A 57,671-nucleotide genomic window follows, 5' to 3' on the forward strand; every position below is an offset into this window, starting at 1 on the left:
AATATATGTTTTTTGAAATATTTGCTGAAATTCTTAAATAAATATATTAATTTTGCTCATTATAAACTATTTTATCTAATATATCTTTTCTATCTTCACCTAAAAAATTAGCTAATTTTGATGGCATATGTCCATCCTTATAAACAGCATTTTTATTTGCATCTACTATTCTTAGTACTTTTTGTGCTAATTTCTCATAAGTAATCAGGTCTTCTAAATATTGGTCTATTAAGTCTTTTAAACAAGTTGCTAATTCCTTAGGATTTCTATAAACTGCTCTCATAATTTACTCCTTTGTACTAATAAATTTCTTAAATATATAATACCATATTTTATTATTATTTCAATCTTACATTTAAACTACTTTATCTTTATTAAATTATTAGGATTTAAAATATCCATTTCATAAAGATTACCATCTACTGTAACATAAAAAAATCCTAATGATGATGTATGCATATCCATTATAACCCTTGGATTAAAGCCATAAGCTTTTTTCCCATTTAATTCAATATCATCAATACTATCAATAATTATTTCTTCTTGAATATTATTGTTTAATTTCACATATTCATAAACTATATTTTTAGCTTCATCTTTTGATATTTCACTTTGAAATTTGTTAAAAGTCTCTTTACTACAACCAACAATACTTAAAGTAATTATTAAAAAACTAATTATTAAAAGGTTTATCTTTCTCATAGTTGCTCCTTAAATATTAATTACTTATAACTATGAGTATTTTTTTATTTAAATACTATTTATAATCATTTTAAAAATTAAATTTATTTAAACCTATTTTTATATAATTATAAATTTAATAATTAAATTATAAAAAGAGAGCAATTTAAACTTTAAAATTACTCTCTTTAAATATTAATAAATTTATATTTCTAAAATATATTTAATTGATTTCCTTTAAAAGTTCTACTAAGAATTTATACATTCTTTCAGCTGATGATATACTTAAATGTTCTGTTGGAGTATGAGCATTAAATATATATGGTCCAAAACTTATCATATCAGTATCTTTCATAGTTTCTTTAAATAATCCACACTCAAGACCTGCATGAATTGCTGAAATTTCAGCTTCTTTATGGAACATATCTTTATATACCTTCTCACAAAGCTTTCTTATATTTGAGTTTGGATCATATTCCCACTCAGGATATTCACTAACCTTTTCTATTGAAGCACCTGCTCTTTCAGCTATTACTGATAATTTATTAAATACTTCATATTTTAAACTTTTAATTGAACTTCTTATAGAAGTGATTATAGAAATATTATTTTTAAAAGTCTCTATAACTGCAACATTTAAACTAGTTTGAACTAATCCTTTTATATCTTCACTCATATTTTGAACTCCATTTGGACACATAACTAAGAAATCTATTAAGTTAGAAGTTGTGCTTAAATTAAATTGTTTATCTACACCTTCATTATAATCATAAACTTCAACATTTAATCCTTTATCTGCTATTCTATATTCAACCTTAAAATCTTTTGCAATATTTTCTACTATTGCTTTTACTTTGTTAATATCATCTGAATTATTTAAAGTAAGTAGAACCTCACATTTACGTGGTATAGCATTATGTTTTGTTCCACCATTTATACTTACTAAATTAAATGGTACTTCTTTTCTTAATTCAAATAATATTCTTCCTATTAGCTTATTGGCATTAGCTCTTTGTTTTATTATTTCTAATCCTGAATGACCACCAAGTAAACCATTTACTTCTAATTTAATACACCTTCCATAAGCTTCTTCTAATTCACCTTCAAATATAACTTTAGTATTTATTCCGCCAGCACAAGCTGTTAAAAATATTCCTTCTTCTTCTGAATCAATATTTAATAATATCTTTCCTTTTAAAAGACTAGTATCTAATGCCATAGCACCATCCATACCAACTTCTTCTGATGTAGTAAATACTGCTTCTATTTCAGGATGATTAATATCATCTGAATCTAATATAGCAAGTGTATATGCAACTGCTATTCCATCATCTGCACCTAGTGTAGTATCATTTGCATATAAAAAATCACCTTCTACTTTTAATTCTAAAGAGTCTTTATCAAAATCATGCTTACTATTAGCTCCTTTTTCACAAACCATATCCATATGTCCTTGTATTATTACAGGTGTCTTATTTTCATAACCTTTAGTTGCAGGTTTTTTTATAATTACATTTAATGCATTATCTTGTATTACCTCAAGGCTTCTTTCTTTTGCAAAATTAACTAAGTAATCACTTATTTGTTTTTCTTTATATGAACCATGAGGAATTTTAGTTATTTCTTCAAAAAACTTAAATACTTTTTTCGGCTCTAAATTTTTACATACTGACATAATAATCGCTCCTTCTTAATGTCAAATTTTATTAAATTTATTTTCCTTATAAAAAATTGTAATTATTTTTAAATTAATAATCAATATATTATTATAAATTTGATAAAATTTATATTTTAATAATAGTTTTTTTATAAAATAAAGAGCACTATAATAATAGTACTCCTTATTTTCTAGTTAATTATTATTTATTATACTTTCTATCTTACTTACATCTATATTTTCTTCTAAAATACTAGATATTCTATCATATTCTTTATTTTTATATTCTCTATAAGATTCTTCTTCATTTAAATTGAAATCTTTTATATTATTCTTATTGCAAATAACCTTAATAAGCTTTTTATTAAATTCATCAGAATCAAATATACCATGAAGATATGTTCCTATTACAGTACCACTTTTATTTATGGAACCAACTATTCTATTATTTTCTCCATATATAAATGGAATTACATTTTCATTATATTCATTAAATCCATTATGAATTTCATATCCATTTACATTCAAATCTTTAAAGTATTCATTAATTGGATTATCAATATTTATTTTTCCTTCTGTTTGAAGAGTAGTTTTCTCTCGACTAAATTTAGTTTTAAAGTCCAATAAATTAAAACCTTCTTCTCTCTTAGAGCTTCCTTCTATTTGCATATCATCTAAAATTGCCTCTCCTAGCATTTGATATCCACCACATACTCCAAATAAAATAGTTCCTTGTTTATTTAAATCTTTTATCCTATTAAAAAATCCTTTTTCTTTAATAAACTTTAAATCTTCTATACTATTTTTACTTCCTGGAATAATTATCATATGAGGATTATTTAAATCTAAAACATTATCTACATATCTTAAATTAACATAATTAATCCTTTCTAAATTATTAAAATCAGTAAAATTGGACATGTGTGGAAGTTTCAAAACTGCAATATCTATCTTATAATTATCTCTATAATTATTAGTAGTTCTATATGTTACACCATCTTCATCTTCAATATTTAACTTAGTATATGGCATAACTCCAAGTACAGGTATATTTATTATTTTTTCTAAATCTTTCATTGCTCCTTTAAAAAGATCTACCCTACCTCTAAATTTATTTATAATTACACCTTTAACTCTTTTTCTATCTTCTTCATCTAAAAGCATAAGAGTTCCAACTACAGAGGCAAAAACTCCTCCTCTATCAATATCTGCAACTAATATAACAGGTACATCTGCCATTCTTGCCATTTCCATATTAGCTATATCTGTATCTTTTAAATTTATCTCTGCACAACTACCTGAACCTTCAAGAACCATTAAATCATAATTATTTTTTATGTTATTATATGTATTTAATACTTCTTTTTTTAATTCTTTATTTATTTCTTTGTATTTATAAGCATCCATTATAAATTTAACTTTTCCATTTACTATAACTTGAGTTTTTCCTCCATTTGGCTTTAAAAGTAATGGATTCATAAAGCTTTCTGGTTCAATATTACATGCTTCAGCTTGCACAACTTGAGCTCTTCCCATTTCATCTCCTGATTTTGTAACAAATGAATTTAAAGATATATTCATAGCCTTGAAAGGACAAACCTTTAAACTTTTATTTGTAAAATATCTGCATACAGCTGTTGCTAAAGTACTCTTTCCTACCGATGAAGCCGTTCCAAGAAACATTATCCCTTTAGTTTTCATTTTATCATTCCTTTATTTAAATATATTTATAAGTGAATTATCTAATGCTTTATTGTTTATTTTATTAGATGATAAGATAAAATAACATGTTTCACCTTTCTTATGTTTACCAGTTATAGAATCAGTTATATGATCTCCAGTTATAATTATAGAATAATCTTTATAATTTTCTTTAATATGATTTGCAAAAGGAAAAATAAATTCATTAAAGCATTTATTTATAAAGTTAGCTTTTCCTTTTAAATCATAAATGTGAGCTAATTCATCACAACCATTTATATGAATAAATAAAAAATCTTTATCTTTTATTTCTTCTTTTGATTTAATTAATTTTTCATCTAAAGAAGTATCAAAGTTTCCAGTAGCTTTTTTTAAGTTAACTGCCTTTAAACCTAATGCTAACCCCATACCTTTTATTAAATCTATTCCTGCTACAACAGACCCACTTAAAAAATATTTTTTGTATAAAGTTTCTATATTAGCCCTTTTAGATAATCCCCATGGAAATAACATAAGACCATCATAGCCTTTTATTTTAAAGTATTTCTTTGATAATTCCATCATTAAAGTTATTTTATAAAATATATCATTTTTAACATTACTTTTTGGTAATATAGTATTTATTTTCTCTCCAACATTTTCATGTGGTTTAAAAAAATTTATTTGTTTAATATTTTCATACTTTTCTTTTATAAATAGTAAATTTCTATAATGACTACAATTCACAAGCTTAAAGTAATCTTTAAACTCACCTTTTATCATTATATCTTCTATAAAATTATTTATTAACTTTTCTTCACATTCTTTATCTAATCCACCAGTAAAATCATGTAATTTATTTTTATGTACTTTAATTAAATTGCATCTAAGAACAGATTCATTATCATCTATATTATATCCTTTTGATAACGCCTCAAAATATGCTCTTTCATATATTTTTTCTTTATTAAGTTTGTATCCTAATATATTAAAAATACAACTTAAGCTATCAACATCGTATCCATCTATTGAATTATCTATATATCCTTTTTTAGTAAATGATGAAAATCCTATTAATTTATCAAAGTTCTTATTTATTTCTTCTTTAATAGTAGGATTTTCTTCATAGTATCCATCTAAAACAATCAGTATTTTTTTACTTTTCATTTAAGACCCTATTTATTACTTTTAATATTTTATCATTTTCTTCTCTTGTTCTAACTGCAATTCTATAAAAACTATTATCTAATCCATTATAATTGCTGCAACTTCTAATTATTATTCCCTGTTTTAATAATTCTTTTTTTAAATCAATATCTTTATCTATACTAAAAAATATAAAATTTACAGAAGGTTCAAAAATATTTATACTTTTTATTTCGCTTAAATTATTATATAAATACTCTTTTTCTTTTTGTACGTAGTCTATAGTTTCTTCTATATATTCTTTATCTCTTAACCCACTCATAGCTGCTTCTGAAGCTAAACTATTAACATTCCAAGCCATAGTTACAGCATCTACCTTTTTTAATAACTCTTTATTTTCTGTAATTCCAAAACCCATTCTAAGTCCTGGTATTGCGTAAAATTTAGTTACTGACTTTATTATTACTAAGTTAGTATATTTATTTAGTAATTCCTTTACTGAATACTTATAGCTATCTTTAACAAAATCCATAAATGACTCATCTACAACAACATATATATTATTTTGACTTGCTTTTTTTATTATTTTTTCTAAATGTATTTTTGATGTTAAAACACCTGTTGGATTATTTGGATTACATATAAATAAAAGGTCTATATCATTATTTAATTTATTTAATATTTCATTATCTATTCTAAATTTATTTTCTTCTTTTAAAAAATAGTATTCTATATTAGATTTTATACTTTTTATTGCTTCCTCATATTCTGAAAAACTTGGTGCTAAAAGAAGAGTATTTTTAGGATTTATAGCTCTAACTACATTAAATATACATTCAGCAGCTCCATTACCTAAAAATAAATTTTCCATATTTATATTTTCATAATTACTTATTTCCTTTTTAAGATTATAATAAGTTATATCTGGATAATTAACTATTATATCTATACTTTTTAATATAGATTCTTTAACACTGTTACTTAATCCTAAAGGGTTTATGTTCGCTGAAAAATCTATAATATTTTTTCTATCTATGCATAAGTTTCTACAAACTTCATCTATATTCCCACCATGAGTAAATTTTTTCATAAAATCACCTCAATAAACTTGTTTATAATACAAGCTAATATGATACCTAAAAAAGAACTTAAATATAATATTTTATTTACTAAATAAACTTTATTTAAAGTTATTTTTTCTATATCATCACCTATTCTAGGCTTTTGAACTATTTTACCAAAATAATAATTATCTCCTCCAAGCATTATATTTAAAGCTCCAGCTACTGCCGCTTCTGGATGAGCACTATTAGGACTTGTATGATTATTTTTATCTCTTTTATATATGTATAAAGCTTTTTTATAATCTAATCTAAGTACAAATGATGATATTATAATTAAATAAGCTGTAATTCTTGCTGGTATATAATTAAATACATCATCAAGTTTTGCAGGAAAATATCCAAAATCCTTATATTTTTCATTTTTATATCCAAACATAGAATCCATTGTATTTACAGCCTTATATACAAAAATTAAAGGTGCACCACCAATTCCTGCAAAAATTATAGGTGCAATAACTCCATCTGACATATTTTCTGCCACTGTCTCAATAACAGCTCTTATTATTGAAGTTTCATCTAAATTTTCAGTATCTCTTCCAACTATATAAGATAATCTATGTCTTGCTCCATTTAAGTCATCTTTTTTTAAATATTCTATTACTTTTAATCCTTCATCTTTAAGAGATTTTGTTGCTATACAAAAATATATAGCTAAGGCTTCATAAATAAAAGCTAAATATACATTTATATTTCCTAATAATTTTATTATTATAAAATTAATAAAGAAAGTTATTAATATAACAAATATCCAAGTTATAAGTCCAGCTAACTTTAAACTATTTTTAAATATTTTTCTAAATAAATTTTCACTAAACTTTGCCAAAGCTCCTATAAATCTAATTGGATGATATGGATTTTGTGGATCCCCTATTATTAGGTCTAATATATATCCAAGTATTATTTTAAACATATTAAAACTCCTAAACTAAATTATATTTATGTATTAAATAATCTACTAGTTCTTTTTCATCTGAAAATGTTATTCCATATTCTATCTTAGGCTTATCTATAACTATAATATCTATATTTTCATCCATACAAGCTTTAAGCTTTTCAATAGTTCCACCAGCTTTTCCGCTGTCTTTTGTTATTAGTGCCTTTGCAGAATATTGATTTATAAAAGCTCTATTTAATTCATAACCTATAGGTCCTTTTATAGCTATAACATCTTCTACCTTAACTCCAATATTTAAAACATCTTGAAGTATTTTTGCGCTTGGAAGTATTCTATGTATTATTCTATTTTTTATATTAAGATTATAAATTGTTTCTATGTTTCTACTACCTGTAGTATTTAAAATATTTCCATCAATATTTTTAATTGTATCTTTTAATTCATCATATCCACTTATATAAGAAATCTTTTTATAATTTGATTCTTTTAAAACTCCAAGTCTTTCATATCTTATATAATCTATATTGCATTCTTTAGCACTATCTATAGCATTTTTACTAACTTCCTTAGCGTAAGGATGACTTGCATCAACTAGAACCTTGATATTAAATTTATTTATTAAATTAACTAAGCCATCTTTATCAAGTGGCTTAGTGTTTAAATGTTTAAATTTATATTTTTTAAGTAATTCTCCACCATATTCTGTTGCAGTTGAAACTACAACTTCATCAGTAAATCTATTAATATATTTTAAAATATTTTTACCTTCTGATGTTCCAAGTATAAAACCTATCATTACTTATCACCTATTTTATATCCTCTTGGAGTTATGAATTTTCCATCCTTTATATAACTTTTTGAATTCCCAACTATAACAATACTCATCATGTCTACTATTTCTACATCAAATTTTTCTAAAGTAGTTATAGTATAACTCATATCATCTCTTAAGGCATTTCTAACTACTGCAATTGGAGTATTTCCATTTCTATAATTTTTAATTATATCTAAACATTCCTTTAAATACTCTGGTCTTCCCTTACTCTTTGGATTATATAAAGATATTATAAAATCACCTTCTGCTGCAAACTTTACTCTTTTCTTAATATCTTCATAAGGAGTCATTAAATCACTTAAACTAATATTACAATTATCATGCATAAGTGGAGCACCTACAACTGAACCTGCTGCACTTGATGCTGTAAGTCCTGGTATTATTTCAACATTCTCATCTTCTCTAAGCTCTAATATAAGTCCTGCCATTCCATATATGCCTGAATCTCCAGTACTTATTAAAGCTACATTTTTATCTTTTGAAAATTCTAAAGCTTTTTTACATCTTTCAACTTCCCCCCTCATACCAGTCTTAAATACTTCTTTTCCATCTACTAATTCTGAAACCATATCAATATACTTAGTATATCCAACTACTATATCTGCATTTAATATAGTTTCCTTAGCTTTTAATGTCATATGTTCTAATCCACCTGGACCAATTCCTATTACATATAATTTTCCCATTTATTCTTCTCCTTCACTAATTATCTCACCTATTGCTAATGTCATTCCATTAAATTTTATTTTCTTAACCGTAACAAAGCTATTTAATAAAGAAATTACCGGTTCACAAACTCCATAAACACCTAAAGTTTTAAATACAAAGTCACTTTTTTCATAATCTAAATTAACACTATTTATACTATCTCTATTAAATGTTATAAAATCACAGTTTAACTTTTTAGAAAGTTCTTTAATTGCTTTTTCATCTTTTTTTATATCTACAGAACCTATTTTACATACAGCCCTATAATCATAACCATGATTTTCTAATGTCTTTAACACGAATTTTTCTAATTCTTTAGGATTTGTTTCTTTTCTACAACCAATTCCTAAAACAACATCACGTCTTATAAGTTTTAAAATATTTTCTTCATTATATTTTTTATTTTTATTAGTAATTAAAACAGTGTTGCACTTTATATCTTCTGAATTAATATATCCATTCTCATTCTTTATAATATTTTTTTCATCTTTTATGAATACCTTTTTATTATTTACAAGTAAAGAGGCTATATTTTTACATATTTTAAAATTATCAATTATAAATCCATTTTCTTTTGCAATAACGTCTGGAGCTTTTATATTCATTCCATCAGTTGCGGTTGTAATAACTGGAGTATTTTTTAATATATTAGCTACCTTTAAAGTTAATTCATTAGCTCCACCTAAGTGTCCACTTAATAAGCTTATTGTAAAATTATTATTTACATCAACAACAACTACTGCAGGATCCTTTGATTTCCCTTTTAAGAGATTTGCAATCATTCTTATAGCTATTCCTGTTGAACTTATAAAAATGATTCCATCAAATTTTTCAAAATAATCACAAGCTACGCTTTTAATATCTAAATCTTCCTTAGATTTTAAAAATATTTCCGAACTTAAATTTTCTTTTAATTTATTAGCTAAAATATCTCCCTTTTTAGTAACACTAATAATTCCAATCATTTTTATTCCTTTGCATCTCTAAACATATGTGTAAATGACTTATCATATAATTTACTTTTTTCATAATCACAGCTTATAAAATCTCCAACTAATATTTGAGCACATTTTGTAATTCCAGCTTCTTTAACTTTTTCACTTATATCGTCAAGTGTTCCTAAAATTATTCTTTCATCTTGCCAAGTTGCTCTTTCTACAACCGCAATATTTACATTTCTTCCATAACCATTTCTTAACTTTTTAACTACTTTATCTATCATTGATATAGATAAGAATATAGCCATTGAAGCTCCAATACTTGCAAGCTTTTCTAAGTCCTCTCCTTCTGGAACCGGAGTTCTTCCTTCAACTCTAGTAAGTATTACTGTTTGAGTTACACTTGGAAGAGTAAACTCTTTTTTTATTGAAGATGCAGCTGCTGTAAATGAACTTACACCTGGAATAACTTTATATTCTATATTAAGTTTATCTAACTCATCCATTTGTTCTTTTATAGCACCATATATAGCTGGATCACCTGTATGTAATCTAACTATAATCTTATCTCTATTTTCTTTCATAACTTCTATAACTTCATCTAAAGTCATTTTAGCTGAATTATATATTTTGGCTGAACCTTTGCAAAACTTTAAATGCTCATTTGATACTAAAGAACCTGCATATATAACTACATCAGCACTTTCTAAAGTTTGTCTTCCTTTAACCGTAATTAAATCAACATCTCCTGGACCTGCTCCTATAAAATAAACCATAAATTATTCCTCCTTAGTCTCTACTTGCTATTATTAATGACATATATTCTCTTGAATTTATAATATCATCTCTATTTTCTAAAACTCTTTCTCCATCTCTACCAACTTTTTGAACACAAACATAGTCAAAACCTTTTTCTTCTAATAAATTTAAAACTTCCTCTTCTTTTTTATATACCTTCATTATTACAACATATTTTTCATCTTTAATATCAGAAATTCTTGCTGCTGGAAGTATTAGTAAAGGCTCATTTCCTATTACTAATGTTCTATTTACAAGACTTGCTGCTGCACAAAATGATGTTACTCCTGGTATAGTTACAACTTCTATTCCATTTTCTTTCATGTGTTTAAGCATATGTATGTATGTACTATAAACGTATGGATCTCCTATAGTTAAAAAACCTACAGTTTTTCCTGAATTTATTTCGTTTTCTATGTATTTATAAGCATCTTTTGCTTTTTCCACTCTATCTTTTTTTCCCATTGGAAAATGTTTAAGTATTACTTCTGTATCTTTACCTATATATTCTTTTGCTGTTTCATAAGCTACACTTTCACCACCTTCAACAGCCACTGGTGAAACTATTATATCACATTGTTTTATTGCATTTACTGCCTTTATAGTTAAAAGTTCTGAATCTCCTGGTCCTACACCTATTCCATATAACTTAGCCATTTATGTCTTCCTTTCTACACTCTACTATAAATATTGGATTATTTGCTATAAGCATTAAACTTTTACCTTTTGATTTACTTACTTGTAACATTGTTACATCTACTTTATAATTCAAGTTTTCTATAACTTTAATTGCATCATAAACATTTTTTAACGTTATAAAATTCATTACAAGTTTTCCAGAAGATTTAATTAATTTATTAGATAGTTTTAATATTTCCTCTAGTGATCCGCCACTACCTCCAACAAATATAGAATCAAACTTAATATTTTCATTTAAAAGTTTATTTAAATGTTCTACTGCATCTCCTTCTAAAAACTTTATATTATTACAATTAAACTTATTAAAATTTTTCTTACTTACATCGATAGCATCTTCATCTTTCTCAATTGAATATACAGTTCCCTTTGGGCAAAGCATTGAACACTGAACTGTAATTGAACCTGTTCCACTTCCTATATCTAATACATTAGAATCTTCTTTAATATCTAACTTACAAATAGAGTTTATTCTTATGTCCTCTTTTGTCATAGGACAATTTCCTCTTATAAACTCTTCATCTTTTATAAATTTCATTTCATCACTATCCTCTTTAAATATGCTCTATAATTATTACAGATAATTTATCATAATCTCCATTTTTTAAATCATTAGGATTACCTATAGTAATTTTTTCATCTTCATATGATAAATTTTCTCCAATATACACTTTTGAACAAACTTCATTTTCACTTAATAAATTGCATAATTTTTTTGGAGTATTTATATTATCAGTTAACCAAACTGTTATTTTATTTTCTAATACTTTCTTTAAAAACTCATCTTCTCTTCCGTGTAAACTACTAAGATAAGCCTTGCTCCACATTATACCTACTTTACTTGCGAAGTATTGAAAAGAGCTTATTCCAGGTATAACTTCTATATTTTCATCTATATTTTTCTTTAAATAATCTGTTATTCCATAAAATAATGGATCTCCTGATGCTATAACTGATACTACTTTTTCTTTATTTTTCTTTATTTCATTTATTATTTCCTTAATTGAACTTACACATATAAAATCTTTTTTTAAAAATTCTATTGATTTTAAAGCTCTAGAAAATCCTATAATTATATCACTTTCATTTAAAGTAGAAATAGCCTTTGGTAATATATAATCCTTATTTCCAGGACCTATTCCAACTATATAAACCATAAAATCCCCTCCCTATATAGAGCTCCATAAAACTTTAGGACTTAATGGATCATAATACATAATAGCTTCACACTTCATTTCATTATAAGTGTAAATTTCCATTCTCTTTTTTATTTTTTCTACTATATTTTTGTATAATTCATTGTATCCATCACCTAAAAATTTAACTGCACCTTCTGATGTTTTTTGTTCTAAAACTTCTTTAACAAAACCTATATCATAACCTAATAGTGCAAGCTCTAATCCTATTACTTCTAACCTTACATCGCTAACTCTACTATGAGTATTAAAACATCCATAAGCAATTTTACTAACTTTTCCTATATGACCAACTAAAATTACTTCTTTTATATTGAGATTTCTACAGCAATCAAGTGCGTATCCTACGAAATTAGATATTATAACTATTTCACTTTCTTCATATCCAAGTTGTTTACAAAGTCTTTCACCCATATTTCCAAATGTTAATATAAGTCTTTCATTATTTACAGCCTTTTGATTTATTTCCAGATTTATAGATGCTTTTAAAGCATCTTCAGACATTGGATATACTATTCCTGTTGTTCCAAGTATAGATATTCCTCCAACTATACCAAGTCTAGGATTAAAAGTTTTTTTACTAACTTCTTCTCCTTTTGGTATAAAAATTGTTATTTCCACCCCTTTATCTTTAGGCTTAACTTTCATAACTTCTTTTTTTATACAGTCTCTTGGTACTTTATTTATTGCAGGTTCTCCTTTTGGTATAAAAAGGCCATCTAAAGTAACCTTTCCTACCCCTTCTCCACCTTTTAATTTATATCCATTATCAATAATTTTAGCTCTTGCCCAAATATCTAAACCACTTGTTACATCTATGTCATCTCCACCATCTTTAATAATAGAGCATTCCACATAATCACTACCAAATTTTATATCATTTATTTCTAAATTTAATTTTATTCCTTTTGGAGTATCTATCTCTATATTTGTAATTTCTTCTTTATTAAAAAGCATATAAGTAGCTGCCTTTGCAGCTGCTGATGCACAAGAACCCGTTGTATATCCACATCTTAGTTTTTTTCCATCTGGACCTTCAACATACAAATCAAGCATATTAATTACTCTCTTTCATAAAGCATATACATAATAGCATTAACTATTGCTGTTGCAACTGTACTTCCACCTTTTCTTCCGTTTACTCTTATAAAAGGTATATTTAAATCCTCAAGCCCAACTTTACTTTCAGCAGCACCAACAAAACCTACTGGAACTGCAATTATAAGTTTAGGATTAGCTTTTCCTTCTTCTATAAGTTCTCTTAATTTAAAAAGTGCTGTAGGTGCATTACCAAATACAAATATATCAACATTTTCTATTGATGCTCTCTCAACTCCAGCCATAGATCTAGTTATTCCTTTTTCTTTTGCTTCTTTGTGAACTTCCTCTAAGTTAACATAACATTTAGCTTCAGAATTTAAACTATTTAATGCTCTTTTATTTATTCCAGATACAATCATATTAGTATCTGTGTAAAGTTTTGCTCCTTTTTTAAAAGCTTCTTTACCAGCTTCTATTGCACCTTCACTTATATCTAATAAATTTTTGTACTCAAAATCAGCCGTTGTATGAATAACTCTTTTAACTATAAGAAGTTCCTCATCAGAAAAGTTATGGTCTCCAAGTTCTTCTCCAATTATTTCAAAACTTCTTTTTTCGATTCCCATAGGATTTTTTATATAACTCATTAAATTTACCTTCTTTCCAAAACAATATCTTTAGTAATTTTTATATCCTATAATTTCTTTTAAAAATTCTATATTTCCTAAAAAATTAACATGAGGATATCCTGCTATAGTATTATTTTTTTCATACCCACATGTCCACTCAACTTTTTTACCTAAAAAATTCTCTTTAGTAATTTTATAAACTTTTTCTTCATTTAAGTTAACTTTAGATTTATGGAACTCATGACAATTTATAGTTAAATTTTTATTATCCTTTAGTATAAGATTTGCATATCCAAATCTTTGTAATTTCCCAGTCATTTCACTATTACCATCAAAAAAACCTACCATATCATACCCATCAATATTTTTTGTTAAATACATAAGTCCACCACATTCAGCAAAACACCTCAATCCACTTTCTAAAGATTTTTTAATACTATCTCTCATAGACTTATTTTTAGAAAGTTTTTCTTTAAATACTTCAGGATATCCTCCACCTAAATACAAGAAATCTAAATTTTTTGGTATTTCTTTATCATGTAATGGACTAAAATATATTAAGTTACCTATTTTTTTTAATATTTCTATATTTTCTTCATAATAAAAGCTAAATGCTTCATCTAAAGCAATACCTATATTTATGTTTTTATATTCTATATTTAAATTTTTATTTTCACTTTCAATACTCTTAAATTCATTTAATAATGCATCTATATCAATATTTTTTTCTATAATACTACTACAATAATCTATTTTTTCTTTTAAGTTACTTACTTCAATACTTTGAACTAAGCCAAGATGTCTACTTTCTAAGGATAAATTCTCATCCTTTTCTATGTATCCAAACACCTTAATATTACAATTTTTCTCTATAGCAGCTTTTAAAAGCATATAATAACTTTTACTTATTGAATTTAATATAACTCCTACTACATTAGCCCCTTTAAAATTAATTATTCCATTAATCTCTGCACAAAGAGTTACACTTTGTGCTCCTGGGGTAATAACCAAAAGTATTGGCATATCTTCAAGAACCTTTGATACATGATAAGTTGAAGCAAATATGTCTATTCCTTTTCCATCATAAAGACCCATAACACCTTCTATTATTCCTAAATCTCCAGAGCCTTTTGAGTAAGTATATTTAACACCATCTTCTCCAATCAAAAATAAATCTAAATTTCTAGATGGTTTTCCTGTAATAAATTTATGAAAAGCTCCATCAATATAATCAGGACCAACTTTATATCCTTGTACATCAAATCCCTTTTTCATTAGCAAATTCATAAGTCCTAATGTAAAAGTTGTTTTGCCACCACCACTTTTATTTGAAGAAATAATTAAAGATTTCATACTTTAATCTCCTATCCTTTAAGTTTCTTAGTTTCTCCGATACCTTTAAACTTATCTTCTATTGCATCATTAATATGTTCTATGTATATGTCTCTAAAGCTTTTTTCTTCTCCCAAACCTTTCATATGTATATCTACTTCTATACCTTTACTTTCTAATATAGTTTTCCATGAATCTTCTTCATCTGATGCCATATCATTTTTAACATGATCTCCTGCAACTACCATAAGAGGTGCAAGCTTTACTTTTCTTATATTGTTTCTTTCTAATCTACTTATAACTGTATCTATTGTTGGGTAACCTTCTACTGTACCAACAAAAGTTCTTTCATATCCTTCATCATAAAGCATTGATTGAAGTGCCCCATATACAGCATTTGAATAATGCATACTTCCATGACCAAATAAAACTACTGCTTCATCTTCTTTTGAATCTAATACATGCTTTATACTATCTATAAATATAGAATAGTCATTTGGTGCTTCTTCTTCTCCTTGATAAAAGAATATTGGTCTTCCAAATTTTAAAACTCTAAAATCATCTTTAAATTTTAATACATTTCCTTTTACATAATCATATTCTTCTCCAGGTATAATATGAAGTGGTTGTACTATTACTTCCTCATAACCTAATTCTTTTAATTTCTCAAGTATAAACTCTGGTTTATCAACTTGTATATTATGTACTCTTTTTAATTTATTAATTATCATATGAGAAGTAAAAGCTCTAAATATATCGTATTCATTAAAATTTTCTTTTATTTCTTTTTCTATTTTTTCAATTGAGTTTTCTAATGCATCTAAATAACTTGTACCAAAACTAACTACTAAAATTGCCTTTTTCATTTTTCACCTCTAAACTTATTTTTAAAAACAAAAGCACCTTTACCTCAAAGGATAAAAGTGCTAATAAATTGCAACATATAAGTAAAAAATTAAATATCATCTTAAATATTACTAAATATAACCTATATTCCTTCCCTCCGAAGAATAGATACTTATTTATAGGCAGGTTTCCTGACTTAAGGGTCATTCTTGTTTAATCCTTCCCGAAAAAATTCAGTGGTTATATTAAACTTGTCTCCTATTCACAGTAGCGGGGGCTGTAATGGTCTCACACCATTTTCCCTTTTAAAATATAACTTTATTTATATTCACCTATAAAATATTTATTTACTTTTCTCGTTCATTAATTATATATTAATTTTTAATAATATTCAACTTTCTTTACTACTTAATTTTAAATTATTCTTTTATATAAAATTTATATATAGTTTGCTTTTTATATTCATTATCTTTAAGAAGTATAGAGTCTTCTATAAAGGAATTATTTCTTCCAATTGGAGGACTTTGCGTTTCTATAGCTATCCCACTTCTAATATTTGCACACTTTCCATTTTCAATAACTCTATCATCTGGAAAGTTTAAAGAATATAAAACTACTGCCTTTTGATTTGTATAAACATCCATGCATCTTCCTGAAGTCTCATCCCAAAGCCTTACTTTAACATTATCTCCTTCGTGAAGTAGCCAAGGATGATCATATCCTGAACCAATTTTTAATTGATAGTTATTTTTTTCTATATCTCTCCCTATAGTTTTTGGTATTATAAAATCAAATGGAGAATAAGTTAAATCTATTAAATTTCCAGTTGGAACTTGTGTATTATCCAATTCTATTAAATAATCACTATCTACATATAAACAATGATTTAGTACAGTTTCTTTTTCATATCCAGATAAATTAAAATAACTATGATTAGTTAAGTTTAAAAGAGTATCTTCATCTGAAATCCCTCTATAATCAATCTTTAATGAACAATCTTCTGTTACTGTATATCTTACAATAACATCTAAATTACCAGGATATCCTTCTTCTTTGTTTTTACTTTTAAAAGAAAATTCTATATAACTTTCTTTTGGGCCAATATTTGTTTTTACATCCATTACTTTTTTATCAAAGCCCTTGTCCCCTCCATGACCTTGATGAATTCCATAATTTTTATTAAACTCTAAAACCTTATTATTAAATAGTACTTTTCCTTCACAAACTCTTCCAGAAGTTCTTCCAATTAGAGCACCAAAATAAGATGGATTATCTTTATAGTCATTAATATCTTTGTATTTCAGAACTACATTTTCTAATTTGCCATTTTTATCTTTCACCATAATATCTGTTATTATAGCTCCATAATTAAGAGCTGTTACAGAAAAACCTTTAGAATTCGTTATAGTATAACTTTTAATTTCATTTGAATCAAACTTTGCAATTACCTTTTTATCTAATTTCACCTTTTCACCCTCACAAAATAAAATTTATATTACATCCCATACATATTTATTAATTTTTCGTAATGAATAGTCCTCTTTTAAATTTAATTCTAAAAATTTATATAATTATCAAAAGCTAACATACCCTCCTTAAATAATTTTAATTTAAATATATTTTTAAATTATAGAAAATGTTTTCATAACTGTGATTTAATTTTAGTAAAATATTATCTTAGTGTCAATTACATATAAATGTTTTTTCACAAAACTTTTTTATTTAAATTAATTAAAATTTATTTATTATTTAAAGCAATTTTTGCCAAAAAGTAAATATATATATCAAAAGGACTTTTTCTTCTATGAAAAAGTCCTTTTAGTTAAAATCTAATCTCTACTTAACTAAATAGTATTACTAATCTATACTTAACTAAATAGTATTACTTTTAAAATTAAATATTTTTATTTAAATCTATATATAAATTATTTTTATTCTGCACATGCTTCCATTCTCTTTTTACTTAACTCTTTATTTACTTCTGAAATTTTATTTTTAGAAAGATTATATACGAACGCTAATATTAATGCTGCAATTGCTAGTCCAATAAAATTTGCCCCACAAATTATATTTTTTATTCCAACACCTACTGATTCAGCTTGAACAGCAACACCTGATTCATATCCTAAAAATCCTAAAGCAAATCCTCCAACACCACCAGATATTGCTTGAGCTAATTTTCTACATAATGAGTAAGAAGAATATACTATTCCCTCATTTCTTTCTCCACTTAAATATTCTTGATAGTCAATAACATCTGCAACTAATGCCCATGTTACTGCACTTACAAGTCCTGAACCTAATCCAGCTATCATAGTTAATCCAATATATAAATAAGGATTAGTTATTGGCATAATGAATAATATTAAATAGATTGCCATTGATAAAATTAGTCCACCAATTGTTGCTTCTTTTTTACCAAATACTCTTACTATTTTACCAACAAAAGGTATTATAAGGAACATAGGGATTATAGTTGCTATACCTGCTAAAGAAATAAGCCCTGCATTATGAAAATATTCTTTAAATAAGTATGCATTTAAGGAAGATCCAGTAAGCATAGCTGCAACTATAGCAAAGGATGATAAAGTTACTCCAACAAAAGCTCTATTTTTTAATAATATTTTTATTGTACTACCTACATTTACCTTTTTACTATCATCTGCTTTATAAACTATTCTTTCTGTTGTTAATCTAAACGTTATCATATAGCTTATAGAAGATATTATTGCAAATATTACTGCACATTTAAAGAATCCTCCTGCTGTTACTACACCATCAGTAAATACTATTTTAGGAACTACTAACATTACTAATAAATTTGCTCCAATTGAACCAATATTTCTAAATGTTGAAAGTGCTGTTCTTTCATTTGGATCTGATGTCATAGCTGAAGCTAAAGATCCATATGGTATATTAACAGCTGTGTATAACATACCGAAAGCAATATATGTTACATAAGCATATAAAACTTTCATATTATCTGGAAGACCTGGAATAGCTGTAAATGCTAGAACTCCAACTAAACTCATAGGTATTCCAAACTTAACTACATAAGGTTTAAATTTTCCATGTTCTGTATGTTTGTTTTTATCAACAATAATTCCCATTATAGGATCGTTTATAGCATCCCATATTCTAGCAACTATAAACAAAGTACCTACGGCCGTTGCACTTATTCCTAATACATCTGTATAAAATAGCATTAAGTAACTACTAACAAACATAAAGAATGCTCCACACCCAAAATCTCCAAAAGCATATCCAATTTTATCCCCATTATTAAATTCTTTTGTTTTGTTTCCTTTTGCACTAATAATATCTAAAACGCTCATATGTTAACCCCTTCCAAAATACTTAACAGAATTTTTATAACAAATATTTTCTACTATTTCACCTAATATTTCTTCATCATAAGGATATTGTCCACTTTCAACTAATGCTCCAATGTAATTGCATAATATCCTTCTAAAATATTCATGTCTTGTATAAGACAAAAAGCTTCTTGAGTCTGTAACCATACCAACAAATTGACTAATAAGCCCAAGTTGTGATAATGCAGTCATTTGTCTTTCCATTCCATCCTTTTGGTCATTAAACCACCAACCTGATCCAAATTGTATTTTTCCACAAATATTTTGACCTTGAAAATTTCCAATCATAGTTCCTATAACTTCATTGTCCTTAGGATTTAAACAATACAAAATTGTCTTTGGTAGATTATCTTCTTTATCTAATTCATCCAATATTCTTGAAAGTGAATATGCTATTTCTCCGTCATCAATACTATCAAATCCAGCATCTGCTCCCACTTTATTGAACATTTTAGTATTATTGTTTCTTAAAGCTCCTATATGTAATTGCATTATCATATTTCTCTTTGAGTACATTTTTCCCAAAGAAATTAATAGTGCTATAGAATATATTGATGCTTCTTTTTCAGAAATTTCTTTACCATCTAATGCTTTTATAAATATCTCATTAACCTCTTCATATGAAAACTTCAAAAAGTTTATTCTCTCCAAACTATGATCTGTAATCATACAACCATTTTCATAAAAATAATCTAATCTAAATTCAAGTGCTTTTTCTAAATCATTAAAACATTTTATTTCTAAATTACTTACTTCTGATAATAATTTTATATATTCTATAAATCCTTCATTTTTAATCTTCATAGCCTTTTCAGGTCTAAATGTTGGTGCAACAATACATTTAAAACTACTATCTTCTTTAATTTGCTTGTGAAACCTTAAATCATCTATAGGATCATCTGTAGTACCTATATACTCTACATTTGCCATTTCGATAAGCTTTCTTGCTGTTAATTTATTATCTTTTATTGACTTATTACATTTATCCCATATAACCTTTGCTGTTTTTTCACTTAAAATTTCTTCCACACCAAAGAATCTTTTAAGTTCTAAATGAGACCAATGATAAATTGGATTTCCAATTAAATATGGCATCATTTTAGCAAATTCATAAAATTTTTCATAATCACTAGCATCACCAGTTATATACTTTTCATCTATACCATAGCTTCTCATAGCCCTCCACTTATAGTGGTCATGGTATAGCCACATTTCAGTAATATTTTTAAACTCATGATCTGTGGCTATTTCCATTGGGACTAGGTGACAGTGATAATCAAACACTGGCACCTTTGAAGCATAATTATGATATAAAACTTTTGACACTTCATTTTCTAGTAAAAAGTCTTTATTCATAAATTTCTTCATATTAAAAAACTCCCCTTAAATTTTATTTTTCCCCTTTATTAATTGCTTCTATTAACCCATTAATATAAACTGCTCCTAAAGCTCTGTCATATAGTCCGTATCCTGGTCTTCCAGTTTCTCCCCAAATCATTCTTCCATGATCTGGTCTATATGGTCCATCAAAATCATAATCACAATATGCTTTCACAATTTTATAAAAATCTAAAGAACCTGATTCTGATAAATGAGAAACTTCATTAAAGCTGCTATCTCCAGTTATCTTAACATTTCTAAGATGGGCAAAATGTATTCTATTTCTTTCTTTACCAAAATAATTTATCATTTCAACAATATCATTTACCTTTGTACAGCCTAATGATCCTGTACATAAAGTTACTCCATGATATGGACTATCATATAAATCTATAAATCTCTTTAAATTTTCAAAATTTGTTATTATTCTTGGAAGACCAAATATTCCCCATGGTGGATCATCTGGATGTATAGCCATTTTCATTTTAACTTCATCAGCTACTTTCATTATTCTTTGGATAAAATAATTTAAATTTTCCCATAAAGCTTCTTCATCTATATTTTTATATTGATCTAATAATCCTTTAAGTCCACCTTCACCATAAGATGTATCCCAACCAGGTAATTCTAATTCACCTAAAGCAGGATCCATTTTCTTTACTTGTTCTTCATCATATATTAAACATGTTGAACCATCTTCTAATTCATAATTTAAATCAGATCTTGTCCAATCAAAAACTGGCATGAAATTATAGCATATTGTATCTATACCTGCCTCTGCTAAATTTCTAATAGTTTGTATATAATTATCTATATACTTATCTCTTGTAGGTAATCCAAGTTTTATATCTTCATGAACAGGTACACTCTCAATTACTGAAAGCTCTAATCCATGACTTTCAACTTCATTTTTCAATTCTAAAATTCTCTCTAATGGCCACACTTCACCGACTGGAATATCATAAATCGCTGTTACTATACCTTTCATTCCTGGTATTTGTTTTATGTATTCAATTTTTACAGGATCATCTTTGCCATACCACCTAAATGTCATTTTCACGATTTTATCACCTCTTACCCTTTAATTTTTTTAAATTTTGAAATAAACTCTTTTGCTGTGTTTTCTATATCATTAAGAGATCCTTTAATTAATGAACTACCAACTCCAACACAAGCAACCCCATTCTCAAACCATTCTTCAATATTATCTACTGATACTCCACCAGTTGGCATTACTTCAACATTTGGAATAGGTGCTTTTATTGCCTTTACAAATTTTGCACCAAATAAATCTCCTGGGAATAACTTAATCATTTTATTTCCAGCATCCATAGCTTTCATTATTTCTGCAACAGTCATACAACCTGGTAAATATAAAACATTCATTGCTTTACAAACTGTATTTATTTCTTCGCTATAACCTGGACTTACAACATATTTTGCACCTGCTTCAATTGCATCAGAAGCCATTTTTCCATTTAAAACACTACCAACTCCAATTAAAGCTTGTTCATTTGAACTATACTCCCTTATAAGTTCAACTACATTAGGTATAGTGTAAGTAAGCTCTAATGATTTGATTCCACCTTTTAAACAAGCTTCCATATATCCTTTTGCTTGTTCATGGCTTTCTCCTCTAATTACTGCTACAATACCATTAGCTTTTAATTCATCTAAAATCATTCACATTCCTCCTAAACCCCTGAGTAAGCTGAAAATGCTCCATCAACTGGAATAACAACTCCATTTACAAAGCTTGATGCTTCTTCAGATACTAAGTACAATAATGTTCCTATTAACTCATCAGCTTCACCAAATCTTTTCATTGGTGTACTATTAAGTATTTTTTCTGTTCTCGCAGTTGGTGTTCCATCTTCATTAAATAATAATTTTCTATTTTGATCTGTTACAAAAAATCCTGGTGCTATTGCATTTACTCTAACACCAACCTTTGACATATGAACTGCAAGCCATTGAGTAAAATTACTTACTGCTGCCTTTGCACCTGAATATGCAGGTATTTTTGTAAGAGGTGTAAATGCGTTCATTGATGATATGTTAATTATTGTTGCACCTTTTTTATTTATCATATCTTTACTAAACTCTTGTGATGGAAGTAAAGTTCCTAAGAAATTTAAGTTAAATACAAATTCTACTCCTTTAGGATCTAAATCAAAAAATGTTGTTAAACTCTCATTTTCTATATCCTCTGCATCTAAGTACTCCTTAGTAGTAGTTCCCTTTGGGTGATTTCCACCAGCACCATTTATTAAGATATCAACTGTTCCAAATTCATTAAGTATTATTTCATGAGCTTTCTTTAAGCTTTCTTTATCTAAAACATTAGCTTCAATTCCTATTGCAATTCCGCCTTTTTCATTTATCTCTTTTGCCTTGTTATCGCAAGCTTCTTGACCTAACGCTAATATTGCAACTTTAGCTCCACATTCTGCTAAAGCATCAGCCATAGCCCCACAAAGAATTCCTGTTCCACCTGTAACAACACAAACTTTATCTTTTAATTCAATATTAAATGGTAATTTCATTCTTATTCCTCCCCACATCTGTTATACTTGTATACTAGCATATTAATATATGAATTTCAATAGTTTTTTGTATACATTTTCATAAATATTATAATTTTTTTTAATAAAGTTTATATAATATTAATAAGTAACTAAATTCAATACTATTATCTATTTACAATAAATCATTTAGCATTGTAATCTAAGCTATTTAAAATACATTTTTATTTATATAAAATAAAAGCACTTAAAATTATTTTTTAATCAATAATTTTAAGTGCTAAATAATTTATTTTTTATTTTTTATATAACATGCTACATCACTATTTTCTTCTATTAACTTTTCCCACTCCTTAATTGGAGACTTTATATGATTAAATACAAATTCCTCAATTACGTCCTTATTTTTATTTTTTATAATATCTAAATACATCATATGCTGATCAATTAAAAACCCTTTATCAACTTTCATTTCTGCTAATAATCTCATTCTATTATAATGGGTGCTTATATTACTTATAGATTCCCATATATTATTTTTTGATACTCCTTTAAAAAGTAATCTATGAAATTCATTATCCAAATTATGAAATTCAAGTAAATTATCAGCCCTATTTTTAGTTATCTTTTGAGCAAATAAACATTTCTCTAATTCTATTAGAACATCTTCTGAAAAATTATCACAAGCTTCCATTAATACTTCTTTTTCCAAATTATATCTCATAAAAACTGCTTCCTCTATTATTTTCCAGTCTATTAATGATACATATGTTCCAGCTTGAGGCTTAACTTCAATTAATTTTTCTCCTTTTAATTTTATTAAAACTTCTCTTATAGGCGTTCTTGAAACATTTAATTTTTTTGCTAAATCTGATTCACTTATTAATTCTTCTGGCTTTAATTCTAAACACATTATATTATCTTTTAATACTCTATATACATACTCCTTCCCCGTCTCTTTATCTAACTTTTTATAAATAATCAATTATAATACCCCCTATTATAGTATCTAAATTATTCAATACTATCTCCAGTATACTAGTATGATAGCTATTATACCATAAAAACTTAGATATACATAATATTCATACGTTCAGAATATTTGAAAATTTTATATATTTTAAGGCAAATTTTTAATTATATAAATTATAAAAAGGACTTTTTTTATTAAAAGTCCTTTTTATATTATTTAAAATTATTTTTTATATCCAAACTCTGGAATATTTGTCCATCTCTCACGTAATGAATGGGCTATCATTTTAGGTCTTCTTTCCCTTGTAAATATACCTTTTTTATTTCCTTGAACTCTTATAATCCCCTGACTTGTAGCAAAGTCAGCAAAATTCCATACTTGTTCCCCAACAAAGTTTTTGCATTTATCTACTACTTCATGGTTTGCCTTATAGTATTCTACTTGATATTCTTCAGTAAACATAACTGGAAGTGTATCATGCATACCAGCAACAGTATCAGCTCCATATTCAGTGAACATAATAGGTTTATTTGGGCATCTTTTTTCCCAACCATTTAGTTCTTCTTGAAGCATTCTCTTAGCTTCTTCTAAATCTCCACCTGCAACATACCATCCATAGTATCTATTAAGACATAATACATCTACAATATCTCCAACTTTACATCTATCTGGAGTAGACATTAAATATGTTACCACTGTAACAGGTCTCTTTTGTGGATCTAGTTCCTTTGTTAATTTAATTAATGGTTCAAAATATTCCTTTGCACCTTCTGAATCTGAATCTGGCTCATTTGCTACAGACCACATTACTACAGATGGATGATTTTTATCTCTTTTAACTAGTTCTTTTAATATTTGTTCATGTGCTTCTTTAGTTCCTATTTCTTTCCATGTATCTCTTTTAACACTTTCACCAAATAATCCTGTAGCCATAAAGTTTAAATGTAATCCAACTGCTGGAGTTTCATCTATTACAACTATTCCTTCTCTATCTGCAAGTCTCATTATTTCTTCTGAATATGGATAATGTGAAGTTCTAAATGAATTTGCACCAATCCACTTCATTAAATTAAAGTCTTTTACATTAATAGCTTCATTAAATCCTCTTCCATTAACATGTGAATCTTCATGTTTACCAAATCCTTTAAAATAGAAAGGCTTATTATTTATTAAAAACTTACCCTCTTTAACTTCTACTGTTCTTACTCCAAACTCTTCTGAATATGTGTCAATTAAAATATTATCCTTAACTAAATCAACTTTTAATTTATATAAATAAGCATTCATTGGTTCCCATAATTTAACGTCTTTTATAACAACTTGTCCATTTTTCCCTTTAGAAGTTGCTACTATATTATTATCTTCATCAATTATTGATACGTTAATATCTGCTTCTCCAATAAAATTAACATCATAGTCTACATAACCATTTGTATCTTCAAATTTAGTTACAATAGTTAAATCATCAACATAAGTTTTTGGTGTTGTATAAATTTTAACTGGTCTATGAATTCCTGCGTAATTGAAAAAGTCAAAATTAACAAGATTTTTCATAACCTTTTTACCGTTAACTTCAGTTTCTTTTAACATTCCAACTGGTAGTGTAGTTTCATCAATTATATTGTTTACAGCAACAGTTAATCTATTTTCACCAGAAACTAATAGTTCATTTATTTCAGCTTCAAAAGGAGTAAAACCACCTTTGTGTTCAACTAAAAATTTACCATTTAAATATACTTTTGCTTCATGTGTTGCTGAACCAAATCTTAATACTATTCTTTCATCTAATAAGCTTTTATTAAGAGTAAAGCTTCTTTCGTACCAAACCCAACCAACATGATCTCTTACTTCTTCAGCTTCAACTAAATCATTATATGATGATGGTACTGCCATTTTTATTGTATCTTTTAAATTTGATTCATACCATTTTTCAGTAAATCCATTTCCCTTATCTAATTTAAAATTCCATATACCATTTAAGTCTATAACACTTCTTGATTCTGTCATTATTGGATATAACATAATAAAAAACCTCCCAAAATTTCTTTATTTATATAATTTATTTATTATAATCTAGTTTCCCATCTTCCGCAGAATACAGTATCATTATATTCTCCTTCAAATTCTTCTTCACCTTTTATTTTCTTTATAGTTTCTTTTAATACAGTTCTTGTTGAACCATATGCATTTATAAATGTTTTAATCATAGGTAAATCAAACAAATTAGTAGTTTGATTTAATGATACACATATTGTTGGAAGTTCCCTAACATACCAAGGTATTTCATTACCATGTCCTATTGACCACTGAACTCTAACAACATTTTCTTGACAATATCCTTTCATATTTACAAACATAATAACTGCATCATAATTACTTTTCATTTCTTTTACACTTTCGCTAAACATTGAATTCATTATATCTTTGATATTATGACCATTCTTAGCTGATAAATCATGATAAGATTCATGCATATCAACATTAAATCCAGCTTCTTCAAGTTCTTCTTTTATAGCTTCTTTTGTAGAATTATTTCCCATAATCATATCAAGTGGTTGAGGATTAGTTATATAATAAACTTTTAATCTTTTATGAGTTTCTGGTTTTAAAGGAAGATTATTCTCTGTATCTTTAACTAAAGTTACACTTCTTTTTGCTGCATCAACAGCTAAATTTTTATGTTCTTCACAACCTAATAAATTTAAATCTTCCTTAGGAGGCATCATTTCTTCTCTTTCTTTTTCTTTGTGTAATCCTATTGATGCTTTTAATCCTAAAATTCTCTTTAAAGCATTTTCAAGTCTTTCCTCTGTAATTATTCCTTCTTTATATCCATTCATCATATATTCAAAATCTTCTTCTGGATGATGGAAGAATAAAAACATATCACACCCTGCAGCAATAGCTCTTGGAACTTGCTCTTTTCTTGGCATAGCACTTGTTAAACCTAGCATATGAGATGCATCAGTTACTATTAACCCATTAAATCCCAATTGATCTCTTAATAAATTTTGTAATATTTCTGGTGATAGTGTTGCTGGTTTTATTTCAGCATCAGTAATTTCTGGAATAAACTTTCTTGAATATGAAGGTAAAGCTATATGTCCTATCATTATACTTTTAAGACCATCTTCTATTAATCCTTTATAAACCTTTCCAAAACTATTATCCCATTCCTCACAACTTTGATCATTTACTCCCATAAGTAAATGCTGATCTCTTTCTTCTACTCCATCTCCTGGAAAATGCTTAGTACAAGCTATCATTTTACTTTCTTCAAGTCCTTTTATATACGCTCTTGAATATTCTAATACCCTATCTGGATCATTTCCATAAGATCTAGTATTTATTATTGTATTTCTCCAATTTAAAAATATATCTGATACTGGCCCAAATGCCCAGTTACATCCTACTGCTGCAGATTCTCTACCTGAAACATATCCTACATTATAAGCTACTTGATTGTCTTTAACAGCTCCAGCGGCTGCTTGAGTTGCTATATAAGTCCCTCCTTGAGCTGCCCCATCTCCACCTGATTCGCAATTACAAGCTACTAATAAAGGTAATTTAGATGCTTCTTTATATTTCTTTATTTGCTCATATACATCAGAAGCTTTTCCACCCATATATCTTGCAGCACCAGGTTGATATTTCTTTATTGTTTCTACAGCTGATTTACCTCCATCTAGAGTTTTATCCATTATTACAAATAATTGACCTATTTTCTCTTCTATTGTCATATTACTTATAGTATCTTCTACCCACTTTATATCTTCATCTGATAAATAAAATGGTTTTCCTTTTAAATCTACTTCTCTCATATGTTATTCCCCTTCTTTAATTTATCTTTTTATATTACATAGCCCACTATCCATTAATGATTCTACTGTATACTCATCAACAAGATTTATATCGCCTAATATTGAATGTTTTAATGAACTAGAACATATTCCAAATTCAATAATTCTTTCCTCTTTCATCTCTTTTAAAATCCCATGTAAAACACCTGCTGTAAATGCATCACCTCCACCAACTCTATCTAAAATATCAAAGGTATATTCATTAGACTTAAAAAGCTTCTTTCCATTAAATAAATATCCTTTTAATGTATTATTATTTATTGAATTTACTTTTCTTCTAGTACATGCAGTATATTTTAAATTTGGATATTTTTTAAATAATTCTTTATAAAGCTCTTCTAAATTTTCTTCAAATTCTAAATTTTTATCTTCAAATTTTAATATATTAATCATATCTAGATGACCTAAAAAAGCAAAATCAATATATGGTAATATCTCTTTTAAAAATTTTCCCGCTTCTTCAATAGACCATAATTTATTTCTATAGTTAGAATCATAGGATACTAGTATACCCTTTTCCTTACAAGCTTTAATAAAATCAATTAAAAATTCATATAATTCATTACTTAAAGCTGGAGTTATACCAGATAAATGAACAATTCCTACATTTTCTAACATTTTATTTATATTAAACTCATCCTTAGAAGCCATAGATATTGCTGAATACTTTCTATCATATATAACTTCTGTACTCCTTAATCCATGTCCTATTTCTGAATAATATATACCTAATCTACCTTCACCTAAAATAATATCTTGAATGTCAACATTATATCCTCTAAATTTATTTATAACCTTTTGTCCTAAATAATTATTAGGAAGCTTTGTTACAAACTTAGTATTGTGTCCAAACATAGCAAGACTAGCTATTACATTAGCTTCTCCTCCTGAATAAACTGCATCAAAAGAATTTGCTTGGATTATCTTTTGATTATTTGGAGGTGTAAGTCTTAGCATTATTTCACCAAAACCTAAAACTTTTTTATCCTTTAAAGATAACTTCATCATATTTCCTCCCACCAAACTTTATTAAAGTTTTGTATTCCTTATTTCACAAAATATATTATCTCTTTAATTGTTTTAACAAAATTTTATATATTACTTTTTAACTTGCTATTTATAATTTTATAAATAATTGTCCAAATTTTTCTTTATAAAAGATACTTTAAATTATTCTTAAATACATTTAACATAAATATTTAAAAAATAATATTTTTTTATTTTGTCTATAATTTTTATTTATCCTTTGATAAATTTCTTTCAAATTCTAAAATAACAGTTTCTTCATATTTACCCTTATATGTATTTTTAATAAATTTATCTATTACTTCATCATGAAACCTTTTCCATGACTCTTTTTCTTTTTTAACTAATATTGGATAATATAATACTTCATTTAATTTAGCTGCATCATAATCACCTAATGCATCTCCAACCATTAGAATATTGTCTCTTCTATAGCCCTTTTCAATAAGCTTACTTATGCAATAAGATTTAGACCCAATATTTTGAGTTAACACTATATCAACATTTTCTAAAAGATTATGTTTTTTCCATTCATCTAACACAGCTTGTTCATTTGCAGAAGATACTATTGCTATATCAGCAAATTTTTTAGCTTCCTTGATTCCTTCAGCAACTCCTTTAAATGGAATTTTTTCATCATCACTTAATAAATTAATTGCTTCATTAACATTTTTAGACCAATCTAAAGCTTTCTTTAAACAAATATTATAATTTTCTCTTATTTCAGCTTCTAAAGCTTCATTAGAAAGCTCTTTTGTTTCATTAGTCCATTTTACAAAATCATCAATACCGTCTATATTTTTATATTTTTCATTAACTTCAGTAAGTGCTAAAGCCAAACCTTTAAATCTATTTATTCCTCTAGTTATTGTATAAAGATTAACCTCATTCCATCTATTTAATATTGGAATTTCCCACTCTTGAAGATTCCATTCTGTTATCATACATGGTCCAAAACATTTAATATGTTTAATATCCATTGTATCTATTGCACATCCATCAGAATCTATACAAATAAGAAAATCTTTATTTTTAACAAACCCTTCTAAAACATTTCCCACACCTTCACCTACTTTTATATTTTTTTAATAATTATGTCTTTTGAATTAAAATATATAACTAATATACTTGTATACTAGCATATTAATATAAACATTTCAACTATTTTTTGAATACCTTTTCAAAAAATATGTATTTTATTTATTAATTAATCTCCAATTTTAATCTTTTTATAAAAATATATAATTTAAAAGGCATAAGTTTTAAACTTATGCCTTTTAAATAATTACTTTATTTAACTATTTTATATACTTTAACCCTTATATTACTTAATATTAATAATTTATAATTTCTTTAACTTCTTCTTTCGTTAAACTTCTGTATTTACCATACCCTATTCCATCTATAGTTATATTCATTATTCTTATACGTTCTAATTTTAAAACTTTATATCCAAAAGCTAAACACATTCTTCTAATTTGTCTATTAAGACCTTGAGTTAATATAATATTAAAAGAATTACTATTTATTTTTTTAATTTTACAAGGTCTTGTTATAGTGTTTAATATCTCTACACCACTTTCCATTTTCATAATAAACTCATTATCTATCTCTTTATCTACAGTAACTATATATTCTTTTTCATGATTATTATCAGATTCTAAAATCTTATTTGAAAACTCTCCGTCATTAGTTAGTATTATTAACCCTTGAGATTCTTTATCTAATCTACCAACTGCAAATATATAATCTTCATAATTTACAAAATTTATTATATTATTTGAAACATCTGAAGAAGCTGTGCATGTTATTCCAACTGGCTTATTTAATGCTATATATATCTTTTCTTTTTTCTCGATTTTTTTACCATCTAAGCATATAAAATCAGTTTCTTCAACCCACTGACCCTTTTCAGCTAATTTGCCATTTACTAAAACTCTTTTTTCTTCAATCAGCTTATTAGTTTCTTTTCTTGAACATATACCATAGTTACTAAAAAGTTTATTTATTCTCATTTATTATATCCTTTCAATTTAACAATCTAGACCAGCTAAATACCCTGTTGAATATGCTATTTGTAAATTATAACCTCCAGTTTCAGCATCTATATCAATAACTTCTCCAGCAAAAAATAAATTTTTTATTATTTTTGATTCTAATGTAGATGAATTTATCTCCTTTACACTAACTCCTCCACTAGTTACCATAGCAGCTTTTATAGTTAATGTTTCTATTACCGTAAGATTCATTTCTTTTAAACTATTTATTAATTTATTTTCATCTTCTTTTTTAAGCTCTGAAGCTTTAATATCTGTTAAACTTAAATTTTCTAATATTTCTTTAATAAATTTTTGAGGTAATAAACCCTTTAAATTATTAAATATTGTTTTATTATTATTTTCTCTAATTATTTTAGATAATTCTTCTTTTGTTTTGCCCTTAAGAAAATCTAATGTTATTAAAACTTCTTCATTTTCTAATATTTTATTTATGTAAGATGATAACTTTAAAACACCAGGACCTGATATACCAAAATGAGTAAATATCATATCTCCTTCTATTTCTATTTTTTTCTTTTTTATCTTAGTTTTTAAAACTACATCTTTTAAAGAAATTCCTTGTAGATTTTTTATAAATCCCTCTTTTATTACCAATGGTATTAATGCCGGATAAAATGGTTTTATATCATGTCCATACTTCTTTAAAATATCAAACATACTTCCATCAGAACCCGTTACTGGATAACTTTTTCCACCTGTAGTAACTATAACTTTATCCCCATAAATCTTTCTATTGTCTTCAAGTATAACTCCTTTAACTTCACTATCTTCAATTATAAGATCTATAACCTTAGAATTATATATTAAATTAACACTATTCTTTTTCAAATCTTCTTTAAATATATTTATAACATCTTCTGCTTTATCATTTTTTGTATAAACTTTATTATCATTATCATATTCAATTTTATATTCTAAATTATGTTTTTTAAAATATTCTAAAATATCTAAATTAGAAAAAGTATAAAAAGCACTATATAAAAACTTTTTATTTGTAACAATTTTATCAAAAAATTCTTCTATATCTCTATTATTTGTTATATTGCATCTACCACCACCTGTAAGTTTTAACTTTTTACCTATTTCATTATTTCTTTCAAGTAAAGTTACTTTATTTCCTGACTTTGCTGAACTTAAAGCTGCCATTATACCCGATGGTCCAGCACCAACAACTATTACATTTTTCATAAAATTAATCTCCAATCTATAAATCAAATTCCATTTATTTTTAGTAAAATATATAATATTATACTATATAATTATTATCTAAATAAACAATAAAGAGTATTTTACTATGATATAAAATTTTAATATTTTAAATTATAATATTTTCAAAGTTTTTAATAATAAAAAAGATACAGTAAATTACTGTATCTTTTTTATTATTAGCATCTTATTACTTCAATCATATATCCATCTGGATCTTTTACAAAAAAATACTTAGGTGCTTCTCCTGGTAATCCCTTTAAATCTGTAACTTCATATCCTAATTTTATATGTTTGTCTCTCATACCTTCTAAATCTTTAGTACCAATTGCTATGTGACTAAATCCATTTCCAAGTTCATAAGGCTTTTCAGGATTATAATTGTAAGTTAACTCTATTTCATATCCATCTTTTTCATTTGATAAATATACTAAAGTAAACTTATGCTCCTTAAAATCTTTTCTTCTAGTTTCTATAAGCCCTAAAGCTTCCTTGTAAAACTTTAAAGACTTTTCTAAATCCATTATTCTTATACATGTGTGTAACATTTTAACTCCCATATTACTCTCCTCTTTTTTAAAATTATTTATACCAAAATTTATACAATACTATTATTACACATTACATTAAAATTTTAAATCCTATAATAATTAATATTATTCCGCCTAATAATTCAGCATATTTACTAAATATACCTCCAAGTTTTTTGCCAAGTATAACACCAAATAAGCATATTATAAATGTAACCAAAGCTATTATTGATATAGCAACTAATATATTAACTTTTAAAAACGCAAAACTAACTCCAACTGCTAATGCATCAATACTCGTAGCAATTGCAAGTAATATTATACTTTTAGTTGATAGCTCATCATTACTTACATTTTTTATTTGCTCTTTATAATTAGTATTTATTTCATAAGCTAATTCTTCTTCAACATTTTTTAATTCTCTATCTCTTAGGCCTTTTATAAACTCATAAATCATTTTTCCTCCTATAAATAATAGAAGTATAAAAGCTATAAGTGTACCAAATCTCCCCATATATTCAGTGAAATATCTTCCACCAATCCATCCTAAAAAGGGCATAATACCTTGAAAAATTCCAAAATATAATCCTATTTGTATAGCTTTTTTCTTTAAATTTTTCCTTATTGTCATTCCTTTTGCTAAAGATACAGCAAATGCATCCATAGCCAATCCTATACCTGTAAAAATAATAGAAAAAATACTCATTACAAAACTCTCCTCTTATATAAATTACAAAAAAATGAGACTTATGAACAGCAAAAGCTATACGCAAGTCTCGTTATTTAATATTAAGTAATAGAAAACCTATTTACCTAATAACTCATCCTAATTTGTTTAAATATTCTCTTAACACACAAATTAAACACTTAAATATGATATCAAATACACTTAATAAAATCAATATTTTTTATCTAGTATAAACTTTTCTATGACTTTTGAAACTCCGTTATTCTCATTTGTATCAGTTACATAATCTGCATATTTCTTCACGCTATCTTCCGCATTACCCATAACAACTGCAAATCCCGCCTCCTTAAGCATTGATAAATCATTTTCACTATCACCTATACACATAATCTCTTCTTTTTTTATATTAAGTCTTTTTGCAATAAGCTTTACAGCTTCACCTTTTGAAGTTCCCTTTGCCATTACTTCTATAGCTCCATTCCATGAATGTACAATATCAATATCTTCTTTTAAACTTTCCACATCCCCTTTAATTTCATCTATTTTACTACTATTCTTAGTCTCTATAATTATTGCTTTTAATATATCATTTTTATAAAGATTAAAAGCTTCTTTAAAATCAGAAAACTCATAAAACTTAATCTTGTCTTCATTCTTTACCAACTCATTCATAATTCTATGACTATCATTTTCTGGTATTTTAGTATCACTTATTATTCCATAAGGAGTGTCGAAATAAGCTAACAAATTATGTTTTTTTATTATATTATAAATACTATTTAAAACTTCTTCATTTAATACCGATTTAAATAATATTTCATCATTATCTTTTTCTCTAACATAAGCTCCATTAGAACATATAAGTGGAGCTTTAATTCCTGTTACATTTGCATATATTTTAGCTGATGCAAATATTCTACCTGTTGATATAGCAATATTTACTCCTAATTCAGTAGCCCTTTTTAAAGCTTTTTTATTTTCTTCACTAACAAAATGATTTTTATTTAATAATGTTCCATCCATATCTATACAAACTAATTTATACATTCTTAAAAATACTCCTTTTTAACTTAAATTATCTTCAAATTATATCACCTTTATAAAAATTAAAATAGAATTAATTTTTATTTTAAAATTTAATTTTACAAATTAAAAAGGCTTTTCCAATTAAGGAAAAGCCTTTTTTCTTAAAATCTTATACCATTAAAAAAATATCCCAAATTAATAATTAACATCTTTATTTTTAAATTTTATTATTCACATACCTTACCTGGATTTAAAATATTTTTAGGGTCAAAAGTTAATTTAATACCCTTCATAATGCCAACTAATTCATCACTTAATGATTCATTTAAATATTCTTTCTTAGCAAATCCGATTCCGTGTTCTCCAGATACTTGTCCTTTTAATTCTTTTGATTTATCATACATACATTGCATAACTTTTTGAAGTTTTTCACCCCAAGTATTTTCATTTAACTTATCTCTTAATATATAAATATGAAGGTTTCCATCACCAGCATGTCCAAAACTCTTAATTCTAATATCATATTCTTTTTCTAACTTATTAGTATACTTAACAAATTCAGCAACTTTATTTCTTGGTACAACTACATCAACTTCATCCATTTCAGTAGTTGAAGCTTTTATAGCTTCTAAGAAAGCTCCTCTTGCAGACCAAATTGATTCTTGTCTTTCTTCAGTATCTGATATAAATGCATCTATAGCACCTTCTTTAAGACATATATCCGCAACCTTTTCATAATCTTTTTCTATTTCTTCTCTTGAATTTCCATCAAAAGTTAAAAGTAAATATGCATCTGAAGTATGATCTGGGAATTTCTTTCCTAAATATTCTTCTGCTGCAACTATTGCTTCTTTTTGCATAAATTCTACAGCTGTTGGAATTGATTTTGATTTAATTATCTTAGGAACTGTTTCTATTGCAGTTTCTAAGTTTTCAAAAGGAACAAGTAAACTAATTGCCTTTTTAGGTAATGGTAATAATTTAAGTGTAGCTTTTGTAATTATTGCTAAAGTACCTTCAGCACCTACAATTAAATCTTTAATACTATATCCTGAACTATTTTTAACAACTTTACCACCTAAATTCATTACATGTCCATTAGGTAATACAACCTCTAAACCTCTTACGTAATCTCTAGTTACTCCATATTTAACAGCTCTCATACCACCTGCATTTGTACTAATATTTCCTCCGATAGTTGCTGTTTTTTCTCCTGGATCTGGTGGATAGAATAAATCATGTTCCTCTACAAACTTTGCAATTTCCATTAATAACACACCAGGCTCTACAGTTAATGTTAAATTTTCTTCATCAAGTTCTAATATTTTATTCATACCACTTAAATCTAAAACTATTCCTTTATGAATAGCAACTGCTGCTCCAACAAGTCCTGTTCCTGATCCTCTTGCAGTTACTGGAATGTTATGTTCATAAGCATATTTCATTATTTCTGATACTTCTTCTGTAGTTAAAGCTTTAACTACTATATCAGGAAATTCTTTTATAGAGCCTAATTCATCGTGACTATAATCTTCACTTATATTTTCCCCATAAAATACTCTATCACTGTCATTAATTATATTTTCAATATCTTTTATAGTATTTTCTGTAACTTTTCCGTAACTCATGATTATTCCCCCTTGCTTTCCTTTATTTCTTCTATTAATTTTGGAACTATTTCATATATATCTCCAACTATTCCATAGTGAGCTACTTTAAATATTGGTGCCTTTTCATCTTTGTTTATTGCAAATATATAATCTGAATTATTCATACCTGCTGTAAATTGTACAGCTCCAGATACACCACAAGTTATTATAAGCTTTGGTCTTACAGTTCTACCACTTAATCCAACTTGCTTTTTAGCATCTTCCCATCCAGCTTCTATTAATGGTCTTGTTACTGCAACTTCTCCACCTAATAAATCTGCAAGTTCTTGTATCATTTCCATATCCTTTTCTGATTTTACAGCTCTACCTGCAACTACTAATACATCAGCTTCTGATATACTATGTTCTTTTTCCTTTTCAACAACTTCTTTTACTTCTATATTTGAATTTAATTTTGAAGAATCTATATCACATATTGTTAATTTACCACTAACATTTTCACTTCTTTCAGGTGCTGACATTACTTTATATCTAACTGTTGCAAGTTGTGGTCTTGAATTTGGAGTTACTATTTGGGCCATTATATTACCACCAAATGCTGGTCTTATTTGAACTAAATCTGTATTTTCTTTTATATCTAATATTGTACAGTCTGCTGTTAACCCAGTTCTACATCTTGCAGCAACTCTTGGAGCTAATGATCTACCAACTGTTGTTGCACCAACAAGAAGCACAGCTGGTTTAACCTTCTTTATAAAGTCATCAACTACTGCTGCATATGGTTCTATTCTGAAGTTTTTAAGTTCTTTTTTATCATATACCATTACTTCATCTACACCATAGTGTAATAATTCTTCTGCTTTTTCTTTTATATTACTTCCTATAAATAAACAATAAACTTTTTGATTTACCTTATCTGCAAGTTCTTTTGCCTTACCAATTAATTCAAATGTAACTGGATGTATATCTCCATCTACATGGTCTACATATACAGCTACTCCATTCCATTTGCTTTTATCTATTTTAACTACTTCTTCCTCTACGTATTCTACTGCTCCTTTAGGACCTTTTCTTACACACATTTTACACATTTTACAATTTGCATTTATTTCAAGTTTTCCGTCCTTTTCTTCTAAAGCACCAAATGGACAAATTTTTATAATTTCTTCTATGTTGCCTACTTTATCTTGATTTATTACTAACTTTGCCATAATTTACTCCCCCTTAAATAAACTTTAATTCCTTTAATTTTTTAGTCATTTTTTCACTTATCTCATCTGAACTACCTGTCCACATTTCATGGTCATCATTTGATTCTGGTGGGAATATTCTTTCAACTTGAGTAGGAGATCCATTTAATCCATATTTTTTTTCATTTTTATCTTCAAAATCCTTTAAAGATATAACTCTTATTTCTCTATCCTTAGACTCTAAACTTCTTTTATATGAAGGTAATCTTGGTTCAAATATATCTTTTTCTACTGTTATAAGACATGGGTATTTAACATCTACAATTTCTATTGTATTTGGCATGTCCATTTCCACTGTTATAAAATCATCACTTACTTTTAATATTTTTCTTACATTTGCAACATGAGGAATTTGTAGATATTCTGCCATTTCAGGTCCAACCTGTGCTGTATCTCCATCAGTTGTTTGTTTACCACAAATTATCAAATCAAAATCTCCACATTGTCTTATTCCTTGTGATAGTGTATAAGATGTTGCAAGTACATCAGCTCCTGCAAATTTTCTATCTGAAACTAAAGTTCCTTCATCAGCTCCCATTGCAAAAGCTTCTTTTATTACTTCCATAGCTTGAGGTGGTCCCATGCTTATTACCTTTATAACTCCACCTTTTTCTTCTTTTATATTTAATGCAGTTTCTAAGGCATATAAATCATAAGGATTCATTTTTGTATCTATTCCATCCCTTTTTAATACTCCTGTTTTTTCATCAACTTCAACTTTTGATGTTCCTGGTACTTGTTTAATACAAACTATAGTATTCATAAATTTTCACACCTTTCTATTTTAAAGTAATATACAAGCTACTAATAACGTTTACAGTAATATCAGATTTTAAACAGCTCCTATATTACACTTTATACCTTCTTTTTCTACAATATTTTTTAGTTTTTCCATAGTTTCTTTATTAGGACTAACTATATTTTCTGACATTTTATAATCTATTCCTAAACATTCATATTTATTTACTCCTAATCTGTGATAAGGTAATATATGAATTTCAACTAAATTCTTTATAGATTTTGAAAACTTAGCTATTTCTCTAACACTTTCCTCATCACAATTAAAATTTGGAATTATAGGAACTCTTATTATTATATTTTTGCATAAATTATCTATTAACCTTATATTATTAAGTATTTTTTTATTACTTTGTCCAACAAATTTTATATGTTTTTCATCATTTATGCTTTTAATATCTATTAATGCTAAATCCACAAAAGGAAAAACTTCATTTATAGCAGATTCATCCGCATAAGCAGTTGTTTCTATTGCTGTATTTATTAAAGATTGCTTACAGCATTTAAGTAATTCTCTTGCAAATTTAGGTTGCATTAAAGGCTCACCTCCTGATAAGGTAATTCCACCTCCTGATCTCCTAAATTGTACAAAATCTTTTTTTACTATATCTAATACTTCTTTTATAGTTTTATATTCACCAACTTCTACTAAAGAATTAGAATAACATACATCTAAACATTCCTTACAGTTGATACATTTTTCTTTATTTATTATATAATTATTTTTAAAATCTATAGCATCATGCTCGCATGCATTTTCACAGTTATGGCAACCTATACAGTTTTTACTATTAAACATCAATTCTTCAAATTTATGTTGAGACTCTGGATTACTACACCATAAACATCTCAATGGACATCCTTTAAAGAAAACAATTGTTCTAAGTCCTGGTCCATCATTTACTGAAAATCTCTGTATATTAAATATTAAACCTTTTTCTTCATTGTTAAGTATATTGCTCATATTATTTACCCTTCTTAAGTAAATTTTTATATTTAATTTATAAAATTAATATTATAAAACTTATAATTCTAATTCTGTTCTTTTTATAATGTCATCTTGAACACCTTTATCTAAGCATATAAATTGAGCACTATATCCTGCAACTCTAACTATTAAGTCTCTATATTTTTCAGGATGCTTTTGTGCTTCAAGTAAAGTTTCTTTACTTATTATATTAAATTGCATATGCATTCCCTTTTTATCAAAATAGCTTCTAATTAAATTCATTAAATTTTTAAGACCATTATCACCTTCAAGTGTTGAAGGATTAAATTTTTGATTTAGTAATGTTCCACTTGGAGCACTAAAATGATCTAATTTTGCTACTGAATTTGCAGCCGCTGTTGGTCCATTCACATCAGTTCCTCTAGTTGGAGAAACTCCATCAGCAATTGGTTCTCCTGAATTTCTACCATCAGGTGTTGCACCAACTAATGAACCTAAATGTACATTGTTTGATACTGGATATAATCCTGGTAAAAATCTTCCACCACGTTGATTATAATGTTTAAGAACTTCTTCACAATATATAAGAGAACCTTCCCTTGTATATTCATCTACTTCGTCTATATCATTACCAAACTTAGGTGCTCTATTTAAAAGCATTTGTCTAATATTTTCATATTTCATTTTTTTCTCTTTATCTTCTAAATCTTTACCAAAATTACTATTAAGTGCTTCTTTTAATTCTTCTAAAGAAATTTTCTTTTCATCAAATACTAATTTTTTTATTGCCATAAATGAATTTCCGACATTAGCTACACCAACTCCTAAAGGACCTGAGAAGCGATAATGTCCTCCACCTTCTTGTATTGATTTTCCTAAAGAAATACAATCATCTAACATACATGATAAAAATGGAAGTGGAGCTCTTTCTCTATGTGCAATATCTACGCAGTTATCTGCTGCTACCATATGGTTAACAAAGAAATGTATTTGTTTTTTATATGCTTCAATTAAATCGTCAATACTTTCAAACTCAGCAAAACTTTTAGTAGTTGATCCAACTTTCTTTCCATTTTCAGTTCCATCATTAATTGCAATTTCTAATACTTTAGCTAAGTTAAAGAATGCTGCATCATACCATCCATCTGTTTTACCAGGTTTTTGTGGCTCAACACATCCAACTATTCCATAATCTCTTGCATCTTCTAAAGTTAATCCTTGATTTACAAGCATAGGAATTATTACTTCATCATTATAAAAAGCAGGTAATCCAGTTCCTAATCTAGCTACTTCGCATGCTCTTATTAAAAATTCATCAGGTGAATTATTCCAAACCCTAACTGATAAAGATGGCTGTGGTAATTTTAAACTTCCTGTTGCATCCATACACAAATAAGTTAAATCATTTGTTGCATCCTTTCCATCAGGAGTTTGTCCACCAACAATTAAATTTTGGAACATTGAATATCCACTAAAGGCTTTAGTTGTAGTTTCATCACGAACTTTTGTTAAGTCATTAAACTTAACCCATAAGCAATGAAGCACTTCTCTATCAAAATCTTTTAATTTTTCTGAATTTTCCAAATCTTTTTTGTAAAAAGGATACATATATTGGTCAAAACGTGCTGGAGAAATAGCATGGCCATTTGATTCTAAACTAATTATTAATTGAATGAACCAAAAAGATTGACAAGCTTCATAAAAAGTTTCAGCTGGATATTCAGGAACCTTATTACAAATTCTTGATATCTCTAATAATTCTTTTTTCCTTGTTTCATCTTTTTCTTTACTTGCTAATTCTTTTGCAAGATTTGAATATCTGTGTGCATAATCAATTGCTGAATTACAACAAATTAAAATAGCATCCCAAAACATTTTCTTATGAATATATTCTGGATCACTTTCTTTTGACTTCTTAATTTGTTCTTTTACCTCTTTAATTATTCCAGAAAATCCGTTTTTCAAAACTTTTTCATAATCAACTGATATATGACCAAGACCATTAAAATGATAATTTGCAACAGTAAATACATTAGCTTTCATTGCATTTTTTGTTGATTCTGGCATATAAGCTGTAGCGAGTTCACTAACAGTTTTACCATCCCAGTACTTAAATATTTCTTTCAATTCACTTTTAGTTTCTTCTGAAATTTTAAATGCATCTGATGTTCTTTTCTCTAATTTATCGAATTCATCTACAAGCCATTTGTTTGAAAATTCTGGATAAACTTGAGCTGATCTTGGATTTTTAGTTAAACTTCCAACAATAAGTTCTCCATTTCTTATTGTTATAGGCATTTTTTCTAAAAGAGCTTTTAACGCTTTTGCTTTTCTTATTATTATAGGTTCATTTTCTGTTTTCTTGAAAGAATCAGTTAAAATTCTAGCTCTATCTACTTCAATTTCAGGAAAAGCAGATAAAATTTCTTCTTTTAAAATTTCCACTCTCTTTGTAGGTTTTTCAAATCCTCTTTGTAAAGTTTCCACTTAAATCTCCCCTATCTTTTAAAATAATTAATTTTAATTATTTTTACTTTTTTAAATTAAAACCCAAATACGGGACCTAATAAATAAGTTAAAAGTCCAAACAATATTACAAATACCAAGCAAAACTTAAGTGTTGAATTTAATATTTTTCCTTCTTCTCCAACAAGACCTGTTGCAGCAGTAGCAACTGCTATACTTTGAGGAGATATCATTTTACCAGCAGTTGCTCCGCAAGTATTTGCTGCAGCAAGCCAATATGAATTCAAGTGTAAAGTTTTTGCAACTTCAACTTGAAGTTCCCCAAATAAAACGTTTGCAGAAGTATCGCTACCTGTTACAAAGGTTCCAAGTGCCCCTATTAATGGTGCAATTATTGGATAAAATCCTCCTGTTATTGCTACTAATACTATTGACATTGATTTAATCATTCCACTATAGCCCATAACTTTAGCTAGAGCTACTATAGACATTATTGTTATGGCCGTTTTACCCATTTGTTTACATGTTTTGAGAAGAACTAATGATATCTCTTTAAATTTTGCACCTTGAATTATTCCTCCTATGTATGTTGCTATTATTATTAGTGTTCCTGGAGTTGCAAGCCATAAAAATGTATAAGGCTTTGCACCAGTTCCTCTGTAAATTTTTATTGATGTTTTCACTAAGGATAACTTTTCATTAATAAATGGGAAAAGTGATGAAGTGAAAAATATAAATAAAAATACTAATATAAATGGCGTCCAAGCCCAAATCTTCTTTTTTGTAGTTAAACTATTATTTTTACTTGCTGATTCTTTATAAAATAACTTAGCAACTAAAACCGTTAAAGCCATTGAAAGAATTGAGCCTAATATAGCTGGTAATTCAGCTCCAATATACTTAGCAATTAAAACTTGTGGTAATGCAAAGGATATTCCTGAAACTAATGAAATTCCTAAAACTCCTTTTATTGCCTTAACCGACTTTCCTGTTATCATAACTAATATAATTGGAACTACAATAATAAATAGAAATAATTGAATACTTACTGCATAGGATAATTCGTTTACATTTAAATTAGCTACTTGAGCAAGAGTTGTTACTGGAAGCCCTATAGCTCCAAATGCTGTAGGAGTTGTATTTGCTATTAAACAAATTATTGCCGCAAAAAGTGGATTAAATCCAAGCCCAGCCATTATACTAGCTGGTATAGCAACAGCAGTTCCAAACCCTGCAATAGCTTCTAAAAATCCTCCAAATCCCCATGCAAGAATTAATACCAGAATTCTTTTATCAGTAGTTATTTCCATCATCATTTTTTTAATGATTTCCATACTACCAGTATGCAACGACAAATTATAAGTAAATACCGCAGCTATAATTACTATCATTATAGGCCAAATAGCAAGTGCTATGCCTTCTAATGCTGCTGATATTGCAATATCAAACGGCATTTTCCAAATAGTAATCGAAAGTATTATAGTAACTATTAAAGTTATAGGACAAATTTTATATCCTGCAACTTTAAATACACCAAGTGCTACCATAAGCAGAATTATTGGTAATAATGCAATTATAAATTTTAAATAAATATTCATCATTTCCTCCTTCATTATATATACTAACTAGGTGGTATGACCAATTTTCAATTTTATTGTACTCCTTTATTCTAGGTATTTCCAGTATTGTTATTTTTTTAACACATATTTTTTGTAAACGTATTAACAAAAAATAAGGGAGTCATCAAATATGACTCCCTTTTAAGAACAAATTATTAACTTTTAATTTCCATTAGTTTCCTTATTACTTTGTTAATTATTTAACACTTTATATATTCTTTTATTAATTTAAAGTGTTCTTTAAGTGCTATATACGCTTTATAATCATCTTTTGCCTCAAGTGCAAGATAAATTCTTTCATGTAAGTCTAATAATTTCTCTTTATTTTCACTACTTTCTAATATATTTTTTCTTAAGTCAGTTATAAACTTGTCCATTAATTGTGATACTACATTTAAAAGATTTGTTATAAGTTCATTGTTAGCTGCTTTTACTATAGTATAGTGAAATTCTTTATCTATAATTACATTGTTCGATTCTATATCACTTTCCTTAAACATATTAATTAAATTCTTTAATTTTTCAAGTTCTTTTTCATTTATTCTTTTAGCTGATAACATTATAGTAGAAAGTTCTAAAACTTCTCTAAGTTCATATATATCCATTGATGATCCTTGTTTTAACATAAACATCATTGATAATGGCTCTAAAAGTATATCATTAAAATCTTTTTTTATATAATTTCCCGCACCTTGTTTGCTTTCTATTAAACCGATTACTTCAAGAGATCTTATAGCTTCTCTTATTGAAGCCCTACTTACACTCAGATCTTCTGCCATAGCTCTTTCTGTTGGTAACTTTTCTCCCATTTTAAGTTCACCATCTTCAACCATATTTTTTATATGTTCTACTACCTGCTCATAAACCTTTGTGCTTTTTGTTGAACTATTCATCCTTATTCATCTCCTTTATTATTTTTAACTTATTTTATATTCTATAAATATATTAATAGCATAAATGTATATATAATGTATATACATTTACCTTTTAATATAATATTTAATATATTATATACTTTGTTTACTAAATCATTTAAATGTATAAATATAATTAAAAATTACATAATAAAAAAAGCTTGCATAAAATGCAAGCTAAAATTTAGTTTCTTATAATTATATAGGATAGATATCCTACATATAAAAGAACTAAAAATGTTCCTTCTATCCTATTTAATTTTTTTATATTTTCTTTATTATTTATAAATATAATAGCCCCTATTATTAAAGTTGATATTATTAAAAATAATAAATCTATAGATAAATTTCCAGAAGCAACAATTGGGTTTATTGTAGAAGACAGTCCTAATATTAAAAGTATATTAAATATGTTAGATCCTAATACATTTCCAATTGCTATCTCTGTTTCTCCTTTAAGAGCTGCAACTATTGATGTTACAAGTTCTGGAAGTGATGTTCCTACCGCAACAATTGTAAGTCCAACTAATTTTTCACTCATTCCTATAGAGTAAGCTATTTGAGATGCTGAATCTACAACAAGCTTTCCGCCTAAAATAATAGCTAAAATTCCAACAATAACTTTTATAACATTAGGTAAAGTTTTAATATTGTTAAATTCTTTAATATCTTCAGAATTTGATCTTCCTTTTTTTGCACTGAATATTAAAAATATTGTATAAATAATTGCAAATATCAATAAAATTATACCATCTAATCTAGTTATAATTCCATCTTTTCTATCAATTGAAAATCCAAAGCAAACAAAATATAAAGCTAATATTACTAAAATATTTATAAAAAAATCTCTTCTAATTACATTTTTCTTTATTATTAAAGTTCTAGCAATAGCAGTTCCACCTAAAACTACTAAAGTATTAAATATATTAGAACCAAGTACATTACCAATTGCTATACCATTATTACCTTGAAATGCTGAAATTGAACTAACGGCAAGTTCAGGAGCACTTGTTCCAAGTGACACTATCGTAAGCCCTACTATAACAGAAGGTATTCCAGCTTTTTTTGCTATACTAGATGCTCCATCAACAAATATATCTGCTCCTTTTATTAAAAGGATAAACCCTACTATTAATAACACCACATATATAAAATTTGTCATATTAAAATTCCCTTTCTAATAAAACTTATTTAACAAAACTATTTATTTTTTTAACTAAAACTTTTACTTTTTTTTGCTCATCTTCATCATCTAATCCTAAGCAATTTATTGCATAATTTTCTATAATAAGTCCACCAACATTATTAATTGCAGATCTTATAGCTGCTATTTGAACAAGAACATCACCACAGCAAGCATTCTTTTCCATCATACCTTGTATCCCTTTAACTTGCCCTTCTATTCTTCTTAATCTGTTCATTATATCTTTTCTAAGCTTTTCATTATGCTCATCAAAAGTTAATATATCATTATCCATACGTTGTCCTCCTTATACCTCCCTACGGTATTTATTCTTATTATAATATAATACATTATTTTTCTATTTTTTGAAAGTCATTAATATTGTACACTTTTTCTTTACAAAATATTATACTACCATTAAACTTATTGTTAGCAATATATTTTTAGGAGGAAAAAATGAGTATAGTTATTGTTAAAAATATGAATCATGGCTTTGGAGATAGAGCTATATTTGAAGATGTTTCTTTTAGATTATTAAAAGGCGAACATGTTGGACTTATCGGAGCAAACGGAGAAGGTAAGTCTACTTTTATGAATATAATTACTGGTAAACTAATGCCAGATGAAGGTAAAGTTATATGGTCTAATAATGTTAGAGTTGGCTATATGGATCAACACGCAGTATTAACAAAAGGTACATCAATAAGAGATGCACTAAGAGATGCATTTAAATATTTATTTGATTTAGAAGCTGAAATGAATTCTTTATATGAAAAAATGGGTGAAGTTTCAGAAGATGAACTTAATAAAATGCTTGAAAGAACTGCAACAATTCAAGATATGCTTGATAATAATGGTTTTTATATGATAGATGCTAAAGTTGATGAGGTTGCTAAAGGTCTTGGTCTTTTAGATTTAGGTCTTGATAAAGATGTTGATGATTTATCAGGAGGACAAAGAACTAAAATTCTTTTAGGTAAATTACTTCTTCAAAATCCAGATATATTACTTTTAGATGAGCCTACTAACTACTTAGATGAAGAACATATATTATGGCTTAAAAGATATTTACAAAATTATGAAAATGCATTTATACTTATATCTCATGATATTCCATTCTTAAATGATGTTGTAAACTTAATATATCATGTTGAGGAAAGAAAACTTACAAGATATGTTGGGGATTACTATGAATTTAAGAGAATTTATGATGAAAATAAAAAGAGACTTGAAATAGCCTATGAAAAACAACAAAAAGAAATTGCAAGACTTGAAGATTTCGTTGCCAGAAATAAAGCTAATGTAGCAACAACTGGTATGGCCAAATCTAGACAAAAGAAACTAGATAAAATGGAAAGAATAGAACTTACTAAAGAAAAACCAAAACCTGAATTTAATTTTAAATATGGAAAAACTTCTGGAAAAGTTATATTTGAAACTGAAGATTTAGTTATAGGATATGATAAACCTCTTACAAAACCACTTAATCTATATATGGAAAGAGGTCAAAAAATAGCGTTAGTTGGAGCTAATGGTCTTGGTAAATCTACTCTTTTAAAAAGTTTACTTGGAAAAGTTAAGCCTTTAAGTGGTAAAGTCCATTTAGGTGATTATCAACAAATAGGATACTTTGAACAAGAAGATAGAGAAGATAACAATAATACTTGTATCGAAGAAGTTTGGGAAGAATTTCCAAGCAAAACTCAATATGAAATAAGATCAGCTCTTGCAAAATGTGGTCTTACAACAAAACAACTTGAATCTAAAATTAGAGTTTTATCTGGTGGTGAAGCTGCAAAAGTTAGACTTTGTAAAATATTAAATACAGAAACAAATATTTTAATATTTGACGAACCTACAAACCACTTAGATGTTGATGCAAAAGATGAACTTAAAAGAGCTTTAAAAGAATATAAAGGAACGATACTTTTAGTATCTCACGAACCTGAATTTTATAAAGATATAGTTACAGAAATTTGGAATTGTGAAGATTGGACTACTAAAATAATATAAAATTTCAAGAGTTAGCTAAAATTTAGCTAACTCTTTTTTATAAATTTAAATTATTAAACTTTTTTGATACAACTTTATATGAAATAATAGATAATACAATTAAAATTATTATTAAACATAAAGCAATAATATTTAAATTATTTACAATAAATAGCGTATTTACTTCTATATCACTTGATACAATATTCCCAATTAAAAATATAGATATTAAAACTGAAAATAACCTAATATAAAAATTTATATTACTATTTGGAAATAGTAAAGCTGAAAATAAATTAGTCAATGCAACTATATAAAATATTATAAATGAAAATATCATAATATACATGTTACTTAAAAAACTTATATTTAATATATTATTTACTATCACTTGGATTAACAAAACAGGTATATAGTATATAAAAAATATAGATATAGTTGTTTTAATTTTACCAAGTACAATTTCTTCCGCTTTTATTGGTAATGATTTTAAAAGCTTGTTTATATTATTCCCAGAAGTTTTCGCTATTATAAAACTTATACTTAATAAAGAAAAAGAAAAAGAAAAAACTATAGTCATAATAGCATGCAAATTAACATATAAATTATTTTCTCTATTTTTTATAATTAAAGCTATTAAAAATATTAAAAATAAAATATACACTATATATATTTTAGTCTGTATTTTTATATCTTTTAAAACTAAATTATTCATTATTAAACATCCCTTCTTTTAAAGATAAATATTGAAAGCATTAAAGATATTAAAAATACTATTATACTAAAAATTAAAAATTTAAAATTATTTATAAATAAGGTTGTTTTAATTTGCATTTCCATTAAGAATATTACTGTAATCACCGAAAATGCTACATTAAAAAATTTTATATATTTATAATTTATATTTATAAAAACTGGAAGTATAATTGAAGCATACAAAAATTGTATTGAAAGGGTTGTAATTATATTTGAAAAACATGTAGACATAGTTCTATTAAAAATAAAATTAAAAAACAATGATATTATAAGAAAAAGTATATTAGTTAATATAATATAAATAATAGAACTTAAATATTTTGATAAAACATATTTCTCTTTTTTAATTGGCAAGGAATTTAAATAAATATTGAATTTATTTCTTTTTTCTATTTGAATTGAAACTATTATGAAATAAAAAGTAAAAAATATAGACATAAACTGAATATTATTTATAGAATTACTTAAAGTAAAACTGCATAAAATTACAATAATGCTTATAACTAAGCTTTTTATATAGTTCTTTTGAATTAAAAATTCTATCCTTAATAATTCACTCATAAATTACACCTCTTTATGTTTAGAATAATAAACTATTATATCGTCTAAATTAGCCTTTTCTAAAATAACTTTATCCCCTAATTCTTTTACACATATCTTATTATCTGTTAAAGCTTCAAAATTATATTTATTTCTCTTAACCCCTATAAACTTACTTTCTATACTTTTATCTAATATATCTAAAGGCCCTTTAACTAAGAAATGATTATCCAAAAGAGTATCTTTTTCTATAGAAAATTGTAATTTTCCATCATTTATAAATGTTATATAATCAGCTAATTTTTCTAAATCATTAGTTATATGAGTAGAATATAATATTGAAATTTCTTCTTCTCCAATAAGATTAAATAAAATATCTAAAAGCTCACTTCTAAATACAGGATCAAGTCCTGATGTTGGTTCATCTAATATTAAAAGTTCTGCACTATGTGAAAGTGCAATAGCTAAAGAAAATCTCATCTTTTGTCCCTTTGATAATTCTTTCAGCTTCTTTTTACTATTTAAATTAAATATTTTTATATAATTTTTATATTTTTCCTCATTCCATTTTGAATAAAATGATGATATTATTTTTTTATTTTCTTCTAAAGAAAATTCTTCAAAAGCATAACAATCATCATAAACAAAACCTATCTTATCCTTTATAAAAATTTCATTATCTTTAATATTTTTATTAAATACTTTTATATCTCCAGAATTCACCTTTAAAAGTCCCATTATAGATTTAATTAATGTTGTTTTACCTGCTCCATTTGAACCATTGACGTATAGACAAGTTTGCTGAATAGCAAATAAAGATTAACTAAAATGATATAATTAACTAATTATTGTATTTTAGTTTTTAGAAAAGTGGTTGTCCTTTATAAATTCCTTCAACCTCTTACATTGATCTGCAAATTTAAATTGAATAGTAATTTCATTATTTTCATGAATATAAATAGTATCTATCAATTCTATTAATATTCCTCTATTAAGTTCTTTTATATTTTTATACTTCAAAAATGTTTTTAGATATGGATCATTATCTCCAACTCCTTTTGAAGATGATTGTATTTCAGCTTCTATATTAGATATAATGCGTCTAATTTCCTCAGCTTTAATTTCAAACCTCGATTTCATTCTAGCATACTCATTTCTACTAATTTCTTCACTTTTCCAATCCATATATAGATTATCTGTAACACAAATAATTTTTTCTAATTCTTTTTGTTTTTCATTAAGTTGTTTCTTTAATCTTGATGACTGATTGACAATTGTGGCTTGCTTATTGATTTCAGAAATAACTTCGCTCATATTTTCAACCATAGCTATCTGTATCTGAATTGCCTTTAAAACTGCTTCTTCCAGTATTTCTAGTTTAATGGAATGTCTACTACATTTAAACTTACTTTTCAATGCATATGTCGAACATATATAATAATTATATTCTTTAACAGTTCCGTCATTTAACTTATTTTTCTTTGTTTTCTTTGTCATACTTCTTTTGCAGTCAGCACATCTTAAAAATCCAGAGAACAAGTATACATTTCTTCCTTTTGGAGACATTCTTATATCTCTCTGATCTAATTCTTGAGCCTTTAAGTAAGTATCTTTGTCGATAATAGCTTCATGTGTATTTTCTACAATGAACCATTCATTTTCCGGAGTGCAAATAGTTTTATGAACTTTATAACTTATAACTCTTTGTCGTCCTTGTACCATATCTCCTATATACATTCGATTTTTTAATATAGTAGATATTGTATTCATAGACCACATACCATCCTGTTTATCTAGCTTTGGATTTTTTAACATCAAACCTTTACTATGTTTATATTTGGTAGGTGTTAATGTTCCAAGTTCATTCAGACGTCTCACAATTCCTAATTTATTTATACCCTCTTCTACTCTCCAACGGAAAATATCTCTTATAACTTGAGCAGCTTCCTCGTCAATAATAAGTTTATTCTTATTATCTGGTGACTTCTTATACCCATATGGAGCAAAAGCCCCTATAAATTCTCCATTACGACGTTTTGTATTAAATGTTCGTCGTATATCAGCAGAAGCTCTTGCAGCATACCTGTCATTCATTAATCCTGTAATAGGAACGTCCAATCCATCAGTAATTGCTTCTGGGTTTAAATAAGTATCAAATTTAGGACTTCCTAAGCAAATGAATCTTGTCCTATGTAATGGTAAAAATTCTTCTAGAAAATATCCTTGATCTGAATAATTTCTAAATGCCCTAGCTAATGTCTTACAGATAATACAATTTACTTTTCCTTGCTTTACATCTTTAATCATACGTTGAAAGCTTTCACGCTCATCATCAGTTCCTGTTAATCCATCATCAACATAAAAATCAACCAAAACATATTCCTCTTCAAACATTTCCTCTAAATATTCTTTAAGTATCTTTTTCTGGTTTATAACACTTAAACTTTCATCATTTCCATCTTCACGAGAAAGCCTAATATAAACAGCAACTTTCCATATAGTCCTGTTATTTGTCAATCTTGACTCCTGTGATTTTCTTCTACGTGGCATATTTCCTCCAATCTTCTATAATCACAACAAAATAATAACATATTTCATAACAGTTTTCAGCAGTTTTTGAGGTTTTTAAAATAGCTTATCAAACATAAATCTAGTGTATTTTCACTATCTGAAAATTTTAACCTTACAACAACATCTCCGAATATAAAGCAATATGGACTTTTCATTTCTTTTAAACATTTTTCTAAATTTTCATCATCTAAATCTTTTTGTTTATTGATAACTTTATCAATATCTATATACTTTTTATTTAGTTTTTCATTATCTTTTTTAACTATATTTACACTCATAAATTCTCCCCCAATAATATTATTTCAAGTAGTAAGATAACTTTTTTAAATCCAACAATTAGTTAACTCTACACGTTTCTCATTTGTATCCATCATCTAATACACTAATAGCGTTAGTGATATACAGAAATATAATTTATTAGGTCTTGTAAAAGATTTAATAATTTTTTTAACTTGTTGCTATAGATAACTAATATAATACTATATATTTAATTAAACAATTATACGGCTCTGGCAAGCTCCACAGGAATTTCACCTTATCCCATTCTTATGGGTATACCGTTGTTTCAAACGGGAGTATCATTATACTAATATATAAATCATGGCAGCCACTTTGCCAAAATGACTTACAGATCACTAACTTTAATCGCTCTCTTTTTAATAAAAGGTCTTGGCGAATTAGTCTGTCGGCTCATTATATATTAAATGTATATAATTGTTTTATTCAATTTTCAAAGATCTCTCTAGACCTATTCATTGAATATCGGCCTATTAAAATATATTAGAATTTAATATACTTTAATAAGCTGATATTTTTCTCAGCTAGAGGAGTACAAAAGGGGATTAAAATACTCCTATAGCTAAATTTATCTTATACGAATTTAAATTTTAAAATTTTATAAATAAGCTTTAATTCAAGTAAATTCTTTTTTTCTAAATCTAAACATTTATAAGCATTTCCTCGCTTATCATATAGAGTTTTTGTGCAAAGTTTAACAATGTAGGCTTCATAATTTTTTAAAACTATTCCTATAGCAATTATGTCACCCTTTGCAGCTGCATAAATAATGTCGTATGGTAATAATTTATTATTTTTATGTACCAAACTCATTTTTCTTTACCCCCAATATTTTTCTTAATGTTTTGATTGCAACATTTCTTTGATACCATACAGTATCTTGACTAACATTTAAAATGCCTGAAATTTCCTTATCGTTGTACCCAATAAAATATGAAAGCAAAATTATTTTTTGTCTTAATTCTGGTAACAATTTAATAGCTTCTCCTAAAGCTTCATTTACTATATGAATTTTAAATCCATTTACATTAAAGCTATAATAATCACTCAAATATAGGTCATTTGAAAAAAGGCTATTCTTTTGTTCTTCTGATAATTCGCAAAATAAAATTTGTACCTGCCTAAGATATCTATTCTTTCTCTCAATATCAATAGATTCATTTTTCAATATTTTTTTACAAAAGCTATCAAACTTATGTATCGTGGATTCTTTATTTATTGAACTATTTTTCATTTTCTCGCCTCCTCTCGCATTAAGCTAAAGTGGTGATAAATATCCTTTTTCTTCCCCCTTCTACTATTACCACGAATAGAATAGTATTAATTCCGTAAAACTTATAAAAAAGCTCGTAATTAATCATAAAAAATAATTAAGTAATAAAAAACTTTTTTACAGAAGTTATTTGGCCAACAAAAAAATGAGTATTAAATTTAATACTCATTTTTTTGTTCTAAACATGTGTGGGTACTATGAATATAAGTATTTATTTAGTAAAAATAACTAAATAACAATAAAAAATGTGTGGAATATATCTAGTTACATTCTGTAACTTAAATTAAGTTTACCATATCACCCCTTAAAATTTGTTCTATATTTTTACATATTATAAAAATATTTGATTTGTGTGAACTTAGAAGAATTATATAATCAATTTATAATTTTAATATTAGATTTTTATATAATCTACTTTAAATGTATATATTTTTCATATAAAAATAAAAAGATGAGCATCGAAACTCATCCTTTTATTTTTGATTTTAATTTTGTGTGGGAATCTACTTAGTAAATCAATAGTAATTAATATATATTATGTATGCCATATTTATCTAAGTAGTAAGTTTCTATATTTTTGTGAAATATAGATATTTTTGAAATCATTATATTTAAACTTATTTCTAATACTCAATTATATATTATTAATTTTTTTGTATTTTACTATAATATTTCCATTTAACTACATTATATAAATATATATTAGATAACAAAAATACGAGTAGTAAAAGTTACTACTCGCATTTCTGTTATTTTGTCTTAAAATAAATAAGTGTCCATTAATATTTTTAAGACAAATCAACAAAAAAGAGGTATAGTTAAGTATCAAATAAACATGGATGAATTGTTTATTTGATACATTATTTATATCATATATGCAACTTAAATATTTACCATTTTTTTCTTTAAAAACAAAAAATTAAGAATATGTTTTTTTCACACCTCTAACTTATTTTTATTATAAAACTAACTATTTTTAAATCTATTTCATTCAATTATTCATTCTTACCATATATATTCTTTATAAACTTTTCATACTTACTTATTTTAAATTATTTGAACATAAAAAATGAGTATTGATTTCAATACTCATTTTGTTATTTCACTTTATAGAATACAAATTTCATAAATAAAAACACTACTTAATAAAAATAATTAAGAAATACTTTCAAACATTAGATAGAATTTATTTAATTACATTTAGCAACTTATTTATTTCTATATTTTATTTTGCTTAAAACAAGTCCTAATAATCCAGAAAATCCTAGAGCTGAAAATCCTAATATGCTTGAATCTCCCGTTTTAGGATTTAAATTATCTTTTATTTCTTTCTTTTTATATTCTTTAACAAACTTATTAGTTTCTGGATTACTAGTTTCTGGGTTACTAGCTTCTGGGTTACTAGCTTCTGGGTTACTAGTTTCTGGGTTACTAGCTTCTGGTTTATTAGCTTCTGGGTTACTAGTTTCTGGGTTACTAGTTTCTGGGTTACTAGTTTCTGGTTTATTAGCTTCTGGGTTACTAGTTTCTGGGTTACTAGTTTCTGGGTTACTAGTTTCTGGGTTACCAGTTTCTGGGTTACTAGCTTCTGGGTTACTAGCTTCTGGTTTATTAGCTTCTGGGTTACTAGCTTCTGGGTTACTAGCTTCTGGGTTACTAGTTTCTGGGTTACTAGTTTCTGGGTTACTAGTTTCTGGTTTATTAGCTTCTGGTTTACTAGTTTCTGGGTTACTAGCTTCTGGGTTACTAGCTTCTGGGTTACTAGTTTCTGGGTTACTAGCTTCTGGTTTATTAGCTTCTGGGTTACTAGCTTCTGGTTTACTAGTTTCTGGGTTACTAGCTTCTGGTTTACTAGTTTCTGGGTTACTAGTTTCTGGGTTACTAGTTTCTGGTTTATTAGCTTCTGGTTTACTAGTTTCTGGGTTACTAGCTTCTGGGTTATTAGATTCTGGTTTACTAGCTTCTGGGTTACTAGCTTCTGGTTTACTAGTTTCTGGGTTACTAGTTTCTGGGTTATTAGCTTCTGGTTTACTAGTTTCTGGTTTATTAGCTTCTGGTTTACTAGTTTCTGGTTTATTAGCTTCTGGTTTACTAGTTTCTGGGTTACTAGCTTCTGGTTTACTAGTTCCTGGGTTACTAGTTTCTGGTTTATTAGCTTCTGGTTTACTAGTTTCTGGTTTATTAGCTTCTGGTTTACTAGTTTCTGGGTTACTAGTTTCTGGGTTATTAGCTTCTGGTTTACTAGTTTCTGGGTTACTAGCTTCTGGTTTACTAGTTCCTGGGTTACCAGGTTCCTCTTGAACCTTATCTAATATCACTAACTCTTTTTGCTTATTTCTAAAAATATCAGAAAAATGTTCTACTTCGCCGATATATTTTTCTCCCTTTCTTTTTATTTCATCAGCAATATTTCTATACTCTTCTATTTTTTCTTTAGTTAATGTTGAAGATTCTATGCTATTAAGTTTACCATTTAATGCTCTAATCTCTTTATAATACTCTTCAATTCTTTTTAAGTTTTGATTTGCAAGATTACTTATCGCTTTAAATTCTTCTTTTAATTTTGGTTTTGTAAAATTATATTCTTTGCTTTTTTCTATATTCTTACTCATATCTCCTTTTATAATTTCAAGTTTTCTTTCTAAAGCTAAAGATTTAACTCCATCTAAATATAATTTTATCTGTTCTATATCTTTTGATTTGTTAATCATTTCCTCATATGCTCCAAGGTTTACTGCAAAATCACCTCGTCCAATCTGATTATCTGGATATTGTTTTTGAAATTGTAGTTCATCTTTATCCAATTTGTCCAAAGCTATTATAGCTTCTTTCTTAATTGTTTCAACATTTTCTTTTTCACTTTCAGGATTAGTATCTTGTTTCTTCTTTTCAGAACCATATCCCTCTATTATATTTCCATCTTTATCTTCCCATCCAATTCCTATTAATCCTAGTTTTGGATTCTGTTTTTGAAGTTTAGATTCATTGTCATTATCTAATTTATTCGAATCTGTTATAGTTCCCTTCTTAATTGTTTCAACGTTCTCTTTTTCACTTTCAGGATTAGTATCTTGTTTCTTCTTTTCAGAACCATATCCCTCTATTATATTTCCATCTTTATCTTCCCATCCAATTCCTATTAATCCTAGTTCTAGATTCTGTTTATCTGATTTGTTTATTTCATTTTCTTTCGTATTTCCTGTTTCTTCTGATTTCAATTCAATAATTTGTTTATCAACTGTTTTTATCTCGTCTGCATAAACAGTTGTTAAACTAAAAGGAACATATATCCCCGTTGCTATTACAGTAGTTGTTATGGTTTTAGTTAAATTATTTTTGACTAACCTTTTTTTCTTTAACATACTAGTACACTATCCCTTCCATTTTAAAAATTATCTTAATATATAGAATAAATTTACTTTTCATGGTTTTTATTATACATTCTTTTGAAGCTATATTTCGCTCTAAATTCATTTGAAAAATAAAAAAAAATGGAATTGAATTTAATGTGTTTAATATTAAATTTAATCATTAGCATAATTCTATATGTTAAATTTATGCAATTCTATTGTGCAATTTCAATGCTATTAATATTTATAAGTTTTTAAGAAATTTTTCTTATAGTTCCCAATCAAGTTCAAATTTTATTTTTTCCTCAATAGTTCTTTCAGGGTAATTTCTGCCTTTCCATTCAGTATCCCAAGAAATATGATAAGAATTTCTTTCTCTTTTTAAAGAAACTTCTATTTGAGATTCTCTTCTTAATAACTCCTCCACATAATATACGTTTATTCTTTAATTTTTTATGTGTGACTACTATTTATCAATACTCTATTTTGTACTCACGAAAAATATATACATTAAAATTCCAATATAGATTATAATATTGTAATCACATATCCCATATTTTTTTCATCTTATGCATATTTTCTAACTCATATTTATATCTATAATCAACTTATTTCATTTATATATGATATAAATTCGTCCTTAAATTTCTTATATTTACATCTTCAATTAAATATGTAAAATTGATTAAATTTTTTTAATACAATATATTTTTACTAAATATATTAATATAATGATTTCTAAAAATACAAATAACTTAATATAAAATTTAATTTAATAATAAAAAAGATGTACAATATTCTAATCACTAATTTGTACATCTTTTTATCTTCTATTCTAATTCTTAATCATATTATGTTTTTATAAGACTTATTATATATTAATTCATATTTTCATTAATATTTTTTATATATGACTCTGTTAATTTAACCTTTTTTACTAACTCAGAAGTTAAAATAAGTCTTGCATCATCAAATTCATACGTACAAGTATATAATGTTAATAAATTAGTATCCATAGTTATATCTTTATTTTCCCAATTATCTGAGTGTTTCTTTAGATTACTTAAATAATCATCTAAATCCTTTTTATTTTTAAAATTATCATTTATATCAAAATCATCAGCTTTCATAGTACTTACTCCAAAAACTTTATATATATATACATAATCTCCAATAATTATATTTATAAAAGAATTTTCTTTAAAAAATTCTTTATTTTTAAATAAAGATAATGTTCCAAACATACTATCATT

General features: G+C 26.4%; 54 protein-coding genes and 1 riboswitch (1 of these 55 cut by a window edge). Of the genes, 1 reads left to right on the forward strand and 53 read right to left on the reverse strand.

Annotation, left to right across the window (positions count from 1 at the left end; all coding sequences use genetic code 11):
- Window positions 1-46: 46 nt before the first annotated feature.
- The 43 genes from AC4FQ1_RS02535 to AC4FQ1_RS02745 all read right to left on the reverse strand — a co-directional run bounded on the left by AC4FQ1_RS02535 (window position 47) and on the right by AC4FQ1_RS02745 (window position 45,934).
- Window positions 47-283, reverse strand: coding sequence for a TIGR04540 family protein (locus AC4FQ1_RS02535; protein WP_303127557.1), 237 nt, complete (start codon window positions 281-283; stop codon window positions 47-49).
- Between the two features lie 77 nt (window positions 284-360).
- The gene (locus AC4FQ1_RS02540) at window positions 361-702 is read right to left on the reverse strand and encodes a hypothetical protein (RefSeq protein ID WP_491146841.1); all 342 of its coding nucleotides are present in this window, start codon (window positions 700-702) and stop codon (window positions 361-363) included.
- Between the two features lie 202 nt (window positions 703-904).
- Window positions 905-2,356 carry an aminoacyl-histidine dipeptidase gene (locus AC4FQ1_RS02545; RefSeq protein WP_303127562.1) on the reverse strand — a complete coding sequence of 484 codons (1,452 nt, stop codon included), beginning with the start codon at window positions 2,354-2,356 and terminating at the stop codon, window positions 905-907.
- A gap of 177 nt (window positions 2,357-2,533) precedes the next feature.
- Window positions 2,534-4,039, reverse strand: a complete 1,506-nt coding sequence (locus AC4FQ1_RS02550; RefSeq protein WP_491168853.1) for a cobyric acid synthase — start codon at window positions 4,037-4,039, stop codon at window positions 2,534-2,536.
- A gap of 12 nt (window positions 4,040-4,051) precedes the next feature.
- A complete protein-coding gene (locus AC4FQ1_RS02555) occupies window positions 4,052-5,185 on the reverse strand; it encodes a hypothetical protein (protein WP_491168854.1) in 1,134 nt (377 codons plus the stop codon).
- Window positions 5,175-6,254: a threonine-phosphate decarboxylase CobD gene (gene cobD, locus AC4FQ1_RS02560; RefSeq protein ID WP_491168855.1), complete on the reverse strand. Its 1,080-nt coding sequence runs from the start codon at window positions 6,252-6,254 to the stop codon at window positions 5,175-5,177. The genes AC4FQ1_RS02555 and cobD overlap by 11 nt, the downstream gene beginning before the upstream one ends.
- Window positions 6,251-7,198 (reverse strand): adenosylcobinamide-phosphate synthase CbiB, encoded by a 948-nt coding sequence (gene cbiB, locus AC4FQ1_RS02565; protein WP_303127569.1) that lies wholly within the window; start codon window positions 7,196-7,198, stop codon window positions 6,251-6,253. Before cbiB ends, cobD begins: the two co-directional genes overlap by 4 nt.
- 10 nt (window positions 7,199-7,208) lie before the next feature.
- The gene (locus AC4FQ1_RS02570; RefSeq protein WP_491146837.1) at window positions 7,209-7,979 is read right to left on the reverse strand and encodes a cobalt-precorrin-6A reductase; all 771 of its coding nucleotides are present in this window, start codon (window positions 7,977-7,979) and stop codon (window positions 7,209-7,211) included.
- Window positions 7,979-8,704 (reverse strand): precorrin-3B C(17)-methyltransferase, encoded by a 726-nt coding sequence (cobJ, locus tag AC4FQ1_RS02575; RefSeq protein ID WP_491168856.1) that lies wholly within the window; start codon window positions 8,702-8,704, stop codon window positions 7,979-7,981. Before cobJ ends, AC4FQ1_RS02570 begins: the two co-directional genes overlap by 1 nt.
- Window positions 8,705-9,691, reverse strand: a complete 987-nt coding sequence (gene cbiG, locus AC4FQ1_RS02580; protein WP_491146835.1) for a cobalt-precorrin 5A hydrolase — start codon at window positions 9,689-9,691, stop codon at window positions 8,705-8,707.
- 2 nt (window positions 9,692-9,693) lie between these two features.
- Window positions 9,694-10,440: a precorrin-4 C(11)-methyltransferase gene (cobM, locus tag AC4FQ1_RS02585; RefSeq protein ID WP_491168857.1), complete on the reverse strand. Its 747-nt coding sequence runs from the start codon at window positions 10,438-10,440 to the stop codon at window positions 9,694-9,696.
- Between the two features lie 13 nt (window positions 10,441-10,453).
- The gene (locus AC4FQ1_RS02590; RefSeq protein ID WP_303127582.1) at window positions 10,454-11,119 is read right to left on the reverse strand and encodes a cobalt-factor II C(20)-methyltransferase; all 666 of its coding nucleotides are present in this window, start codon (window positions 11,117-11,119) and stop codon (window positions 10,454-10,456) included.
- Window positions 11,112-11,696: a precorrin-6Y C5,15-methyltransferase (decarboxylating) subunit CbiT gene (gene cbiT / locus AC4FQ1_RS02595; protein ID WP_491146832.1), complete on the reverse strand. Its 585-nt coding sequence runs from the start codon at window positions 11,694-11,696 to the stop codon at window positions 11,112-11,114. The genes AC4FQ1_RS02590 and cbiT overlap by 8 nt, the downstream gene beginning before the upstream one ends.
- 16 nt (window positions 11,697-11,712) lie before the next feature.
- Complete coding sequence (gene cbiE, locus AC4FQ1_RS02600; protein ID WP_491168858.1) at window positions 11,713-12,315, reverse strand: precorrin-6y C5,15-methyltransferase (decarboxylating) subunit CbiE; 603 nt, start codon at window positions 12,313-12,315, stop codon at window positions 11,713-11,715.
- Window positions 12,316-12,327: 12 nt separating this feature from the next.
- Window positions 12,328-13,410, reverse strand: a complete 1,083-nt coding sequence (gene cbiD, locus AC4FQ1_RS02605; protein WP_303127588.1) for a cobalt-precorrin-5B (C(1))-methyltransferase CbiD — start codon at window positions 13,408-13,410, stop codon at window positions 12,328-12,330.
- Window positions 13,411-13,415: 5 nt separating this feature from the next.
- Window positions 13,416-14,042 (reverse strand): precorrin-8X methylmutase, encoded by a 627-nt coding sequence (locus AC4FQ1_RS02610; RefSeq protein ID WP_303127591.1) that lies wholly within the window; start codon window positions 14,040-14,042, stop codon window positions 13,416-13,418.
- Window positions 14,043-14,072: 30 nt separating this feature from the next.
- Window positions 14,073-15,377 (reverse strand): cobyrinic acid a,c-diamide synthase CobB, encoded by a 1,305-nt coding sequence (locus tag AC4FQ1_RS02615; RefSeq protein ID WP_491168859.1) that lies wholly within the window; start codon window positions 15,375-15,377, stop codon window positions 14,073-14,075.
- 11 nt (window positions 15,378-15,388) lie between these two features.
- Window positions 15,389-16,222: a sirohydrochlorin cobaltochelatase gene (locus AC4FQ1_RS02620; RefSeq protein WP_491168860.1), complete on the reverse strand. Its 834-nt coding sequence runs from the start codon at window positions 16,220-16,222 to the stop codon at window positions 15,389-15,391.
- Between the two features lie 144 nt (window positions 16,223-16,366).
- Window positions 16,367-16,553, reverse strand: a riboswitch (cobalamin riboswitch).
- A gap of 68 nt (window positions 16,554-16,621) precedes the next feature.
- Entirely contained in the window at window positions 16,622-17,668 is a 1,047-nt protein-coding gene (locus tag AC4FQ1_RS02625; RefSeq protein ID WP_491168861.1) for an aldose epimerase family protein, read from the reverse strand.
- Window positions 17,669-18,133: 465 nt separating this feature from the next.
- Entirely contained in the window at window positions 18,134-19,537 is a 1,404-nt protein-coding gene (locus AC4FQ1_RS02630; RefSeq protein WP_491168862.1) for an MFS transporter, read from the reverse strand.
- Window positions 19,538-19,540: 3 nt separating this feature from the next.
- The gene (gene uxaC, locus AC4FQ1_RS02635; protein WP_303127607.1) at window positions 19,541-20,944 is read right to left on the reverse strand and encodes a glucuronate isomerase; all 1,404 of its coding nucleotides are present in this window, start codon (window positions 20,942-20,944) and stop codon (window positions 19,541-19,543) included.
- 22 nt (window positions 20,945-20,966) lie between these two features.
- Complete coding sequence (gene uxuA, locus AC4FQ1_RS02640; RefSeq protein WP_303127609.1) at window positions 20,967-22,016, reverse strand: mannonate dehydratase; 1,050 nt, start codon at window positions 22,014-22,016, stop codon at window positions 20,967-20,969.
- 14 nt (window positions 22,017-22,030) lie between these two features.
- Window positions 22,031-22,639: a bifunctional 4-hydroxy-2-oxoglutarate aldolase/2-dehydro-3-deoxy-phosphogluconate aldolase gene (gene eda, locus AC4FQ1_RS02645; protein ID WP_303127612.1), complete on the reverse strand. Its 609-nt coding sequence runs from the start codon at window positions 22,637-22,639 to the stop codon at window positions 22,031-22,033.
- A gap of 11 nt (window positions 22,640-22,650) precedes the next feature.
- Window positions 22,651-23,502, reverse strand: a complete 852-nt coding sequence (locus AC4FQ1_RS02650; RefSeq protein ID WP_303127614.1) for an SDR family oxidoreductase — start codon at window positions 23,500-23,502, stop codon at window positions 22,651-22,653.
- Window positions 23,503-23,770: 268 nt separating this feature from the next.
- The gene (locus AC4FQ1_RS02655) at window positions 23,771-24,466 is read right to left on the reverse strand and encodes a GntR family transcriptional regulator (RefSeq protein ID WP_303127616.1); all 696 of its coding nucleotides are present in this window, start codon (window positions 24,464-24,466) and stop codon (window positions 23,771-23,773) included.
- 210 nt (window positions 24,467-24,676) lie between these two features.
- On the reverse strand, window positions 24,677-26,476 hold the full coding sequence (gene uidA / locus AC4FQ1_RS02660) for a beta-glucuronidase (RefSeq protein ID WP_303127618.1): 1,800 nt from the start codon (window positions 26,474-26,476) through the stop codon (window positions 24,677-24,679).
- Between the two features lie 44 nt (window positions 26,477-26,520).
- The gene (locus AC4FQ1_RS02665) at window positions 26,521-28,275 is read right to left on the reverse strand and encodes a glycoside hydrolase family 3 protein (protein ID WP_491168863.1); all 1,755 of its coding nucleotides are present in this window, start codon (window positions 28,273-28,275) and stop codon (window positions 26,521-26,523) included.
- A 21-nt stretch (window positions 28,276-28,296) separates the two neighbouring features.
- Window positions 28,297-29,322 (reverse strand): PfkB family carbohydrate kinase, encoded by a 1,026-nt coding sequence (locus AC4FQ1_RS02670; protein WP_491168864.1) that lies wholly within the window; start codon window positions 29,320-29,322, stop codon window positions 28,297-28,299.
- A 227-nt stretch (window positions 29,323-29,549) separates the two neighbouring features.
- The gene (locus tag AC4FQ1_RS02675) at window positions 29,550-30,401 is read right to left on the reverse strand and encodes an HAD family hydrolase (RefSeq protein WP_303127625.1); all 852 of its coding nucleotides are present in this window, start codon (window positions 30,399-30,401) and stop codon (window positions 29,550-29,552) included.
- A 273-nt stretch (window positions 30,402-30,674) separates the two neighbouring features.
- Window positions 30,675-31,355, reverse strand: coding sequence for a pseudouridine synthase (locus tag AC4FQ1_RS02680; protein WP_491168865.1), 681 nt, complete (start codon window positions 31,353-31,355; stop codon window positions 30,675-30,677).
- 18 nt (window positions 31,356-31,373) lie between these two features.
- A complete protein-coding gene (locus tag AC4FQ1_RS02685) occupies window positions 31,374-32,588 on the reverse strand; it encodes a BaiN/RdsA family NAD(P)/FAD-dependent oxidoreductase (RefSeq protein WP_491168866.1) in 1,215 nt (404 codons plus the stop codon).
- Between the two features lie 197 nt (window positions 32,589-32,785).
- Window positions 32,786-33,166 (reverse strand): lactoylglutathione lyase, encoded by a 381-nt coding sequence (gloA, locus tag AC4FQ1_RS02690; protein WP_491168867.1) that lies wholly within the window; start codon window positions 33,164-33,166, stop codon window positions 32,786-32,788.
- Between the two features lie 61 nt (window positions 33,167-33,227).
- The gene (locus AC4FQ1_RS02695) at window positions 33,228-33,842 is read right to left on the reverse strand and encodes a manganese efflux pump MntP (protein WP_303127635.1); all 615 of its coding nucleotides are present in this window, start codon (window positions 33,840-33,842) and stop codon (window positions 33,228-33,230) included.
- A 192-nt stretch (window positions 33,843-34,034) separates the two neighbouring features.
- Window positions 34,035-34,871: a Cof-type HAD-IIB family hydrolase gene (locus AC4FQ1_RS02700; protein WP_303127637.1), complete on the reverse strand. Its 837-nt coding sequence runs from the start codon at window positions 34,869-34,871 to the stop codon at window positions 34,035-34,037.
- A gap of 206 nt (window positions 34,872-35,077) precedes the next feature.
- The gene (locus tag AC4FQ1_RS02705) at window positions 35,078-36,478 is read right to left on the reverse strand and encodes an FAD-binding oxidoreductase (protein ID WP_303127640.1); all 1,401 of its coding nucleotides are present in this window, start codon (window positions 36,476-36,478) and stop codon (window positions 35,078-35,080) included.
- A 2-nt stretch (window positions 36,479-36,480) separates the two neighbouring features.
- A complete protein-coding gene (locus AC4FQ1_RS02710) occupies window positions 36,481-37,671 on the reverse strand; it encodes an electron transfer flavoprotein subunit alpha/FixB family protein (RefSeq protein WP_303127643.1) in 1,191 nt (396 codons plus the stop codon).
- Window positions 37,672-37,684: 13 nt separating this feature from the next.
- A complete protein-coding gene (locus AC4FQ1_RS02715; RefSeq protein ID WP_303127646.1) occupies window positions 37,685-38,473 on the reverse strand; it encodes an electron transfer flavoprotein subunit beta/FixA family protein in 789 nt (262 codons plus the stop codon).
- A gap of 69 nt (window positions 38,474-38,542) precedes the next feature.
- Window positions 38,543-39,472: a glycyl-radical enzyme activating protein gene (locus tag AC4FQ1_RS02720; RefSeq protein WP_303127649.1), complete on the reverse strand. Its 930-nt coding sequence runs from the start codon at window positions 39,470-39,472 to the stop codon at window positions 38,543-38,545.
- Between the two features lie 60 nt (window positions 39,473-39,532).
- A complete protein-coding gene (locus AC4FQ1_RS02725) occupies window positions 39,533-41,944 on the reverse strand; it encodes a glycyl radical protein (protein ID WP_491168868.1) in 2,412 nt (803 codons plus the stop codon).
- Between the two features lie 56 nt (window positions 41,945-42,000).
- Entirely contained in the window at window positions 42,001-43,521 is a 1,521-nt protein-coding gene (locus tag AC4FQ1_RS02730) for an L-lactate permease (protein ID WP_491168869.1), read from the reverse strand.
- A gap of 221 nt (window positions 43,522-43,742) precedes the next feature.
- Entirely contained in the window at window positions 43,743-44,435 is a 693-nt protein-coding gene (locus tag AC4FQ1_RS02735) for a FadR/GntR family transcriptional regulator (RefSeq protein WP_303127657.1), read from the reverse strand.
- Between the two features lie 205 nt (window positions 44,436-44,640).
- The gene (locus AC4FQ1_RS02740) at window positions 44,641-45,606 is read right to left on the reverse strand and encodes a calcium/sodium antiporter (protein ID WP_491168970.1); all 966 of its coding nucleotides are present in this window, start codon (window positions 45,604-45,606) and stop codon (window positions 44,641-44,643) included.
- Window positions 45,607-45,643: 37 nt separating this feature from the next.
- On the reverse strand, window positions 45,644-45,934 hold the full coding sequence (locus AC4FQ1_RS02745; protein WP_303127662.1) for a metal-sensitive transcriptional regulator: 291 nt from the start codon (window positions 45,932-45,934) through the stop codon (window positions 45,644-45,646).
- Between the two features lie 161 nt (window positions 45,935-46,095).
- Here AC4FQ1_RS02745 and AC4FQ1_RS02750 point away from each other — a divergent pair, with 161 nt between their 5' ends.
- Window positions 46,096-47,652, forward strand: a complete 1,557-nt coding sequence (locus tag AC4FQ1_RS02750) for an ABC-F family ATP-binding cassette domain-containing protein (protein ID WP_491168870.1) — start codon at window positions 46,096-46,098, stop codon at window positions 47,650-47,652.
- 37 nt (window positions 47,653-47,689) lie between these two features.
- Here AC4FQ1_RS02750 and AC4FQ1_RS02755 read toward each other — a convergent pair whose 3' ends face one another.
- The 10 genes from AC4FQ1_RS02755 to srtB all read right to left on the reverse strand — a co-directional run.
- Window positions 47,690-48,346: an ABC-2 transporter permease gene (locus tag AC4FQ1_RS02755; RefSeq protein ID WP_491146818.1), complete on the reverse strand. Its 657-nt coding sequence runs from the start codon at window positions 48,344-48,346 to the stop codon at window positions 47,690-47,692.
- Window positions 48,347-48,348: 2 nt separating this feature from the next.
- The gene (locus tag AC4FQ1_RS02760) at window positions 48,349-48,948 is read right to left on the reverse strand and encodes an ABC-2 transporter permease (protein WP_491146817.1); all 600 of its coding nucleotides are present in this window, start codon (window positions 48,946-48,948) and stop codon (window positions 48,349-48,351) included.
- Window positions 48,949-48,951: 3 nt separating this feature from the next.
- Window positions 48,952-49,734 carry an ATP-binding cassette domain-containing protein gene (locus AC4FQ1_RS02765; protein WP_491168971.1) on the reverse strand — a complete coding sequence of 261 codons (783 nt, stop codon included), beginning with the start codon at window positions 49,732-49,734 and terminating at the stop codon, window positions 48,952-48,954.
- Between the two features lie 48 nt (window positions 49,735-49,782).
- A complete protein-coding gene (locus AC4FQ1_RS02770) occupies window positions 49,783-51,477 on the reverse strand; it encodes a recombinase family protein (RefSeq protein WP_491168871.1) in 1,695 nt (564 codons plus the stop codon).
- Window positions 51,478-51,533: 56 nt separating this feature from the next.
- Window positions 51,534-51,776 (reverse strand): DUF6870 family protein, encoded by a 243-nt coding sequence (locus AC4FQ1_RS02775; RefSeq protein ID WP_057537815.1) that lies wholly within the window; start codon window positions 51,774-51,776, stop codon window positions 51,534-51,536.
- A gap of 592 nt (window positions 51,777-52,368) precedes the next feature.
- The gene (locus AC4FQ1_RS02780) at window positions 52,369-52,608 is read right to left on the reverse strand and encodes a helix-turn-helix domain-containing protein (RefSeq protein WP_022618921.1); all 240 of its coding nucleotides are present in this window, start codon (window positions 52,606-52,608) and stop codon (window positions 52,369-52,371) included.
- Window positions 52,592-53,029, reverse strand: a complete 438-nt coding sequence (locus AC4FQ1_RS02785) for an RNA polymerase sigma factor (RefSeq protein ID WP_022618922.1) — start codon at window positions 53,027-53,029, stop codon at window positions 52,592-52,594. The genes AC4FQ1_RS02780 and AC4FQ1_RS02785 overlap by 17 nt, the downstream gene beginning before the upstream one ends.
- 1,360 nt (window positions 53,030-54,389) lie before the next feature.
- Window positions 54,390-55,376 (reverse strand): histone H1-like repetitive region-containing protein, encoded by a 987-nt coding sequence (locus tag AC4FQ1_RS02790; RefSeq protein WP_491168972.1) that lies wholly within the window; start codon window positions 55,374-55,376, stop codon window positions 54,390-54,392.
- Between the two features lie 1,310 nt (window positions 55,377-56,686).
- On the reverse strand, window positions 56,687-56,845 hold the full coding sequence (locus tag AC4FQ1_RS02795) for a hypothetical protein (protein WP_155485237.1): 159 nt from the start codon (window positions 56,843-56,845) through the stop codon (window positions 56,687-56,689).
- Between the two features lie 451 nt (window positions 56,846-57,296).
- Window positions 57,297-57,671, reverse strand: the 3' portion of a protein-coding gene (gene srtB, locus AC4FQ1_RS02800; protein WP_057537813.1) for a class B sortase. 375 nt of this gene lie beyond the right edge of the window; only the last 375 of its 750 coding nucleotides appear in the window; its start codon lies off the right edge, out of view; the stop codon is at window positions 57,297-57,299.

Source organism: Clostridium sp. TJA020, assembly GCF_058310295.1.

What these genes read in the sequence shown, in the direction of transcription:
- AC4FQ1_RS02535 (WP_303127557.1), bottom strand. Translation starts at nt 283, where the DNA reads ATGAGAGCAGTTTATAGAAATCCTAAGGAATTAGCAACTTGTTTAAAA.
- AC4FQ1_RS02540 (WP_491146841.1), bottom strand. Translation starts at nt 702, where the DNA reads ATGAGAAAGATAAACCTTTTAATAATTAGTTTTTTAATAATTACTTTA.
- AC4FQ1_RS02545 (WP_303127562.1), bottom strand. Translation starts at nt 2,356, where the DNA reads ATGTCAGTATGTAAAAATTTAGAGCCGAAAAAAGTATTTAAGTTTTTT.
- AC4FQ1_RS02550 (WP_491168853.1), bottom strand. Translation starts at nt 4,039, where the DNA reads ATGAAAACTAAAGGGATAATGTTTCTTGGAACGGCTTCATCGGTAGGA.
- AC4FQ1_RS02555 (WP_491168854.1), bottom strand. Translation starts at nt 5,185, where the DNA reads ATGAAAAGTAAAAAAATACTGATTGTTTTAGATGGATACTATGAAGAA.
- cobD (WP_491168855.1), bottom strand. Translation starts at nt 6,254, where the DNA reads ATGAAAAAATTTACTCATGGTGGGAATATAGATGAAGTTTGTAGAAAC.
- cbiB (WP_303127569.1), bottom strand. Translation starts at nt 7,198, where the DNA reads ATGTTTAAAATAATACTTGGATATATATTAGACCTAATAATAGGGGAT.
- AC4FQ1_RS02570 (WP_491146837.1), bottom strand. Translation starts at nt 7,979, where the DNA reads ATGATAGGTTTTATACTTGGAACATCAGAAGGTAAAAATATTTTAAAA.
- cobJ (WP_491168856.1), bottom strand. Translation starts at nt 8,704, where the DNA reads ATGGGAAAATTATATGTAATAGGAATTGGTCCAGGTGGATTAGAACAT.
- cbiG (WP_491146835.1), bottom strand. Translation starts at nt 9,691, where the DNA reads ATGATTGGAATTATTAGTGTTACTAAAAAGGGAGATATTTTAGCTAAT.
- cobM (WP_491168857.1), bottom strand. Translation starts at nt 10,440, where the DNA reads ATGGTTTATTTTATAGGAGCAGGTCCAGGAGATGTTGATTTAATTACG.
- AC4FQ1_RS02590 (WP_303127582.1), bottom strand. Translation starts at nt 11,119, where the DNA reads ATGGCTAAGTTATATGGAATAGGTGTAGGACCAGGAGATTCAGAACTT.
- cbiT (WP_491146832.1), bottom strand. Translation starts at nt 11,696, where the DNA reads ATGAAATTTATAAAAGATGAAGAGTTTATAAGAGGAAATTGTCCTATG.
- cbiE (WP_491168858.1), bottom strand. Translation starts at nt 12,315, where the DNA reads ATGGTTTATATAGTTGGAATAGGTCCTGGAAATAAGGATTATATATTA.
- cbiD (WP_303127588.1), bottom strand. Translation starts at nt 13,410, where the DNA reads ATGCTTGATTTGTATGTTGAAGGTCCAGATGGAAAAAAACTAAGATGT.
- AC4FQ1_RS02610 (WP_303127591.1), bottom strand. Translation starts at nt 14,042, where the DNA reads ATGAGTTATATAAAAAATCCTATGGGAATCGAAAAAAGAAGTTTTGAA.
- AC4FQ1_RS02615 (WP_491168859.1), bottom strand. Translation starts at nt 15,377, where the DNA reads ATGAAATCTTTAATTATTTCTTCAAATAAAAGTGGTGGTGGCAAAACA.
- AC4FQ1_RS02620 (WP_491168860.1), bottom strand. Translation starts at nt 16,222, where the DNA reads ATGAAAAAGGCAATTTTAGTAGTTAGTTTTGGTACAAGTTATTTAGAT.
- AC4FQ1_RS02630 (WP_491168862.1), bottom strand. Translation starts at nt 19,537, where the DNA reads ATGAGCGTTTTAGATATTATTAGTGCAAAAGGAAACAAAACAAAAGAA.
- uxaC (WP_303127607.1), bottom strand. Translation starts at nt 20,944, where the DNA reads ATGAAGAAATTTATGAATAAAGACTTTTTACTAGAAAATGAAGTGTCA.
- eda (WP_303127612.1), bottom strand. Translation starts at nt 22,639, where the DNA reads ATGATTTTAGATGAATTAAAAGCTAATGGTATTGTAGCAGTAATTAGA.
- AC4FQ1_RS02650 (WP_303127614.1), bottom strand. Translation starts at nt 23,502, where the DNA reads ATGAAATTACCATTTAATATTGAATTAAAAGATAAAGTTTGTGTTGTT.
- uidA (WP_303127618.1), bottom strand. Translation starts at nt 26,476, where the DNA reads ATGTTATATCCAATAATGACAGAATCAAGAAGTGTTATAGACTTAAAT.
- AC4FQ1_RS02665 (WP_491168863.1), bottom strand. Translation starts at nt 28,275, where the DNA reads ATGAGAGAAGTAGATTTAAAAGGAAAACCATTTTATTTATCAGATGAA.
- AC4FQ1_RS02670 (WP_491168864.1), bottom strand. Translation starts at nt 29,322, where the DNA reads ATGATGAAGTTATCTTTAAAGGATAAAAAAGTTTTAGGTTTTGGTGAA.
- AC4FQ1_RS02680 (WP_491168865.1), bottom strand. Translation starts at nt 31,355, where the DNA reads ATGAGAATAAATAAACTTTTTAGTAACTATGGTATATGTTCAAGAAAA.
- AC4FQ1_RS02685 (WP_491168866.1), bottom strand. Translation starts at nt 32,588, where the DNA reads ATGAAAAATGTAATAGTTGTTGGTGCTGGACCATCGGGTATAATGGCA.
- gloA (WP_491168867.1), bottom strand. Translation starts at nt 33,166, where the DNA reads ATGGGAGTTAAAATGTTACACACATGTATAAGAATAATGGATTTAGAA.
- AC4FQ1_RS02695 (WP_303127635.1), bottom strand. Translation starts at nt 33,842, where the DNA reads ATGAGTATTTTTTCTATTATTTTTACAGGTATAGGATTGGCTATGGAT.
- AC4FQ1_RS02700 (WP_303127637.1), bottom strand. Translation starts at nt 34,871, where the DNA reads ATGTATAAATTAGTTTGTATAGATATGGATGGAACATTATTAAATAAA.
- AC4FQ1_RS02705 (WP_303127640.1), bottom strand. Translation starts at nt 36,478, where the DNA reads ATGAGTTACGGAAAAGTTACAGAAAATACTATAAAAGATATTGAAAAT.
- AC4FQ1_RS02710 (WP_303127643.1), bottom strand. Translation starts at nt 37,671, where the DNA reads ATGGCAAAGTTAGTAATAAATCAAGATAAAGTAGGCAACATAGAAGAA.
- AC4FQ1_RS02715 (WP_303127646.1), bottom strand. Translation starts at nt 38,473, where the DNA reads ATGAATACTATAGTTTGTATTAAACAAGTACCAGGAACATCAAAAGTT.
- AC4FQ1_RS02720 (WP_303127649.1), bottom strand. Translation starts at nt 39,472, where the DNA reads ATGAGCAATATACTTAACAATGAAGAAAAAGGTTTAATATTTAATATA.
- AC4FQ1_RS02730 (WP_491168869.1), bottom strand. Translation starts at nt 43,521, where the DNA reads ATGAATATTTATTTAAAATTTATAATTGCATTATTACCAATAATTCTG.
- AC4FQ1_RS02735 (WP_303127657.1), bottom strand. Translation starts at nt 44,435, where the DNA reads ATGAATAGTTCAACAAAAAGCACAAAGGTTTATGAGCAGGTAGTAGAA.
- AC4FQ1_RS02745 (WP_303127662.1), bottom strand. Translation starts at nt 45,934, where the DNA reads ATGGATAATGATATATTAACTTTTGATGAGCATAATGAAAAGCTTAGA.
- AC4FQ1_RS02750 (WP_491168870.1), top strand. Translation starts at nt 46,096, where the DNA reads ATGAGTATAGTTATTGTTAAAAATATGAATCATGGCTTTGGAGATAGA.
- AC4FQ1_RS02755 (WP_491146818.1), bottom strand. Translation starts at nt 48,346, where the DNA reads ATGAATAATTTAGTTTTAAAAGATATAAAAATACAGACTAAAATATAT.
- AC4FQ1_RS02760 (WP_491146817.1), bottom strand. Translation starts at nt 48,948, where the DNA reads ATGAGTGAATTATTAAGGATAGAATTTTTAATTCAAAAGAACTATATA.
- AC4FQ1_RS02770 (WP_491168871.1), bottom strand. Translation starts at nt 51,477, where the DNA reads ATGCCACGTAGAAGAAAATCACAGGAGTCAAGATTGACAAATAACAGG.
- AC4FQ1_RS02775 (WP_057537815.1), bottom strand. Translation starts at nt 51,776, where the DNA reads ATGAGTGTAAATATAGTTAAAAAAGATAATGAAAAACTAAATAAAAAG.
- AC4FQ1_RS02780 (WP_022618921.1), bottom strand. Translation starts at nt 52,608, where the DNA reads ATGAGTTTGGTACATAAAAATAATAAATTATTACCATACGACATTATT.
- AC4FQ1_RS02785 (WP_022618922.1), bottom strand. Translation starts at nt 53,029, where the DNA reads ATGAAAAATAGTTCAATAAATAAAGAATCCACGATACATAAGTTTGAT.